Source organism: Yersinia similis, from assembly GCF_001053095.1.
In the GTDB taxonomy this organism is placed as follows: Bacteria; Pseudomonadota; Gammaproteobacteria; order Enterobacterales; family Enterobacteriaceae; genus Yersinia; species Yersinia similis.
The window spans coordinates 1-56660 of sequence record NZ_CGBP01000013.1; the positions used below are offsets into that span (position 1 = coordinate 1).

Sequence of the window (56660 nt, forward strand, 5' to 3'; positions counted from 1 at the left end):
GTTTTTTTTGGTACTGCGTTGAAGAGTTCGCGCTGCCGTTCTACTGTGCGTAATCCTTCGATAACACCGAAATCAACGCTCGATAGATCCAATGCCCGTCGCACTACTTTCACCAGGTCAGCGTTAACACCTTTTAGATTATTTTCACTGCGCTGGCTGAAACGAAAATTATTGATTTTCATTGCTGCCCCCTGTCTTGCTGCCAACAATGCGTTTAAGTACCGACCCAATATAGTCAGTACCCATGTAGCCGATAAATACGCTGAGTATTAATGTCCAGCCTGGCTCTACGCCAAACATTGTTAGTACGTCTTCAATAAACCAGGCAATGAGTGAGCACATTGCAGCATCAAGCATGACTTGCGTCCGCCCCCCGCCCGCGTACATACCGCGCAAAATTGCCATAATTGCGGCCAACCCAGCGCTAATGAGTTCGCCGCGATGCTCTCCGATCCACGTGATGATCAGACTCCAAATATCCGGTGACCTGTGCATTTTCATATCCACCCCCCATCCGGGGAATCCTTTCCCGGCATTGTCGGGGGTTATAAATAGAAAAGGCCACGCATAAGCGCAGCCCTGAATAAGTACCGGGATACCACTCACGCCCGGCGCGTGTTTCCAGCCGTCACCACAACCGCTAGGAAATACTGTCTGTTATGATATTATTTCGGTTAACCACAACTGCAAAATAAGATTAATCGCATGGATAGCATCGACCCACGCATAACTATTTTAGAATTTTTGAAAAATCTTCCTGAGACAATTAGAACTGAGGAATTGCTGTTTGTTCTTCTCTATGGCACCGGAAAAGCGTCACTTGAGGAAAGTGATAACTTCCTTCCCCTCGTTGAGCAATATCTAATGCAACTAGGATATACGGGTGTAGGTGCCGTCATATGCTCTATGGCAATAATTGATCGCCGCTTGTCTCAAGCCGCCGAAAAATTAGATCAGGCCGAAGTTAGTCTAAAATATCTCATTAGCCAAAAACCTGATTTTACTCAAGCTGGTCTTCTTGCTCTCCCGTTAAGGAAGAAACATTACGCTCTTGCCCTGGAGCGCTGGAAGAATTTGAAACAAGGTGTGCTAGCAGAGCATAATCTTCGGCGTTTTGAAGGTAATCCGCCAAACTGATCGCTGGGGATACTTTCAGAAAATCAATAATCATTGAAGATGGTAGCATTCTTCCTTCCCATTACTCAGTGATGCTCAAGCGAATGTGAAGCCGGTTACGGTTCCGGCGTCGATACCTACAATGTACCGACCGCATATCATTTAAATGCAAAAAGCCCCGGCGATTAACCGAGGCTTATTTATACTTGCGGCACCGACTTAAGACAGATACGGCACCTTACCTACTTATCATTGCTCATTTGTTCAAACATGTCAACACTTTCTAAGCAACTTTCTGAATTTTACCTACACGTTTACGACTGTTCATCGCAGATAGCAGCGGTTGGTAAATCATAAAGACACTAGCATCCAGTATTTCTTTAACTTCTCTGCGGCAGGTTGATAGCGATGGGCGCTTAAGTCGATTACCTCCACGTGTGGTTATCTTGCGGGGATTTGCACTCTTGTAGCTGTAGACTGATATTGCGTATTCAGTTGAATTGTTCACGTAGTAGCTCATCAATATCCCGAAGGCCTTTGCATCAATGTACATGACAGAATCTACGACATGAGAAATCAACATTCCGTCATCGTCATTACACATCGGCCTATCTGGATATTTCTGTGGTTCTACCGTCGCCATATACTGAGCTATAACGCTGCTCATGCGCTTCTCTAATCTTCCTGAATAAACCCATGCGCCCCACAGTTCAAGCCAGCCATTAACCCAATCATGCTGATCCTTGGTGAGTTTTAACTGAGTTACATTCACGCTGCCTCCTGAGTTTCTTTTAGCCGCTTCAATTCCAGCCGGTAGTAATCACGAATACCTTTTAACTCTTCAACGCTGTAGCTGCGGCGCTCGTGGTTATTCTCGATAGCCTCAACGGTCTTTATGCCAATGCGCTTAATCATCTCGACGCGGTATGGAACGATATTCCCGCTCTTGTGCTGGTTGCAGACTGAACATTGTTTGTGTATTTGTCGGGGGTCGAATCTGAATTGAGGTGCTGCTGCGGTTGTTCTGTAGTGCCCGGCGTCCCACTGTGCTGCTGAATGGGTGCCACATGATACGCAGGGTAGGTTTGAATCTCGTGCTCTTACAAATGCGTTAACGGCTTGCTGTGCTTGCTTAATCCAATACTTTTTTGGCTGTGCGTTTATCTTCCTGACTTTTAACTTTTTTCTTTCCTCCTTTTCTTTCTCCTGCCTTCGCTTTAATTCGCTAGCCTGGTCTCGACTTCGCTTATCTTTCATGATGAGGACTGCATACTCAATTCTATGTTCCTCGTTGCACCACCACTGATATACGGTCTCTGGCTTGAACCTCGTTTTGCATACTTTGCAGTTACGATTTTTTGGTAACTTGTTCATCTTCGTCTCCCTCTTATCCCTGCATAAATTACAGAGCAGATGAACGCGCAAATTATTAGCCAGTCAGATTCACTCATGCTGCCACCTTTCCCTTGTCACCGAACCGGTTAGCCCACTCCACATCTCGCTTGGCGTCGTCGCTAAACTTCACGTTATGCTCAGTACCAAACCAGTAAGCGGCTTCGATAATCTCTACCATCTCGCTCTTTCTCATCTGGCTTGTGCGATGACCAAAGCGAACATAGCCACCTGTAATGCCCGGTGCCTGTCTGCGTTCCTGCTTCTTGGTTTCTGCTACAAGGTCAGTGATTAAGTCCTTCCAGTCCTCCTTGCTGTACTTCACGCCATGCCAGAATACTTGTTCGGCAATGTCAGTAAGCAAGGGCCACATTTTGTTGTTTTGCAAAATGCTTCGCTTGGGTTCTTGGATGATGACTTCTTTGGGGGATTTGAAATCGAGCGGTGTATTTCTGATGGCTGCTATTGCGTTTTGTTTGATGCTTTCGTTTAGAAGTAAATACTTCTGTTTATCCATCATATCCCCCTAATAAGCTCTTGATATTTAGCCTTTGATTCCTTCAGCCATAATTCGGTATGTAAGTTATTTAGTTTTTGCATGGTTTTGAATCTTGGACGCTTTTGAAGTGGTCTCTCAATTACAACTCCATTAATTCTCCAAACTTTACCGTAGGCATACCATTTGTTGTTGGCCCAAATATCTATCTCTTTTCCTTCGAACTTAAAGCTGACGATTCCACTTCGGCACTCAACCAATTCACCAGAGTCAAGAATCCTATTTAACATTTCGTCCCACTGAGGACAGAAATCATTGTGGTAACTGCCGAATATTGTGTTTCCGATATGGGATAGTATTTCGGTATTCATAGCGGCTTCTCCGGCGCGGCGGGTAGTGGCATCCAGTGGGTTGCTGGCAATTCTCGCCCAGAAGCAATTGATGTGAAATATCTGTAAGTTTTCCCAGAACGCTCCATTTGCCCAACATTTGTACAGCCTTGGTAAGCGGTGATAACAACATCGCCAACTTCAGGCATCCGGTCGCTACATCTAATCCAACCCCACGGTATCTCCAGAGAGTTCAACCGTGGGGTTGTGTAGAAATCATGAAAGCCATCAGGAAGCGACCTGCATCCTTGAATGATGTTAAGCAGCTCAGGTATCGGCCAGCCACCTCTAAATCCAACATTAATAACTGGCTCAGCTCTCTTTGCAGCTAACGCGATCCGGGCTAGTGCTGCTACATCACCACATTGCGCATGGTCTGATTCGATGAAATTATTTAGCTGCTCTACAGTAAAACTATCTAATGCTTTCATGAAGTTAGATCCCGTTTAATCTTCATCAATTGTCGTGTAGAAACGAACTGGGAGCGTCCGCAAAAAGGGCACTCAGTAATCCATTCCCCGCCGGAATAAACATCCGGTTTCACTCTATCGCCCACCGCATGCGTTTTTAAGCAGTGAAAGCATCCTACAATTGTTGTTTTTTTCATGTCATTCACCCTCTCCCTTGATTCGAATGCCGCTTGATACAAGTAGGTGCCTGATGGCATCCAAGTCTGGATAAAACACATCCTCTTCAACCTGAATGTATCCAAGGTGGTCAAGGTCTACCTCGATGCTGTCACGGCTGGCTTTCCAAGCTAGCCAAAATACCGTGTGATAATCATCAACATAGTTTTCGCCGCATCGCTCTAAGCGACCAGTAATGGATATGGATGGAAGTCTATTTGCCCACTTCTCAAACTCTTCCCGAGATTTAGTTATGTCCATCATGCAGCCCTCGACCGGTAGCTATCCCACGTAAACGCCAGCGTACAACCGCCGCCATCATTCATCCGATCAATCACTCGCTCACCAATGAAAGCGCTTAGTTCGTCTTTCGGCAGGTTGCTTATCAGGATGGTTGGTTTCATGTCTTCATAGCGGTTGTTGATAATTTCAAAGAGGATCATCTTTTCAGCATCACTACCAAACTGGACGCCGATCTCATCGATAATCAACAGGTCTGGATAGGTGTACTCTTCGATAACAGCAGCCTCAGTTTTTTCGGCTGTCTTACTCCATGTTGATTTGAAGTTTCGGGCAATGCGGAGCGCTGACGTGAACCGTGCGCATGACTGGTGATCTGCAATCACCTGCTTTGCAATGGCAAATGCCAGATGATTCTTGCCAGTGCCGGGTTTACCACACATCACCAAGCCACCACCTTGCTTAAGACGTTCAGGCCATTTAGATACATAGGCTTTGCAGAGTTTCAGGCAACGCACTGCCTCTGAGTTATCAGCCTGATAGTTATCTAGCGTCACTGATTTAAATCGGTCAGGGATACCAAGCAGTTCCATCAGGCGAACAGTTTCAAACTCTCTGCGCCGCTCTGACTCTTTCAGCAGGAGATTTTTAAGCTTTGCAATTTCATCTTTCGTGCAGCCGGGGCATGACGTATGGCTCATCACTCGGTTAAACATATCGGCCTTTCTGGTTCGCATTTCAAACTCGCCATGCAAGTAGCAATTCTTCGTCTCAGTAAAAACCGTTGTATTTGGCATAACTCTTGGTGGGGAGTTGAGCGCACTCAATTCCTTCTCCAGACTTGCGATCTGTTCTTGATAATCAGGCATGGTTAATCCTCCGCCCAACCAGGGTATTCGGTTGAGCCGTAATTTTTAGCTGAGAAGTTATCTGACGTTGCACGGCTGGATACGGCTTGAGGCTTAGCGGAGAAAGACGGCTTGCCACTAAACTTGACCGAATTTCTAAGCCAAGTATTCAGAGCGGCATCCCAATTTTTAAACTTTGAACCTTTCGATTCGTGGTAATCCGAGAAAGCCTCAAATTCGTTTTGCAGGTTAACCCCTAGCCTGGCAGCCAAAGATTCATGCTTTTCAGTTGGGGAAAATCCGACGGGTTTCTGAGTGGCTCGTTTGTCTTTTTCAGCGGCCGGTTTAACTTCTGCCGGTAATATCTTTTTAATGTCTTTATTGTCTTTTGTATTATTGTCTTTTGTGTTTAACAGATTCTGTAAAGTCGGATTTACTGATTCAGTAAAGGTTTTCTTTACAGATTCTGTAAACTTTACAGTTTCAGTAAAGGGTTTACAGATTCCGTTAAACTTGGTCTGCCAAGAGGATATCTCCTTGTTGATCCCCACCTGTCTGCCGGTTACCGTCAGGATGTTCATTTTGACGAGCTTATTGCGTTCCGTGCTGCACCGCGTTTCAGGTAGGCCAGTTAATTCTGACAACTGGGCATTCCCCACCCAGTCAGCCGATTTGTTATAGCCGTATGTCTTGCGAATGACCGCCAGAGTGATCAGGAGTTGATTCTGAGTTAACCCAGAGCCTATGACCGCCTCAAGTAGTTCGTTAGCGATACGGGTATAACCGTTTTCGGTATCCACCACACGTCGCTCCTGCCCCCCTGATTCAGAGGGAAATTGAAGTATCTCCGCTGTATTCATTTGGCCTCCATGCGCTCAAAATCAATTACCCATACCCATGGGTTAGCCTGCCAGCTTTCAGCGCCGTAGATAGATGCCCACAAAGTAGGGAAGTGATTCTCTGGCCTCACAGCCAAATCAATTTCACCATTCCCTTTTCCGTACAGGCACCCTTCAGCCGCTGCATCCTGCTCACTGATATCCTGCAACCGCTCAACACGAACGCCAGTGATGAGCAGGTTGATGCGGCTAGCAGTGCGCGGCATGTGGATTGATGGCTTTGGTTTAGTCCAATCACCCCACTTAGGATTGCCGCCTGCCCAGTACCAGTAATCCGGCACAAAGTCAGGTACGGCACCATCAAAAAAACCAAAGCTAACTAAATCTGAAAAACATTCGCGAACCCATAGCTGATCGCCGACCGCCCCAAGCGGGCATGGATACCAGATATCACCACCACGCTCACAATCCTCCCGCCACGGCCAAAGTAAGCCGTCGTCATTTTCGGCAATTTCCATGCAATCAGACTTCATGATTCTTCTGGTCTGCGTTTTGCGACCACTGAGAATGGCGTTGACCATCTCGGCATTGAACAAAATTGGTTTCTCGTTCATAATTACTCCTGTGAATTGATCCAGTTAATTTGCATTGATGCCCTGACAGTTATCGCTGTTGGGGCATTTTCATTTGGGATATTCATGATTAGATGCGCATTGGCATGATGACTACGGTGGCTTTATCGAAGGCGCTATGAAGCTCTACGATGGAAGCATCGGTGTTACCATTTGGTTTAATTTTTATGCCGCAGAATTTAGGGCTATAGAGTTTTGCTGCTTTCTCAATATCAGCTAGATATCCAGCGTTGAATCCTATCTCATCAGTAGGTTTGCTTTTGAAGTTGGAAATGATCCTCTGAATGTCAGGGAATCGACCATCTACCACTTCGCAAATACCGGCACCTACACGCGTTCCATGCTCGTTAAGGTAAGCCACAAGGCCGCTATCAGTATCAATCTCAGCCTTTTCAAACTTAGTCACCTTCGGGCCTTTGATTGCCACAATGATGGTTTCAGTAAGTTCTTTACTTTCATGCTCGCCAATAAATGCCCGGTGCCCATCAGTGGCGTATAACTTCCCATCAGGCGCAAAGCAGATCCCGTTCAAGTAGTAGCGAATATCTTTATGGGCCTGAAAAATCATGGAACTTAGAAGTGCGGCTTTACTCAGAGTTAAAATCATTTTTAACCTCAAAAATTTATTGTGATTTGTTCGGAATCCCTGCCCTTCTGTTGGGATTTTTGTTTTACGAGCAACAACGCCACTGACTTCGCCAGCCTTGCCATCTCGTCATCGACTACTCCCCATTCCAAAACAGCTAGAAGCATTGATATCTTCGGAATGAAGTTTTCTTTCCAGCGGGATATCTGTGACTTATCAACGCCAACAGCGTCAGCAATGTCAGTGACGCCCCGTAATGCAATCTTGTTCAGTAGTTGGCCCTCAATGATTCGAGCCTTGTTGCGTGTGGTTGCACGTTCCATGCGTAATACTTCCCTTGTGGTTTAGATGTTGTTATTCCTCCCCGAGGATCTGGGGACTTAGTTTTAATGGGCGCTTTTCAGCGCAGAGGAGTTAATGAGCGGGTGGTGCTTAAGCTGCGTCGCTTACGGCTTTCATGTATCGCTGCGGGTAGAGAATCTGCATTTCGGTAATCATTCCTTCGTAGAACCTAGAAAGTTTTTCGGCCATTTCAAGAGAGGTAATTTGAGTACCCCTTTCGATTCGGCTTAGGTTCCCGACATCGCACTGAACAGCAAGTGCCACCTCAGCGATCGTCAGTTTTTTCTCTACACGCATTTTCCTTAGTGGTGTTTGCATATTTTACCCCTTTAAATGCGCTATACGCATATTATGCGATAAGTAAAGTTTGCGCAAGGCGCTTTGCGAGGGACGCAAAAAAGAGATTTAATAAAGTTATGAAAATAGGACCGCGTATACGTGAACTTCGCAAAGCTGCGAAAATGACAATCCTTGAGTTAGCCACCGCGATTGGTAGCGATGTGGGGAATATCTCACGCCTTGAGACAGGGAAGCAGGGGTTTACTGAATCAACAATCACCAAAATTGCTGACGCTCTAGGAGTTGAAGTGGCTGATTTGTTTACCGATAAGGACGTAGAAAAAGGCGAAACAAAGCGTCATTCAAAATGGAAAGATTCATACATTATTGAATGCTTAGATATTTCTGTAAGCGCTGGCCCCGGTTCCATCAATAACCAAGAGTTCGTTGAGGTAATAAGATCAATCGAATACACGCCAGAGGAAGCTAGACGCCTTTTCGGCAATCGGCCAGCATCCGTTGTGAAGATGATCAATGTTCGCGGAGATAGCATGTCGGGGACTATAGAGCCTGGAGATCTTATTTTTGTCGATGTAAGCGTTAATAACTTCGATGGTGATGGCATATACGCATTTCTTTATGACGACACTGCTCACGTTAAGAGACTACAAAAAATGAAATCTCAGTTATTTGTTCTGTCAGATAGCGACAGGTACAGAACTTGGGACCCGATAGAGCGTGAAGAAATGAACCGTGTATTAATCTATGGGAAGGTAATTGGGAGCGTTCCGCAAACATACCGTCGTCACGGCTAACCCACTGCTAGCCCATAGAGGGGTGGGGATGATTAAGGTCGCTTAGGCGGCCTTTTTTATTGCCTTCTCACATTGCAAGCATGTAAAAAAACAAATGCTTGCTTGTATGAATATACAGTGGATATAATGCAAGCACATTTCACAACAAGGGTGCTTACAAATGGAAGAAGAAAATAAACCATCATCAGGTAAATCGAAAGGTGGTTTGGCTAGGGCTAAATCCTTGACGCCGGAACAAAGAAAAGAACAGGCAAAAAATGGCGCGCTAGCCAGATGGGGCTTTAAAGCTACTCATATGGGTAACTTTCAAGATCAATTTGGTATAGATGCTGAGTGTTACGTTCTGAATGATGAATTTAAAACCCCGGTGGTGACAAAGACGGGATTAGCTCAACTCCTCCAAATAGGCACTCTTGCACGCGACATTGACCGGTTAATGTCCGCTCCTTTTATGAGCGACATGCGCGATCCTGAATTAGAGGATAAATTAGAAAAACCTCTTAAATTTCAACTTGAGGCGCGATCCAATAACTCAACTATTGCCCATGGTTTTGATATTGGTGTTGTTATAGATATTGCCAAGTTACTGGTAAAAGCAAGGGACAAAGGAGTGCTCCCGGCAAGCAGGGCATCAGCAGCTGATGCAGCTCAAAGACTGATGAATGCATCCGCTAAATCTGGTATTCGCGGTGTTGCATATGCAGTATCAGGCTATGAGCCTGCCGCACAGGCAGTTATCGAAGCATTTAAAATGTACGTTAGGGAAGAGGCGAGAGCATGGGAGAAGGAATTTCCGGATGAGCTGTACTATGAGTGGTATCGATTATATGAATTAAAGAAGCCTGAAAAAGGCGGACATCCGGGCAATTTCAGGTGGTTCACGGAAAGACATATATATGAAACCTTAGCCAGAAGCGAAGGGAAGATATTAGATATTGCTAAGGAAAATAGAGAAGAAAACGGAAAGCGAGGTGACAAAATTCACATGTTCCTTTCCGATGTGGGAGTGAAAGCGCTTCGAAGACACATAGGTAAGATCATTGGTATGGCTTCCATGTGTGAAACCAAAGATCAGTATGAGAAGGCCCTAGACCGAGTATTTAAATAACCCAGCCAACCCGGCCCCGCTGCCGGGTTTTTTGTGCCTGTAATCTGACAATCTCACCACCCACCCAAAACACTACTCACATCACACTTTTCACGCCTGATAGATGGGTGCGAAGGGTCACATCTGCATATCCGTAAAAATAAATATGCTTATATTTCAAATTAATAGCAAATATGCGAGTTATATTTATTAATATGCGTTTGACGCATTTGCGCAATGCGCATATATTGAATCCATCGAAACGGCAGGACGCAAAAAGTACGACAGGAAGTGTTCTTTAAGATAACGGCGCTGAAAAGCACGAAACAACCAAAGCGAATGAGTTTTGGGATGAGAAACGGATTAGCGAAGGCTCCCTGATACGAGTGCATAGCAATCGTCGGAATGCAGGGTCTCATCACCAAAGCTCATTAACTGGAGGTAACACCATGGCTCATCAAGGTTATGACAACGCAAGACAGCGCCGTAACGATAAGCGCTTGGCTCTCACGGCAGCATACAACGCACAACACGGCATCGTAGAACCAGAGTCGCGTGAGATTAAGCGCCCCACTCTGCGATTGAACCGTAAGCCAGTAAATCGCGTAGATTTGGCGGTCATGGTTCACACAACGAAGGTTTACGACTCTATTAACAATTGTTGTTTGCCTGGCGTTGCAATATTCAGCGCTGGTTACCGTAAGTCCGAATCATTAACAGCGAGGTAGATCGGAGGGTTACATGATGGCTACTTACCTAGATAGCAACATTATTTGTGTAAAAGATGGTGGAGATGGGTTTGCGGTTGGCAACATTTACGAGCTTCTGGAAGTCAATGGTCTGTATGTGGCTGAAAACGATGAAGGCCAGCAGTTAGAAGCCTTTAGAGGAAAAGCAAATATTTCTGCTGGCAACTCAGGATTTGAGTACTGGTGCGAACAATAATAGTTAAGGGGTAAGAGAATGGCACTTTCTTTCACTGTTCTGGCTGGTAAGCCAGATAACGACGACGGCGCACATTACGAGAACATTAAGTTCTGCGACAGCGCTGACAGCATGGAAGCTGCACAGAAGATTATTCAGGACAACAAGCTTTATACCTATCCGATATGTCGGATTGAGGTTACAGGATTCAAGGCTGCATAACGCGGCCTTTTTTATTGGCGGGTAAATGAGGACTGAATGATGGTGGAAAAGTTAAAGCGGGATGGAAATGTGGCAGTTTTATACTCGCCGGGTTTTGGTGCTGGCTGGTCAACATGGAATCGCAATAATGAAGCGTTAATATTTTCTGTTGAATTGGCGAAAGCGGTGCTTTGCGAGATTGATAAAACTCCAATTCAGGTGGCTAACGAACTTTTCCCTGACGCTTATGAAGGCGGAGTTAAACAGTTAAAAGTTGAATGGGTACCTGAAGGTTCAATGTTTGAAATTGAAGATTACGACGGATCAGAAAGTATTAACTATAAAGACCGTGATGGCTGGGTAATCGCTTAGCAATAAGACCACTAGATGAGGTGATGTATGGAACGTGATATTCAAGAATCAATTAAAGCAGTAAAAGGGTATGAGCAACTGAAGAAAGACGGGCACCAGTTCACTCAAGATGAGATATACGACTGGACTGCTCACCAACGCATTATCGACGACGAATAACCCCACCCCCCCCACCCAGAGCAAATAACTGACAACTGTCGGTGTTTTGCTGTGGGCTAAACACAAGGAAATGAGCATGGCAGACGAAAACACCGGCTTGGTGGTAATCGACATTAAGCCTGAATCCTACCCCACGCTGTACGTCACGAACGGCCTTGATAGTTACCTCGACCAGATTAGACAGGAAGTTAATGAAGTCCCTGACCTGTCAACAGCGAAAGGTCGAGCGCGGATTGCATCACTGGCAGCCTCCGTATCCAGCAGTAAGGCAGCGATTGAAAAGCCTGGCCGTGATTACCTGAAAAAGCTGAAAGAAGCTGTTAAGCCTGCTGAGGCAGAAATTAAGCGGTTTGTTGATGCCTGTAATGCATTGCGTGACGAAACACGCAGGCCACTAACTGAATGGGAAACTGAACAGGAACGGCTTAAGCAGGAAGCTGAAGCCAAGAAGAAAGCTGAAGAGTTAGCGGCAGAAATTGAAGTGGCTCACGAAATGGCCCTGCTGATGAATGACGCTTTCGACCGTGACGCCAAAGAGAAAGCTGACGAAGTTGAGCGCCTGCGTAAGGCCCACGAAGAATTCATTACTCAACAGGCAGCAGAGAAAGCTAAACGCGAGGCTGAAGAGAAAGCTAAGCGTGACATTGAAGCCGCAGAACAGCGTGAACGAGATGCAAAACTGGCTCAGGAACGAGCTGAACAGACCGCCAAGGATGCCGCCGCTAAAGCTGAACGTGATGCTAAAGAATTGGCTAAGCGCGCTGAACGCGAGAAGCAGGAAGCTATCGCAGCCGAGCAACGTAAAGCGCAGGAAGCAGCAGATCGCATTAAGCGTGAAGCGCAGCAGAAAGAAGATGCCCGGCTAGCTGAAGAGAAACGAATTGCTGATGAAGCAGCGGCGCGAGCGGCTAACGTCGAACACAAGCGCGCTATCAATCAACAGGCCGTGGCTGATTTAGTCGCTACCGGTATCCCTGAAGAATGTGCCGTGCAATGCGTTAAAGCCATTGCTAAAGGCCAAGTCTCGGCAATCGCAATTACCTACTAATTAATCTGGAGTATCCCATGCAACAGCTAATTTGTGCAGGGTGGCCTTGCGTGGGCTGCTCTGAATCACTACTCGACCGCATATTTCGCAACGTAAAAAACGGCGCTAAGCGGATTATCGAGATATTAAATCAACGAGGTGAGCATTAATGGATATCGTAAAAACACTCCAACTACTCGCGGTTGATGCTCGCCGCGTCGGTAACAATGACCTGTTTCAAGTAGCCAATTGCTTATTTTATCGGGGGTTGAAATGAGCCTCGCAGCAACAGAATCGGAAAGCATCTTGAAGCGCAAGGAGCATATTCAGGATGCTTTGTATTACCGAAGAAAGAAGCAAAAAAAGGTAAAGCAAGCATGTCTAAATCTGGCGCGGCTTGAGTGGATTAATAAGCGCTACTTCTTGGGTGAACAACCATTTTAAGGGCCGATATGAGCAAAGAATTTTACGCAAAATTGGCAGGTATTCAGCAAGTTCTGAATGCGCCAAAGAATCAGTACAACTCGTTCGGTAAATATAACTATCGAAGCTGTGAGGATATTTTAGAAGGAGTCAAGCCTTTGCTAAAAGGGTTATTTCTGTCAATTAGCGATGAAGTTGTGATGATTGGTGCGCGCCACTACGTCAGGGCCACAGCGCGTATTACTGACGGAGAGTCAATGCACGAAGCGACAGCGTTAGCTAGAGAGGAAGAGTCAAAGAAAGGCATGGATGCAGCGCAAGTTACCGGATCGACGAGCTCATATGCCAGAAAATACTGCTTAAATGGATTACTCGCTATTGATGATGCAAAAGATGCTGATACTAATGAGCACAAACAGCAATCTGAGCAAGAACCGACTCCGCCACAGAAAACAAAAAATACCCCGCACTTGAGAACCGCCGATCAAATACTTGCTGATTTCACATCACAAGCGAGTAACTGCCAGTATCTTGATGAACTGATGGGGATTTACAAGCCAGCATGGAATGCATTGGCAAATTCAGCAGATCATCAATCTAAGTGCGTAGAAGTATTCAGGCACAGAAGCACAGAACTAAAACCACAAAAGGCGGCGTGAATGGCTAGCAGAGGCGTAAACAAAGTAATCCTGGTCGGGAATTTGGGCCAAGACCCAGAAGTTAAATATATGCCGAACGGCGGCGCGGTAGTCAGCATCACGATCGCGACATCGGAAAGCTGGCGTGATAAAGCGACTGGCGAGAAAAAAGAAAAGGCTGAGTGGCACAGGGTTGTGCTATTCGGGAAGTTGGCAGAAGTAGCTGGTGAGTACCTACGGAAAGGTTCTCAGGTCTACATCGAGGGAGCACTGCAAACACGGAAGTGGCAAGACCAATCAGGACAGGATCGCTACACAACGGAAGTGGTAGTTAATGTCGGCGGTACGATGCAAATGCTTGGCGGTAAGCAAGCCGATTCACAGGGAACCCAGAACCAAGGACGGCAACAATCAGGCCCGCAACAGAATCAGCAGCAATGGGGCCAGCAACACGCACAGGGGAAGCAGCAGGCGGCGCAACAAAATAACGAGCCACCAATGGATTTTGACGACGATATTCCGTTCTGAATGACATAAATTTAATATTGTTAAGTAAATTTTGATCTGGTTTATTTAACTGATTGGTTTTACTAGTGATAAATGAAAAATAAAACCCTTTTAATGTGTAAGCATTCGAAGGGTTTTATTGTTTTATAAGTCCCTGTAATTTTACAAAATCGTATAATTCAAAAAATTGTAAACTTAGAAGTCTTTGGCTATTCTTGTTTTGTCAATGAGGGTGGTGCAATGAAAATAGAGCTAGTCACACACAAGACGGGTGAGCAGATACCAATAATGCTGGATGCTTCTGGTATCCTCGGGAGGTAATCTCTCAGGGGCTCCTCCATAACCACAGGAGATAGGCATGGCCAACTGGGTATTCTAAGTTCTGGTCGGCATTTTGTTGATTAGGTGCTATCGCTGAAAAGTGTCAAGATGCTATCTTTACGCTTAGCGGCTAACACCCCCATAGTTCTTACCCAAATCGTTAACAATATTTGGTTTTAACTTGATAAATTTGGCTTTCGTTACGATAAAAGTAAATGTTTTTAATGGGTTGAGTGGATTTTTGCATGCTTTATGTGAACTGCCGTTCTAGCAAAAAGAAATAACCCTCACAAAATTCAAGCAGATCGCCATAAATTGCGAGAATTTCTGCTATCTAAAACACAGGAAATCACATGAATATTTTTATCGACATTGAAACCATTCCAGCGCAAGACCCAACAGTTAAACAAGCCATTGCTGATGGCATTACTGCGCCAGGGCAGTACAAAAAAGCTGAAAGCATTAAGGAGTGGCTTGATGTAAATCGCGAGTCAGCCGCCGAAGAAGAATGGAGAAAAACAAGTTTTGATGGTGGTTTTGGGCATGTTTGCTGTATTTCAGTTGCTGTGAATGATGGGGAAGTAAAAACATTTGTTAGTCCTGACTGGCCTAATGCAGAAAAGCATATCCTCGCAGACTTCTTCCAATTCTTGCATGAAAACTATGACCCATCACGCCAGACTCCGCCGGTATTTATAGGCCATAACGTTGCTGATTTTGACCTTAGATTCCTGTTTCAGCGAGCTGTTGTTTTAGGGGTTAGACCGCCACACTTCCTGCCTGTTGGTGCTAAGTCTTGGGATAAATCATTATTCGATACGATGACGGAGTGGGCCGGATACAAAGGCAGAGTAAAACTGGATAAATTATGTCGCGTCCTTGGGCTGGACTTGAAAGGCTCAGAAATTGGCGAAGATATTGATGGTAGTAAGGTTTGGGATTTTGTCCGTGACGGAAAGATTGATTTGGTGGCGAAATATTGCGCTGGTGATGTTGAGCGCGTTCGTCACATTTTTAACCGCATGAACTTCACTGACGCCGCTTAATCACAAAGCCTCAAGGATGAGGTCTAACCCCCCCCCACCCCATTACCGGCAGCAAATCTGCTGAGGAATAGTTATGTCTGAAAATACTGATTATGACAAAGCATGTCGAGAGATAGCTCGCATTGCGGCGGCCATTGGAATTGTCGATTACAGCGGTGACACAAGCGAGATATTCGACGCAATTATTATCAATGATGAGAAGCATCAGGCGCTTAACGAGATAAAGGCGCAGGGTGTTGATGAGTTCGTGACCAAGATTGCACGCGATTTACGGATGGCAGGTGGTGGTGATGGATATCATGAAGAGCCTTATCATGAATTCGCTGATCACATTGAATGCAAAGGTGGTGATTTCGCCGCCAACCTGAGGGGTGAGCATAATGTCAGATAAGGAATACTGCTATCGCTATGTAGATAGTAATGACTCGAAAGGCCGACCAATCGTAATGCTGTGGCAAATGGTAATTCTACGGGAGACAGAAAAGACATTTTGGTACTGCCCTGACTACCCGAACATGAGTCTTGAGCAAATTATTAAATATCAAGGTAGACCGGGGAACCGTCAAGTTAAACGCAGTCTTAAAAATGCTGCCCGTTCCCGCTATCACTACACAAAAGAAGAAGCATTAAAGGCTTTTATTTACCGCAAACAATATCAACTGGAAAGAATGTTGCTAACAAGTGAAACCGTTCAACTTTGTCTGAAAGGGATAAGAGAAGCGGGTTTTGTCAAAACAAGTAAGGACGGTGGATTTAATCACTTTAGCAACATTCTATTGACCCCGAATGGGGAGTTTCTCGCGTCTGAAGAAGCTGGGCCTGTCGCCTCAACATATAGCTGGGGAGAGTATTAATGAATAATATCGACGAATTGAAGCAGGCCGCACTAGAGGGTGTTTCTGATGACATGCTGCTTGGTGGATGGACAGCAAAAAAATTAAGTGATTACGCTAAATTTCTTGAAGAACAAAATACTGACTTAGCGACTCAACTTGAAGCAGCACAGAAGCACAATGCAGAACTTGAGCGCGACGGCATTCTCCCTGGAGTAATGCAGTGCGCAAAGTGTAGCTTTACGCTTGATCGAGTTTCACTGAATTTCGGAAATGGCACAGTGACGGCGGGAGGAAACGAAATAGAACCCTGTCCAAATGGCTGTGGTCCTCTACACCCCGACACATGGAAGCGGAGCCGTGAAGAACTATGCGCCCGTTTTAATGCAGCAGAAGCTGAGTTATCAGCGGCAAACGAGAAGCTAAGGAAGCCGGTTGAATTCCCTGATTGTGATATTTATTCGGTTTCGCATATAGCCCATTGGTATTCAAAAAAGCAATGTGAAGCATGGGTATCTGGCGTTGAGTTTAGTAAAAAACAAATCAAAGCAGCCGGTTTCACGGTAGAGGGGGAGTGATGGGTAAAAGGCTGAATACTGAAAGACTCCGCGAAATTATTGATGAGAGCGAAGATCATCAAGCTTATTTTTTACTGTGTGAAAAATGCCCTACCGCCGCTCGTCGCTTCTATCGACTAACCAAGGCGCTAACTAAGCTGCGTGAGGATGTGCGTAAGGAGTTTCCTGATGCCGAATATTACACAGGTTCGGGAGGTTTCAATCTCTTGCTCGGTGAGTCACATACCAGAGAAGAGGCAAACCAGAAGCTTAACGCGCTCAGCGCGGTTGGGCTTCATGTTGGCGATGGCGATTGGTAGAGGGGAATGCAGATGCTGAGTAAAACAGGATTTGAGTGGAAAAATGCGATTGTTTCAGTAGAAGAGCAAGCAGAAATTCTTGGACTGAGTATTGAGCGTGTTAATGAGTTGGGCTTAGAGCTTGAAAAGCCTGTTGCTGAGCGTTGTGGTAATAGCGCGGAGGGGAATGCAGATGCTGAATAAAAATAACGATTGGAATATTGATACGTCTGCAGGAGTACCGATCTTAGTTTACAAAAATTGCAGCGTAATAGAATCAGAACAAGCCGAATATATTTTACAGTTAATTAACAATGAAGTTGAAATGGCCGTGGAACTTCTATCACTGCGTGAGCAATACAAATCACAGAGCAATGAACTTACTGCAATGACAGCAGCAGCTCAAGCGTTGCGTGATGAAATGTATAAATGTGATGCTAAATTAGATGCGCTGAAATCGCTGCCACGGCACATCTTCTCAGTGCTCGTCAATGAATTGCGGGACGTTCCGGCGGTTGGTTGTAAGCGTGAATTGATTGTCGGTGTACTAAATCGCCACGGTGTTAGTGCTGAGATGTGCGAACCACCAGCAACAGAATGATTTTAGTCACGGCCCGTGTGCGGCGGGCCTTTAAATAAATAGTGTGGAGGTTCGTATGATTAGTCTAGATTGCATCCCCATCAGTGCGTATTGCATTACTACGGGGGAGACGGTTGAAGCCATCAATAAGCGTGTTCAGCGCGGAGTGTGGCGCGAAGGCAGGCAGGTTTTAAAAGTTGATGGTGTTAAAGAGCGTTGGATTGATCTTGCGGAGGTTTCAAAGTGGGCGAGAGGGGATCGGCAAAGCTCCCAAGGGGCATAACTGTTCGTAGCCATAGAGCTGGACAGACAATCAACATCACATTCACACATAAAGGGGTTAAATGCCGTGAACCCCTTTCTAACATTGAAGTGACACCCAAAAATATCAAATATGCTGAACGGCTTTTGGGTGAAATTCACAACAGAATAGAACGAGGCACCTTTAATTATGCTGATCAATTTCCCCGGTCGGTACGATTAAAGGTGTTTGGTAATAATCAAAGTTCAAAACATATTAAAAAGTATCTGAATGAATACATTATAATTTGTGAAAACCGCAAATTATCACCAAGCACAATCGCCGGTTATAAGAAGTGTATGAGCGCCCTATCCAGTCTGCATGAAGTTAATGTCTCAGACCTTACGCCTGCAATGATTAAAAACTGGATACAAGGCCAAAAGGTAGCGCTGAAAACTATCCGCAATAGATTATCGTTTTTAGGCTCAGCAATAGATGAAGCAGTGACTGATGGTTTACTACCGGCTAATCCGGTCTCTCTTGTCTCAGCCTCCCGCTACCAGGGCGAAAATGTCAGATTAGAAAGTGAATATGTGGTTGATCCGCTTTCACCTGATGAAGCGAAAGCAATCCTATCCACAGCGATGAATGCTCAATGGGAAAACCTTTTTAGATTTGCTTTACACACTGGAATGAGAAGTTCCGAATTATGCGCGATAAGGTGGCAAGACCTCGATCTCATCGGGAATACAGCTCATGTAATAACAGCAAGTGTAGAGGGGGTGATCAAGGGGACTAAAACTAAAGCAGGACGCAGAAAAATAGAATTAGACTCCGAAGCATTACTGGCCATCAAGAATCAGAAGCCCTTCACCTTTATGCTCAATGAGTTTGTTTTTCATGATCCGAAAACGAATGAGGCTTGGGCCGGTGCTGATGCGATCAGAAAAAAAGCGTGGGTGCCAACTTTGAAAAAGGCTGGCGTCCGGTACCGGAATCCATATCAGACCAGACATACGTTTGCCGCGATGCATATTAGCCAGGGCGCAAACCTCTTCTGGCTAGCAGGACAGATGGGCCACAAAGGGCCAGAGATGTTATTCCGACATTACGGTTCGTTCCTGAAGGAATACAGTGGAATGACAGAGGAAGTACACCAAAAGAGCCGCACAGGATACGCGTCAGAAAAATAATAAAAATAGGCATTATTAAACAATAAGTTGTAAAATTTCGGACGCGGGTTCAAATCCCCCCAGCTCCACCAAATTCTTGGTTGATGGTTACCAGAGCCATCCAACGAAGTCCTAGAAGCCCGCATGGCGCAAGCCCTGCGGGCTTTTTTGTACCTTCAATTTGTCCCGCGAAGTCTGAACTAACCTGATTAAATCCGAACCTTTTAGGCACCTTGATAGGTACCTCATAAAGCATTATTGTTTTTGAGGTGCCTAAAACTATGGAAACCTTACGATGGCAAGACAAACGGTTGTGTCGCGTTAACGGCAGCAAGTCAGCAGAAGTTGCGCTACCGGTTATTTAGGGGGGCTGTTACATTAAGGTACTGGAAGATAACATGCTGTTTTCTTTGTAATGTTGTCTATTCATTTATCTGATCCGAAATGCCTTTAAACGCCTGCATTATCCCGTCGATATCATCGCGCAATGTGTTCGCTGGTATTCGGCTTATGCCCTGAGTTTGGCAAGCTCGAAGATATTATGGCAGAGCGTGGAGTTATTATTGACCACTCCACGCTGCACCGTTGGGTCATCCGTCTGGTGCCGTTGCTGGATAAAGCATTTCGCCAGCATAAACGTTCTGTGGGGCATCGATGGCGAATGGACGAAACCTACATCAAAATCAAAAATATCTGTACCGCGCGGTGGATACTGCAGGCCAGACCATCGACGTCCTGCTGACCGCCAAACTGGATGCTGCAGCGGCGTTGCGCTTCTTTCGCAAGGCCATTCGACACCACGGCGAACCTGCGGTAAAGTGGTACCAACACGGCAGCGCTGACTACACTCAACGCCGACAAACCCGATGAAGAAATCATCACCATCAGGCAGAACAACTATCTGAATAACCTGGTTGAGCAAGATCACCGGAATATCAAACGACGGACGCAACACAACCTTCATGGTACCCTAACCAGAATATCTCTCAGTATGAACGCCGCTATGAAATTAAATTTCCGCTTACAAAACGCACTGTCCCCTACACCAGCCCTGCCAATCATTCTGATCCATGGATTATTCGGCAATTTGGATAATCTAGGTGTATTAGCTCGCGATCTGCAGCAACACCATAATGTTATTCAGGTCGATTTACGTAACCATGGCTTATCTCCCCGTTCACCACAGGTGGATTATCCCGCAATGGCGCAGGATGTGTTGGAGTTAATGGATGAACTGGCAATAGCACAAGCTATTATTATCGGCCATTCCATGGGCGGAAAAGTGGCGATGGCAATGACCGCGTTTGCCCCAGATCGGGTTGAAAAACTGGTAGCGATCGATATTGCGCCAGTGAATTATCAGGTACGGCGTCATGACACTATTTTCGCTGCGCTTAATGCCGTGAGTGCCGCTGGTGTGACTCAGCGCAACGAAGCCGCTCAACTGATGCGCACGCTAATAAAAGAAGAAGGGGTTATTCAGTTCTTACTAAAATCATTTCAGGGCGGCGAATGGCGATTTAATGTCTCTGCCCTGTGGGATCAGTACGAGAATATTATTGGCTGGCAGCCCATCCCCTCTTGGCCACATCCTATCTTGTTTATCCGTGGTGAGTTATCTCCTTATATTCAAGACAGCTATCGAGATGATATTGCCCGTCAGTTCCCACAAGCCCGTGCGCATGTCGTCGCCGGAACCGGTCATTGGGTCCATGCGGAAAAACCAGATTCTGTGTTGCGGGCAATCCACCGTTTCCTTGATGCCAAATAACACAAGATTCCCGTCATGTTGATTAAAAATCATACCCTGGGGAAAAGAAATGTATTTCCTGTGGAAAAATTGTGCAAAAAAGAACGAATTAGCCCAATCTAATCACAGTAAGGCATTGTCGTTGCTCGGTTGGCTAGGGTATTATGGCGCGCTATAATTTTGCTGCGGTGTTCGGTTGCTGTTCTTGGACAGGCCCGATGGCAAATGCAAATTCAGGCTGTCGGTATATAGGTAATTCAATGTGTGCTATCAGCCTGAAACGTGTTAACCGAATCATCTGGAAAGGCTCCGTCACGCTTTCTGATGCAACTCCCTTGTAGTACTGCTACCTATGGCAAAAGAACAAACGGATCGCACGACGCTGGATCTGTTCGCAGATGAACGCCGTCCGGGGCGCCCGAAAACAAACCCATTATCCCGTGACGAACAGCTTAGAATTAATAAGCGAAATCAACTGCGGCGCGATAAAGTACGTGGCTTACGACGCGTGGAACTGAAGATTAATGCAGATGCCGTCGATGCTCTCAACAGCCTTGCAGAGCAGCGTAACATCAGCCGTAGTGAGCTAATTGAACAGATGTTACTTGCTCAGTTAGCGCATGATCAAGAGGGGTGTTAACCCTTTCGGTTACCACAACGGCGTGGTGTAAGTGATTACACTGCGCCGTTATTACTTTCTATGCTTTTATTACTTTCTATTATCTATTATTACGCTTTCCTGCTTGGTCCTAATGTTCCAGCCTGGGACTCATGTTTATCAATCCCGCACTTTTCCCTATTTGCACTGCTGCCTGAGTGTGGCCCTCCCTCCTTCGGTATCACAAATGGTGACTCTCGGTTACACCACGGTTATCGGCAATGGCAAGATAAGACCGAGTCACCCACAAAATATTTTATATCGCATAAACTTGATATCAGTCTGACGGAATTTTCTGGCATTATGTCGCCCTATTGAAATGTGTTATATTGTTGGGCAGCACGCTCAATAATTGACGTAAATATTTGAATTTAAAAGGTATTAAGTTATATGGCAACTGTAGGCATTTTCTTTGGCAGCGATACTGGCAATACCGAAAACATTGCCAAGATGATCCAAAAGCAACTGGGCAAAGAAGTTGCTGAGGTTCATGACATTGCCAAAAGCAGTAAAGAAGATTTAGAAGGCTTCGATATTCTGCTATTCGGTATTCCAACGTGGTATTACGGCGAAGCACAGTGTGACTGGGATGATTTCTTCCCAACACTGGAAGAGATCGATTTCAACGGCAAATTAGTTGCTTTGTTCGGTTGCGGCGATCAGGAAGACTACGCTGAGTATTTCTGTGATGCGATGGGGACGATACGCGATATCATTGAGCCACGCGGCGCTGCGATTGTCGGCCACTGGCCAACCGCGGGCTATCACTTTGAAGCCTCCAAAGGGTTGGCCGATGATGACCACTTTATTGGTCTGGCCATTGATGAAGACCGCCAACCTGAACTGACGAATGAACGTGTTGAGGCGTGGGTTAAACAAATCAGTGAAGAGATGAGCTTGTCAGAGATTGTCGGTTAATCTCCCCGCCACAGGAAACGCTCTGCGATAATATTCACAGCGGAGCGTTTCTGTTCTAGCCTCTGGCACCCCGCTTTGTTAAGCCGCCCACAGATCCGCATATTCGTCTGGGCAAAACGAAAATAAACCGCTACAAGTTTGTAACTTGACATCTGAGCATTGTACACTCAAGTGATGTGTTTCCCCCATCCATCAATACACTGCATGATTAATCTTACAAAGTGTGCAATGATATCTTTGTTAACAACCACCGTTTTCATTTGGGGCTAGCAGCTCTATAATAAGACGCAATTATGATTATTGCGCCACGGATGTCATAGGCTGAACAGCCTTAATTTGAATCGATTGTAACAGGACTGAATCCGCATGACTGACAACAACAAAGCCTTAAAAAACGCTGGTCTTAAAGTCACACTACCCCGGCTTAAAATTCTGGAAGTGTTGCAAAATCCTGCGTGTCACCACGTCAGCGCGGAAGATCTTTATAAAAAACTGATCGATATTGGTGAAGAGATTGGCTTAGCAACGGTTTACCGTGTTCTGAACCAATTTGATGATGCTGGTATTGTTACCCGCCACAATTTCGAAGGGGGGAAATCAGTTTTTGAGCTGACTCAACAACATCACCACGATCACCTGATTTGCCTGGATTGCGGCAAAGTGATCGAGTTTAGCAACGAATCCATTGAATCACTTCAACGTGAAATTGCTAAACAACACGGCATCAAGCTGACTAATCATAGCCTGTATTTATACGGCCACTGTGAAACCGGCAATTGCCGTGAAGATGAGTCTGCACACAGTAAAAGATAATATCGTTTTATCGCATTACTCTTATAAAGATTTTAAGCACTGCATAGGTTTACTGTTTATGTTTGATAAGGCCACGTAACCAGACCGTTACACATCAGGCTGTTGACATAAACACTCAATCAGATGGCCGCCTTTCCCGCTAGCCACCCGAGTTAAATTGGGTCGTGAGTCAGGTGGCTATTCTTCGTGGTTCCCCATCAGCACTCCCCAACTCGTAGAAAATCACTGTATTAGCCACCAGTCATTAACCTGCCAATCACTCAGAAAATAGCCACCAGCCAACTTTTGGTTAACGGTATCTTTTGAGCAAAAAAATCCCCGGACCTGCCGGGGAAATACCATCAACTCAACTTTAATATGCAAAAAAAGACAATAACCAGACACAGCACTAACAGTAGAAAATATTTTCATAACATAAAGTTATCAGCAGATGTGGCCCATCCACATGACATCTAATCAATCGACTACAGCTATAATTACGGCCACGACCACGACTATAATTACAACCGCAACCGTGGCTAAAACAGGCTACAGCGTCAGATATTATTAGCCAAATACCCTAATTCAGATGTTAACCGGCTCCGCACGGCTACTGCGCTTACCATCTGGGCTGGTGGAACGGATCATCACATCACCGCTGACAGTGGGTTGCGCTTTAGCATCATACTTCTGCCATTGTTTACCTCCATCAGTGGAGTACTCAATAAGGAGGCCTGGCAAGGAAATATTGGCTTCTAACTGCCCTGCAACCACTCTGGCCCCCGGTACTGGCAAGCGGTAAGCAACACCCGCTTTATCCAGTTTTGCCAGTTCACGTTGCCCCATAATGTTAGAGAAACGCTGCCAATCCGTGCTTAATGCCTGGGTATCGACCCACTTAGTCTCGCCACCTTTATATTCACGACCCGCCTTATAGTCCTGCTCCCAAGATGCGCGATGCCATGCACGCTCAGCCAGCGGTAACACACGAGGGAAGGCCATGTACTCCATCTGCTCATCAGTTCGTACCGTTTCATTCCAAGACTGACCGGAGATACCCTGTACACCCGGCCAGGGTTTATCACTCTTCGCACTAAAATGATTACCATCGCGATCAACCGAGGTTTCAGCGTTCTGTGGCATGTTGTCAGGTGCGAAACTGAACACCTTGGCTTCATCGCTAAAGCGCGTCGCCCAGTAGTAACCCCGTTCACTTGGGTTAACTTCATACGGCATATCGAAGTAGACATAATCCGGATTAGAGGCAATGACTTCATAACCTTTATTGGCCCAATCGTTGACGGAGTCAGCGCCACCCCAGTAGAGGGTATCCCAGAAGTTGACGCCAACACGCTTGGTAGCAAACGCGCTCGCATCTTTGGCATCTCTCAGACCATCCTGCCAGGCCTGCATTTTTTCGATACCGTGTGCATTAACCAGTTTGCTGACTTCAATGGCGAAGTAGCTGGAAAGATGAGCAATATCTTGAACTTTGCCTTGCTTGACCATGTCCTGACAAACCTGAGATTTCGCCCACGGTTTATCTTCAATGCTCATATCGATGATGCCTTTACCTGGCTCAATTTTGCCATTCTTATCCTGATAACCCGCCCCCAGACGGATGTTTTTTGCCTCATCGCCCCCGAAATGCCAGGTGGTCAGCGGCATACCGGCCTCTTTGTGCATCTGCGCCATTTCACCAATGACTTTGTCGACAAAGTGCTTAGAAGAGTCAAGGCAAGGATTCAGGTAACTTTTACGCTCATAGAACTGTACTGATGTGGTATTCGAGTCATCAGTCGGATCAACCAGACGGAACTCATTGGCTTCTTTCTCTTTACCCTGTTTCATCAAATTGTTATAACGTGCTTCCATCGATACCACAGCAGCGCGAGCGTGAGCCGGTATATCGATTTCAGGAATGACATCAATTTGGCGCGCTTTGGCATATTTCAGAATATCGATGTAATCAGCGCGAGTGAAATAACCGCTCCCCAGATTATTGTTCTCGGGGCCAGAGCCTAGCTGTGGTAGCAAACAGGTGGTTTCAGTCAAATCATGGCAACGCTGGCTACCGACATCCGTCAACTCAGGCAGGCCGGGGATCTCAATGCGCCAGCCTTCATCATCACTCAGATGGAAGTGGAATTTGTTCAGTTTATAAGCTGACATTTGCTCCAGTAAACGCAGGACTGCGGCTTTGGTTTTGAAGTTACGCCCCACGTCGAGGGAGACGCCTCGGTAGTCAAAACGCGGAGCATCTTTCGCATCAAGGGTGGCTATCGTCTTGCTCCCCTCGACAGGTACCAAGGAAAGGATAGATTGCAGGCCATAGAACGCACCGGCCTGATCAAAACCGATCACCTGTGCGCCCTTCTCGCCAATCTTCAGTTCATACGCCCCGGACACTGCGTGATCACCGCTGAAGGCTGTTGGCTGAATTGATGCTTTAATCGGATAGCCCGTCGCGCTTAGCGTCAGGCCAAGCAATTCAAAACGTTGCTGTATGGCATCAGAGGCCGGTTTGGGTAGCACACTCAATTCCAGCGCCACACCTTGACTCAGAACTGCATCTTGCGGATAAACCTTAACATCCAGTGGTGTTGGAATAATCTGCCCACGCAGGTTAGCCGCAGAGAGTGTTTTTACTGCTTCGTTTTTGACGAAACGTGATTCTGGCGTCATCAGCACATTATTATCGTCTTTGGTACGCTTCCACTGGTCACCGGTAAACGGCGTCAGATATGCGTTAATGTCTTCCGTATCAGTACTGACCAGAACTTTTGGCTTGGCATCGCCCGAGGTTGCATACCAGCGCGGCATAAAATCAGTGGCGAATAACTGCCAATATTCCCCCGTAATCGGGATTTCAATCGTCTGATCGGCAGGGAAACTAGCAAACTTGGCGGTTGGTTCAATTTTGTGCAGATCACCGGTCAGGTGAGTAACCTTAAACTGATCGTTATCCACAGCTAAAATCATACGGATACTGTGAAAATAAATTGCCCAGTCTTGGCCTTTAATCTCATCCCCGGTGTTGGTCAGCGTTATCATGACCTTATTACAAGATGCCCAATCAGCACCCAATTTGGCGCAATCAACGCCATTATCAGCAGCACGGTTATCCAATAATTTATAGTTAACTTTCAAGGTACTGAGTTGGTCAACAATTTGCTGATTGGTGGTGCTACCATTCGCGTAGCCAATCAAGCCAAAGGTAGCCGTGATGGCCGCCAACGCATTTAACTTAAATTTGTTCATTACTAACCTCATCCATAATTAATAACTATTGGTGGCAGGCGTGCTGCTATCGGAGTTTTTTATTACGAAACCTGTTCCCGTTGTTCCGAGATTAATTGCCACGCAATGATAGCGCCGAATTCCCTGCCAAAGTTTCCTACACTGCGCCTTATAGGCCTGACCGTTACCGGCATAGGCTGCATCAATGCAACGCGGGTCATCTCATTTTCGAGCCATCCAGCAACGATGGTTATATCCCCAGCATCACTGCCGGGGAGGGTGACCAAAATCAGAAGATGGTAAATGGTGCAATTACGATAAATTTAACGTCTTTTTCATCCTGGAAGACGTTACCGAACCCACCGCCATAACTTGGGATATTGGTGTGGTTGTCATACATGGTGTAGTGCAGTTTGAAGAGAGTCCCTTTTGCCCGGCCTTCTTGCAGAGTATAGAGAACGTCAAAGTTCCATGCTGATTCTTTCAGACGAGTATTCTGGTCAAATTTTGGATTGGTGCCTGGCTTCGCATCCCAACCATATGCATAGGAGGTCCCTACCGACCAGCCAGCCATATTCCAATTTTTAAGGTCATACATCACACCACCAAACAGCGCTTTTTCACCGTTGGCGTTGAAGTCAGAACGGGAATCCCACCATACATCTAAACGACCATTTGACGTGGCATAGCCTGGAGTCATACGTTGCAGGAAGTAACCTTGGTTGCCATCAGCTTTAGCCCAGGTCCCTTCCAGACGTAGGTCAAATGGACCGGCGGTGTAACCCAGCGTCAGCGCTTGTAGCCAAGCTAACCCATCGTAGACATCATTAGCATTGCTCGCGCCGCCATCAACTTTGTCTTTTGCACCATAGAATTGGTAAGTGGTGCGCAGATCATTACCGGCAACCGGGAAAGCATAGGACGCTTTAGCAAAGTACTGGTCCATATAATCTTTAGCCTGGCCAAAAGCAGCTTCCATCACCAGATTATTTTTAAAGTCGTATTTAGCACCGAGTGAATGCAGGTAGCTCACACCGGTCAGGCCATCCGCTTGGCGGAAGTTATACATATTTTGGTACCACGGCGCTTTATACTCATCGGTCCACATGTAAGACATGGACAACGCACCGGCAGTATCAAAATCAAATTTCGCGCCACCTTCAGCGCCACGGTACGTCCCTGGCATAAAACTCCAGTGTGGTGCTAACAGTGTCTGCCCCGTTGGCTGGATATACCCCCCGCGCGCCCAGAAATCGCCTAATTTAAATTTGGCTGCGGCTTTATAAACACTGACACCACTCTTGTCACCGGTCCACTTTTCATCCCAGCGGGTTTTGGCATCACTGAAACCAATTTCGTTTGGTGCTGCCGGGCCGCTATTCGACATTTCAACCGCGCCAAATGCCGCTAAATCGATACCGAACATGTCCGCAGCATAGCCCGAAGAGAAATTTAAATTAGCGTTAAAGGTCGAGTGATGCAGGTTAGCGACATATTTGCCGTACTCTGGGCTGGTTGGCGTCATATCCTTACGATCACGCTGTCGCTGCCAATAATAAATCCCGCCAGTCAGGGATGAATCATCAATAAAACCTTCAGCCCTGGCCTCTGGGGCCGCCATAAATCCAGTTCCTAACAATGCACCCGCGACGGCGAGCGCTAACGTTTTATGTTTAGCCTTGTGTGCAGCAATATGACAGTGCGTAACCATATAAAAAATTCCTCTTTGACATCACATTTGAAGTGCGTTGCCTGAGTCCACCACAGCTCACAGACTTCGCCTTAAAAACCCTAAGTGGGTAAAATTTTTGCTGAGGGTTATCCCCATCAGCGCTTACTTTTAAAAAGTGTGCTGTTAAAAAAACGTATCGCTTAAAAAGTGCATCACTTAAAAAGCGTATTGTTTAAGAATCATGTTATTTAAAAATGGGGCTGTTTAACGCCTTGCTGAAACACAGACTATTTTTCGCGACGCGAATTATCAATCAAAAATAGATATATATATTCAAAGTATGACAATGAGCACATAACCATAAAAAAACATTATTGTATTTATGTTATTAAAAAACCTCACATATTTAATCAACAATCTTCTCTCATTGATTTTTTTAATCACTAAAATTTACCCAATAAAATATAAAAGAGTTCACTAAAAATAGTATTTTTACCCAGTTAATTCGCAAAGCGAATATTTAATAAAGACTTACAGATAATGCATTTAATTAAATAAGAATGGGTAATATGTCGTCATTGACCAGTGAATAAAAAATAAAGAGGGGGAAAATAGAAGGCTGGAACGGGGGGTTTAATAAACAAAGCAGAGACGGTTTGTCAGATACAAAAAAGGCGTGGACTGTGCCACGCCAATTGAATCTGAGGGCGAAAGCTTAATGAGTTGCTTTCGCCGCCCAAGTATCACGTAAGCCTACAGTGCGGTTAAACACCAGAGCATCGGGACGTGAATAACGGCTATCAGCACAGAAATAACCTTCACGCTCAAACTGATAGGTTTTATCTGATACCGCATCAGCCAGACTTGGCTCAACAAAGCCCTGACGGATAACCAAAGACTCAGGGTTGATGGTTGACAGGAAGTCTTCCGCCGCTGCTGGGTTTGGTACGTTAAACAAGCGATCGTATAAACGGATCTCCGCAGGCAGTGCATGGGCAACAGAAACCCAATGAATAACCCCTTTAACTTTACGACCATCAGCAGGATCTTTGTTTAATGTCTCTGCGTCATAGCTGCAATAAAGTGTCGTAACATTGCCTTCTGCATCTTTCTCAACACGTTCAGCTTTGATCACATAGGCATTACGCAAACGCACTTCTTTGCCCAAGACCAAGCGCTTATATTGCTTGTTGGCTTCTTCGCGGAAATCAGCCCGATCAATGTAGATTTCGCTATCGAATGGCACCTGACGGCTCCCCATTTCTGGGTTATTCGGGTGGTTTGGCATGGTCAGCCACTCTTCACCCGCCGCGCGATTTTCGATAACCACCTTAATCGGGTCAAGCACGGCCATCGCCCGTGGCGCATGTTCGTTCAGATCATCACGGATACAAGATTCCAGTGACATCATTTCGACATTGTTATCCTGCTTGGTGACACCAATACGGCGGCAGAATTCACGGATAGAAGCCGCAGTATAACCACGACGGCGCAGGCCAGAAATGGTCGGCATACGTGGATCATCCCACCCCTCAACAACCTTCTCTATGACCAACTGGTTCAGCTTACGCTTAGACATGATGGTATATTCGAGGTTCAGGCGGGAGAACTCGTACTGACGTGGATGGCATTCAATCGAGATATTATCCAGAACCCAATCATACAAGCGACGGTTATCCTGGAACTCCAACGTACACAATGAATGCGTGATCCCCTCCAGCGCATCGGAAATGCAATGGGTGAAGTCATACATTGGGTAGATACACCACTTATTGCCAGACTGGTGATGTTCTGCAAATTTGATGCGGTACAGCACAGGGTCACGCATCACAATGAACGGTGACGCCATATCAATTTTGGCCCGTAAGCAGGCTTTGCCTTCAGCAAAACCACCTGCGCGCATCTTTTCAAACAACACCAGATTCTCTTCTACACTGCGGTCACGATATGGGCTATTTTTACCCGGCGCAGTCAATGTGCCACGATATTCGCGCATCTGCTCGGGTGTCAGCTCATCCACATATGCGAGCCCCTTGTTAATCAACTCCACAGCGTACTGATACAGTTGATCAAAGTAGTCTGAGGAATAGCGTATATCACCACTCCAAGTGAAGCCCAGCCACTCTACGTCGTGTTTAATTGACTCGACGAACTCGACATCTTCTTTCACTGGGTTAGTGTCATCAAAGCGTAGATTACATTGGCCCTGATAATCTTCAGCAATACCAAAATTCAGGCAAATAGATTTTGCATGGCCGATATGCAGATAGCCGTTAGGCTCTGGCGGAAAACGGGTATGAACCGACGTGTGTTTACCGCTGGCTAAATCTTCGTCAATAATTTGACGGATAAAATTACTTGGGCGGGCTTCTGCCTCACTCATTGTTCTATTCCTCAATGCAAACGCAACAAACATAACCGCATATAATCCAACAAGCCCGGCCCGGAAACAACCGTTTGTTACGGCAAACAAAACAAAAAAACGGGAAGAGATCGCTCTCTTCCCGTTGGTTCGATTAAAATTCAGATCGGTTATTCAGCACACCTGTACGTTATCGCCCTGAATCTCAAACGGAATACGCTTCATTTTAAACAAATTATTTGCCACGAATCTCAAATAATTGGCTTTGACCGGCAACAACTGAACCACTCGCCAACAGCGAGATCCCCGCGTAGTCATCAATATTACTGACGACCACTGGGCTGATCATAGAATGCGCATTGGCATTCAGATAAGCCAGATCCAGTTCTAACACCGGCTGACCAGCAACCACCGTCGTCCCCTCTTCAACTAAACGGGTAAAGCCCTGGCCGTTGAGCTTCACGGTATCAATCCCGATATGAACCACAATCTCAGCACCGGTTTCAGTTTCCAGGCAGAACGCATGATCAGTATTGAAGATTTTAACGATAGTGCCGCTAGCAGGAGAAACAACCATTTTTTCAGTAGGACGGATAGCGACCCCCTCACCTACCGCTTTGCTGGCAAAAGCTTCATCAGGAACCTGCTCCAATGGCACAATATCACCGGTAATCGGCGCAACCAAGACTAAAGAAGCTGTTTTCGCGGTGTTAATAACCGCCTGCGGTCTTGCACCAGCAGGTGCAGCATTGCTGCTTGCCGCGGGAATAGGCCCCCCCGCCAGCACCGTGTGCATTGCTGCAGCAATCAGTTCTGCGCGAGTACCAACAATAATTTGTACACTTTGCTTATTCAGACGAATAACACCAGAAGCCCCTAAGCGTTTGGCTACACTATCATTAACCAAGGCTGAATCTTTAACATTCAGACGCAGGCGGGTAATGCAGGCATCAATGGCAGTCAGGTTGTCTGAACCACCGATGGCACCGATATAACGACGAGCAAGGCCATTGATTTCACTTTCATTCACTGCTGGCGTTTTATCAACATTCACGTCGTAACCATCTTCTTCACTGCCTTCAACCGCCAGCTCACGGCCAGGTGTCAACAAGTTGAATTTCTGGATAGTGAAACGGAATACCAGATAGTAAATCACAAAGAATATCAGACCTTGTGGGATAAGCATGTACCATTGCGTAGCCAACGGGTTACGGGAAGAGAGCACCATATCCACTAAACCGGCGCTGAAACCAAAGCCCGCGATCCAATGCATGCTGGCGGCGATGAACACGGAAATACCGGTCAGCACGGCGTGCAAGAAGTACAGTACAGGTGCCACAAACATGAAGGAGAATTCAAGAGGCTCTGTGATACCCGTGAAGAAGGCTGCAAATGCCCCCGCCATCATGATACCAGCCACTTTTGCTTTATTTTCTGGACGTGCGCAGTGGTAAATTGCCAACGCAGCCCCCGGTAAACCAAACATCATAATTGGGAAGAAACCTGCCTGATAACGGCCGGTGATACCGACAATAGCGGTGCCTTTATTGATCGACTCTTGGCCGCCGAGGAAGTTAGGGATATCGTTAATCCCAGCGACGTCAAACCAGAACACTGAGTTCAGGGCGTGATGCAGACCAACAGGGATCAGTAAGCGGTTGAAGAAGGCATAAATGCCCGCACCAACAGAACCCAAATCTTTGATGTATTCACCGAAAGTCACTAATGCGTTATAAATCAGCGGCCATACGTACATCAGAATAAAGGCCACGGCGATCATCAGGAAGGACGTCAAGATTGGAACCAAACGACGACCACTGAAGAAAGAGAGCGCTTTTGGCAGTTCAACGCCGCTGAAACGGTTATAAAGCTCAGCAGAGATAATACCTACCAAAATACCTACAAACTGGTTTTCGATTTTGCCAAATGCAGTAGGGACTTGATCAAGTGGAATCTGTTTGATCATCGAAACCGCCGCTGGTGAACACAGCGTGGTTAATACCAGGAAACCGACAAAACCGGTCAATGCCGCAGCACCGTCTTTATCTTTTGACATACCGTAAGCAACACCAATTGCGAACAGCACCGACATGTTGTCGATTATTGCTGCACCAGATTTGATGAATAATGCCGCCAGCGCATTCTCAGCCCCCCAACCGGCCGGGTCTATCCAGTAGCCTACACCCATCAATATCGCGGCCGCAGGCAGTGTGGCCACTGGGACCATCAACGCTCGACCTACTCTTTGTAAGTAACCAAGAATACTCATCTTTCCCCCTGTTCGTCCGATATCGGACCCTTATAAGTAGTTTATTTGAAACGCTCACTACCTTTTAGAAAAGTGCATGGCACACATTACAGAACTGCATGATATGCACTTATTTATTTACATCACGTATTACTCATATTGGAGTGTAAAAAAATTATTTCGTAACGCAAATTAAAACCCCCTGTTTTGTGATAAATATCACCAAAACCCAGAGAAAAAATACCAACACACTAGCCATGAGGCAAAACTTATTTTATCATTCGAAAAATGAACAAAGCATCATACCAACGCATGAGTCAGAATCTGAGTTACGCTTACCTGGATGATTCAAACCGCGTTAGGCATAGCCACTATTAGCAATCAAAATAGCCACTATTAGCAATCAAAGAGGTGCACGATGAGACTTATCCCACTGAAAAATACTGCCGAAGTTGGTAAATGGGCCGCTCGCCATATTGTGAATCGCATCAATGCGTTTAAACCCACAGCTGAACGTCCGTTTATTCTGGGTCTGCCAACGGGCGGCACACCTATGGAGGCGTATAAGAATTTGATTGCGATGCATAAAGCGGGCGAAGTCAGCTTCAAGCACGTGGTGACATTCAACATGGATGAGTACGTTGGCTTGCCGGAAGAGCATCCAGAAAGCTACTACACCTTCATGCACACTAATTTTTTTGATCACGTTGATATCCCGGCTGAAAACATTAACCTGTTAAATGGTAACGCGGCGGATATCGATGCAGAATGCCGCCGTTATGAAGAAAAAATCAAGTCTTACGGTAAAATTCACCTGTTCATGGGCGGCGTGGGGGTTGATGGTCATATCGCATTTAATGAACCGGCCTCTTCTCTGGCCTCACGTACCCGAATCAAAACCCTGACACAAGAAACCCGCATAGCGAACTCCCGTTTCTTTGGTGGTGATGCAAATCTCGTGCCGAAATATGCGTTAACGGTTGGGGTAGGTACTTTGCTCGATGCAGAGGAAGTGATGATTCTGGTGACTGGCCATGGTAAAGCACAAGCCTTGCAAGCCGCCGTTGAAGGGAGCATCAACCACATGTGGACCATCAGTTGCCTGCAACTGCATGCCAAAGCCATCATGGTGTGCGATGAACCTTCCACGATGGAACTGAAAGTCAAAACCGTGAAATATTTCCGCGAATTAGAAGCTGAAAACGTAAAAGATCTTTAATTATTATTAGGGGGCTCAGATGTACGCTTTAACTCACGGCCGTATTTATACCAGCCATGAAGTACTGGATAATCATGCTGTTGTCGTCGCTGATGGATTGATCGAACGTATCTGTCCTGTCGATGAACTTCCGGCGGGTATTGAGATACGCGATTTGGGCGGTGCCATTCTGGCTCCCGGTTTTATTGATGTTCAGCTCAATGGCTGCGGTGGTGTGCAGTTCAATGATTCTCTTGAGGCTATCTCAGAAGAGACTTTGGATATCATGCAACGAGCCAATGAAAAATCAGGTTGTACCAGCTTCCTGCCAACACTGATTACCTGCAGCGATGAATTTATGAAGCACGGCGTTGATGTCATGCGTTTATATCTGCAAAAAAACCAGCATCAGGCGCTCGGCTTGCACCTTGAAGGGCCTTATATCAGCCCACTGAAGAAAGGCACCCACAATCCGGCCTTTATCCGTAAGCCCAGTTCTGAAATGATTGACTATCTGTGCACCAATGCCGATGTGATAACCAAACTCACTCTGGCACCTGAAATGGTTGATCCTAAATATATACAGCAGCTCACAGAAGCAGGTATTTTGGTTTCTGCCGGGCACTCGAACGCAACCTATCAGCAAGCCCGTAGAGGGTTTACCGCCGGTATCCGTTTTGCGACCCACCTTTATAATGCAATGCCGTATATTTCGGGGCGTGAACCGGGCCTTGTTGGGGCCATTTTTGATACGCCAGACATTTACACTGGCGTGATTGCCGATGGCCTGCATGTTGACTGGGCCAATATTCGCAATGCTAAGCGCCTGAAAGGCGAAAAACTGGTGCTGGTAACCGATGCCACTGCGCCTGCCGGTGCTGAAATTGAACAATTTATTTTTGCTGGCAAAACAATATACTATCGCGATGGTTTATGTGTGGATGAAAATGGCACATTAAGCGGTTCGGCACTAACCATGATTGAAGCAGTGCAAAACAGCGTCGAACATGTTGGTATCGCGCTGGATGAAGCCCTGCGTATGGCAACACTTTATGCGGCCCGCGCCATTGGTGTGGATAAACAGTTAGGAAGTATTGAAGTCGGCAAAGTTGCCAACCTGACTGCCTTTACCCGCGATTATAAAATCACTAAAACCATCGTTAATGGCAACGAGGTTTTATCATAAGCGAGTAACTTTATTGATGAGCACCGGCGGACAAGCACAAATTGGTAACGTGGATCTGGTAAAACAACTCAATGGAGCCGTGGTTTACCGGCTAATTGATCAGCAAGGCCCGATTTCTCGCATACAGATTGCCGATCTCAGCCAGCTAGCACCCGCCAGTGTCACCAAAATCACTCGACAATTGTTGGAGCGTGGGCTGATCAAAGAGGTCGATCAACAAGCCTCCACCGGGGGGCGTCGCGCTATTTCTATCGTGACGGAAAACCGCCCGTTCCATACCGTTGCAGTCCGTTTAGGTCGCAATGATGCCACAATCACCCTATTTGATATGAGCGGTAAATCACTGGGTGAAGAGCACTATGCCCTGCCAGAACGAACACAAGAAACGCTGGAACACGCCTTATTTAATATCATCAGTCAGTTTATTGACGCCTATCAGCGTAAATTACGTGAACTGATTGCCATCGCGGTTATCCTGCCTGGGCTGGTTGAGCAAAGCAAAGGTATCGTGCGTTATATGCCGCATATTAGTGTCAGTAACTGGCCGTTAGTCGATAATCTACAAGCGCGCTTTAACGTCACTAGTTTTGTTGGTCACGATATCCGCAGTCTGGCATTAGCTGAGCATTATTTTGGTGCAACCCGTGACTGTGAAGACTCCATTTTGGTTCGTCTCCATCGGGGTACGGGTGCCGGTATTATCGTTAACAGCCAAATATTTTTAGGCAGCAACGGCAACGTTGGCGAGATAGGCCATATTCAGATTGATCCATTGGGTGATCGCTGTTATTGCGGTAACTTTGGTTGTCTGGAAACCGTGGCATCCAACGCCGCGATTGAAAACCGCGTCAGGCACCTCCTCACCCAGGGTTATCCAAGTAAGTTGTCTCTCGATGATTGCCATATTGGTGCTATCTGTAAGGCCGCAAACCGTGGTGACTTGCTAGCCTGCGAAGTGATTGAACATGTTGGTCGCTACTTGGGGAAAGCCATTGCTATCACCATCAACTTGTTCAATCCACAAAAAGTGGTGATTGCCGGTGAAATTATTGAAGCCGAGAAAATCCTGCTACCCGCCATTCAGGGTTGCATTAATACGCAAGTTTTGAAAAACTTCCGCCAAAACCTGCCGATAGTGACATCACAACTTAACCACCAGTCGGCTATCGGCGCTTTCGCACTGGCTAAGCGCGCTATGCTGAATGGTGTCTTGCTGCAACGTTTGCTAGAAACTCACCCGTAGGTTGAAAGAAACTGTCATGGCCACAGCCATGTTATAGTGACCTATTGCCGCGCTAAATGAGTAATATAAACAATGACAATCAAAAGCGTTATTTGCGATATCGATGGGGTGTTATTACATGACAACACCGCCATCAAGGGTGCCAATGACTTTTTAGCCCGTATCCAGGATGCTGGAATGCCACTGGTGATCCTAACCAACTACCCATCCCAGACGGCGCAAGATCTGGCTAACCGCTTTATCACTGCCGGGCTTGATGTCCCGGAAAGCGCGTTTTATACCTCAGCTATGGCAACGGCTGACTTTTTACGCCGTCAGGATGGTAAAAAAGCCTATGTTATTGGTGAAGGTGCTTTGGTTCACGAACTCTATAAAGCTGGCTTTACTATCACCGATATCAATCCTGATTTTGTTATTGTCGGTGAAACGCGTTCTTATAACTGGGACATGATGCATAAAGCGGCCTATTTTGTTGCCAATGGTGCGCGTTTTATTGCCACTAACCCAGATAGCCATGGCCACGGTTTTGCCCCTGCCTGTGGTGCTCTATGCGCGCCTATTGAAAAAATATCAGGCCGTAAACCGTTTTATGTCGGTAAGCCAAGTCCGTGGATCATCCGTGCTGCGCTGAATAAAATGCAGGCGCATTCTGAAAGCACCGTGATTGTCGGCGATAATTTACGTACTGATATTTTAGCGGGCTTCCAGGCCGGTCTGGAGACGATTCTGGTCTTATCCGGAGTCTCAACCCTTACTGATATCGAAGCCATGCCGTTCCGTCCAAGCTACGTTTACCCCTCGGTTGCCGACATCGATATTATCTAAGCTCTGCTGGCGGTTACGGCCGCCACGCTTTTTTGGCCTCACTCCCCTTTTTAGTGCAATGCACCAAATTCTCTTGCCATCACGCCCCATTTTGGCGCACTTTCTTTTTATGCTCTCACAACCGCGCCAGCTATAGCGACAAATCATTGGCTCTGTAAATTGGCGTGTTTTTTGCATTATTTTTACAAATTATGCGTTTTACACGTTCATTCGTTTTACAGGTTATTTAGACAATTACATCGTCATGGGGCCAAGCTTGTATTAATCGACAGCAAACGGTCAAAAAGCCCCCGGCGATGATAACTCAATGTCAATATCATCACCGCCAAAGCAGAGACGTTAGGGAGATTATTATGTGTTCTATTTTCGGGGTTTTAGAACTTAAAACTGACCCCATTGAATTACGCAAGAAAGCGCTAGAAATGTCACGTTTGATGCGTCACCGTGGCCCAGACTGGTTTGGTGTATGGGCGAATGATAAAGCCATTCTCGCCCATGAGCGCTTATCTATTGTTGACGTCAATACCGGCGCCCAGCCGCTGTATAATGCTGCCCACACACATATCTTGGCCGTGAATGGTGAAATTTATAATCATCAAGCATTACGTCAGCAATATAGCGAACGTTACGCCTTCCAGACAGGTTCAGACTGTGAAGTTATTCTGGCGCTGTATCAAGAAAAAGGGCCAGCGTTTCTCGATGACCTGCAAGGGATGTTTGCCTTCGTCCTATACGATACAGAGAAAGACGCCTACCTGATCGGCCGTGACCATTTAGGTATTATCCCGCTGTATATGGGCCACGACGAACACGGCAATATGTTTGTGGCTTCGGAAATGAAAGCCTTGGTGCCAGTTTGCCGCACCATAAAAGAATTCCCCGCTGGCAGCTATTTGTGGAGTCAAGATGGCGAGATCCGCGAATACTATCATCGCGATTGGTTTGATTACGACAACGTCAGAGACAACGTAACCGACAAAATTCAGCTTGCCAACGCATTGGAAGATGCGGTTAAAAGCCATCTGATGTCCGATGTCCCTTATGGGGTATTACTGTCTGGTGGCCTGGATTCATCCGTTATCTCTGCTATCACCAAAAAATTTGCAGCCCGCCGTGTAGAAGATAATGAACGCAGCGAAGCCTGGTGGCCACAACTGCACTCCTTCGCCGTTGGTTTGATTGGCTCACCCGATTTACGCGCAGCGCAAGAAGTCGCTAACCACTTAGGCACGGTACACCATGAAATTCATTTCACCGTGCAGGAAGGGCTGGATGCCATCCGCGATGTGATTTATCACATCGAAACCTATGATGTGACCACTATCCGCGCCTCAACGCCGATGTACCTGATGTCACGTAAAATCAAAGCCATGGGCATCAAAATGGTGCTATCTGGTGAGGGTTCTGACGAAGTCTTCGGTGGATATCTCTATTTCCACAAAGCGCCAAACGCCAAAGAATTACATGAAGAAACCGTACGTAAACTGTTAGCTCTCCATATGTATGACTGCGCCCGCGCCAACAAAGCAATGTCAGCCTGGGGCGTTGAAGCCCGCGTACCCTTCCTGGATAAAAACTTCTTGGATGTCGCCATGCGTATCAATCCACAAGATAAAATGTGCGGCAATGGAAAAATGGAGAAACATATCCTGCGCGAATGTTTCGAATCTTACCTACCACACAGCGTCGCCTGGCGTCAGAAAGAACAATTCTCTGATGGCGTTGGCTATAGCTGGATTGACACATTGAAAGAAAAAGCAGCCGAGCAAGTCACTGACCAACAGATGGAAACCGCTCATTTCCGTTTCCCGTACAACACACCTGGCTCGAAAGAGGGGTATTTGTACCGTGAGATTTTTGAAGAGCTGTTCCCACTACCAAGTGCGGCGGAATGTGTCCCTGGCGGCCCCTCTGTTGCCTGTTCATCAGCTAAAGCCATTGAATGGGATGAATCATTCAAAAATATGGATGACCCATCAGGCCGTGCGGTTGGCGTCCATCAGGATGCTTACAAATAATTGAACACGATGAACGGGGTTACCCCCGGTTCAGACTGCTGACAAAGTTAAATTAAAGGGGAAGCGGGCCGTTAGGACGTAATGGCGTAAGCCACCGAAGTGCCCAGGATGCGCTCCCCCCTTCACTCACTGAGCCATCAACCGCGGTCTAGATAATAGAGCCTGGATAGCATAGCAAGGTCGCCCCTGGGGCGGCCTTATTTTTTACGTAACCCAACGGACCGAAGACCAACCTCTTCTTTGCCAATGAGTGATATACGCCAAAGATTATTTTTGTTGGCAAATTCAACAATCAATCACCATAACTGCTGATTTAATCGCCAGACTGTTCACAAGCCAAACAAATGAACCCTTTCAGCGCTTTTTCGGGAAAAAATTAGTTGACGCAATTCGGCCATATACGCATAATGCGCCCCGCAACGCCGATGAAGGTAATGCGAAAAAAGATGGCTACGTAGCTCAGCTGGTTAGAGCACAGCACTCATAATGCTGGGGTCACAGGTTCGATTCCCGTCGTAGCCACCATCTTTTTGCGGGAGTGGCGAAATTGGTAGACGCACTAGATTTAGGTTCTAGCGCCGCAAGGTGTGCGAGTTCAAGTCTCGCCTCCCGCACCATTATTCGTTCATCGGTTTGTCACAGCGGATGGGATATCGCCAAGCGGTAAGGCACCAGGTTTTGATCCTGGCATTCCCAGGTTCGAATCCTGGTATCCCAGCCATCTTTTTTGATGAGTTGCTGTAGACATAAAGCTGTAGCTGTAGACAAAAATAGAGTGATGCAACAAAAGAATTGTATATCAGTTGGGATATCGCCAAGCGGTAAGGCACCAGGTTTTGATCCTGGCATTCCCAGGTTCGAATCCTGGTATCCCAGCCATACAGTCTTTCGAGCAAAAAAGATTTAAAGATGGCTACGTAGCTCAGCTGGTTAGAGCACAGCACTCATAATGCTGGGGTCACAGGTTCGATTCCCGTCGTAGCCACCATCTTTTGGGGTATCGCCAAGCGGTAAGGCACTGGATTCTGATTCCAGCATTCCGAGGTTCGAATCCTCGTACCCCAGCCAAATTTAGAAAAGCTCGCTTCGGCGGGCTTTTTGCTTTTGAATTGGTTGTTGACGTTCAAAGCACATTTGAGCCGCGTGAAGAATGAAGATAGGACGCGCGGCATGCTTGAAATGCCGTCTTGTTGTTCAGATGACAAGAGCAGGAGCAGATCACCGCGGTCCGTCAGCGGAATGATGAGCCGAGGTCACCCACGCAGTAGGCTAGCGATATGTACGAAAGCGCGGAGTTCCAAGGGGTTCATGGCTCCTTTGGCGGTGGAGGCATCAGAGGTTAGATGAGCCGTAAAGCCATAACAACCGAACCATCACCAAATCAACCTAATCCCATCAACCAAAACCTGCTCCAATTTTCCCTAAAAAACAAAATCCCCCTACAACCCCAACGCATACCTCAACGCATATTCTTTCAGCTTTCCGGCACGCTGGGCCACCATCAACGCCAGATTACGAGCGAACTTAACCGCCGGCAGATCATTGCTGAAGGTTGTGTAAAACAGGTCCATGCCACTTTGCATCATAAGATTATCGGCGCGGCGACGGCGTTGGTAACGCAGTAAAACCTGCTCACTGTGCCAAGGTTCAGCCAGCTCACGTGCCTGACTAAGAACCTCCAGCAATGCGTCAACATCACGGTATCCTAGGTTGACTCCCTGCCCAGCCAATGGGTTGATGGTATGAGCGGCATCCCCCAATAATACCAACCCCGGTTTTACGTACTGCTGCGCATGGCGACGAACCAGCGGGAAAGAGCCAGCGGCAATCGCCTTGACAGCCCCCAAGCGAGATGGGAAAAAGGCCGCGATTTCCTGACTCAGTTGTGCCATCGACATCGCCTGAAGCTGGCGGATACGTTGCGGACTGTCGTACCAAACCAATGACGCCCAGTGATCAAACAGGGGCAGGAAAGCACGCGGCCCGGTCGGGAAGAATTGCTGCCATGTCGTATCTTGCTGCATGGCATCGGTTTCTACGGTGATCAGCATACAAGACTGACGATACTGCCAACCACTGGTGCCAATCCCCACCAAACGCCTCACCAACGAGTTCGCACCATCAGCACCTATCACTAAACGGCCCTGTATCTCTCCCTGTTCATCCAATGTGACTTTCCAGTAGTCATCTACTCGAACCATGCTTTGTAGCCGTGACGGGCACAACAGCGTCAAATTGGGGCATTCCGCAAACTGTTGCCATAGAGCAAGCTGCAAAATCCGATTTTCGACCATAAAGCCCAGCTCGGGTAAAGACAGCGAGGCCGCATCAAACACCACCTGTGACCCCGGTTGTTCCCAGGTTTCCAAGCGACGATAAGGCGCGTAGCGCATCTGTTGTACTTGAGGCCAGACACCAAGCTGCTTCAATAACGCCACCGAAGTACAACCAAGAGCAGAAACCCGCAAATCCGGTACGCTATCCTTTTCAAACGGTTCAGGCGCATCATGTTCCAGTAACGCCACCGACCAGCCAATTTGTGCCAGCCCCAACGCAGCAGCAGCACCTACCATGCCACCACCAACGACCACAACATCATAATTTGGTTGCGATTTATTCATTTTTTTCTATGCTTTAAAAGTTAATGTGCTTCTTGCATTAGCAAGGTTTTTGTCTAACCGCAGTGTAACGGATTTTTTATCACTCAACAGAATAACTCAACGGTTCTGCGGTGGTCATCGCAGAGGCAAATGACTACAATGCTCCCTAACGACGGAGCCTTTGCGGCTATCCACCACTATGGGGACTATCCACCACAACGGAGTACCGCACGGAGCGAGGTGATTTTGATGATAAATAATCCGATGACTAAAAAACTGCATATCAAAACCTGGGGTTGCCAGATGAATGAATACGATTCATCTAAAATGGCAGATCTATTGGCCAGTACCCATGGCTACCAGTTAACCGCCATCCCGGAAGAAGCTGATTTACTGCTGCTAAATACCTGTTCCATTCGAGAGAAAGCACAGGAAAAAGTATTCAGCCTGCTAGGGCAATGGAAATTATTGAAAGAGAAGAACCCGCAGTTGATTATTGGGGTCGGCGGTTGCGTGGCGTCACAGGAAGGTGAACATCTGCGCCAACGCGCACCCTGTGTCGACGTCATTTTCGGGCCACAAACGCTGCATCGCTTACCGGAAATGATTAACCACGTGCAAGGAACGAATAGCCCAGTCGTGGATATCAGTTTTCCAGAAATTGAAAAATTTGACCGTTTACCAGAACCACGGGCTGATGGCCCAACCGCGTTTGTTTCGATCATGGAAGGCTGCAATAAATATTGTACATTCTGTGTCGTACCCTATACCCGAGGCGAGGAAGTCAGCCGTCCAAGCGATGACATTCTTTTTGAAATCGCACAGTTAGCCGCTCAAGGCGTACGTGAAGTCAACTTACTCGGCCAGAATGTTAACGCCTATCGCGGGGCAACCTACGATGGCGATATCTGTAGTTTTGCCGAGCTGTTGCGCCTGGTTGCGGCCATTGATGGTATCGATAGGGTACGTTTTACCACCAGCCACCCCATTGAATTTACTGACGATATCATTGATGTTTATCGCGATACCCCAGAATTGGTGAGCTTCCTACATTTGCCGGTACAAAGTGGTTCTGACCGCATTTTGACCATGATGAAGCGTGCCCATACCGCCCTGGAATACAAAGCCATCATTCGCAAACTGCGTCAGGCGCGCCCTGATATCCAGATAAGTTCTGATTTTATTGTCGGCTTCCCTGGAGAGACTCAGCAGGATTTTGAGCAGACCATGAAACTGGTCGCAGATATTCATTTTGATACCAGCTACAGCTTTATTTACTCTCCGCGTCCCGGCACGCCAGCGGCTGATTTACCTGATAATGTGTCCGAAGAGGAGAAAAAACAGCGGCTACATATCCTGCAACAACGCATTAGCCAGCAGGCGATGGAAATCAGCCGTAAGATGGTAGGTACAGTACAGCGTGTTTTGGTGGAGGGTACCTCCCGTAAGAATGTCATGGAACTGGCAGGGCGTACGGAAAATAACCGCGTCGTGAACTTTGAAGGTTCACCCAACATGATTGGTAAATTCGTTGATGTCGAAATTGTTAACGTTTACGCCAGTTCACTGCGCGGTATTTTACTACGTACAGAAGATCAAATGGAGCTGAGAACCCATGAGTCACCGCAATCGGTGATTGCTCGCACCCGTAAAGAAAATGAAATTGGCGTAGGTATTTATCAGCCTTAACCAACATCAATTTTGGTAACACCCGTCCTAAACTCATTGACCTGACGGGTTTACTTGATCCCGCACGCGTAACGAGGCACTGCATTGTCAGTGCCTGTTTTATTTTAGCGGGCAGCTACGCAGATCCGAATATTTTAGGTTGCGCCACCTCGTTACCTCCGTTTGAATGAAGGCAATTCAGACCCAGATTAACAAACCACATACTTGCGTCAGTACCATTCACCATGAATAATCTTCAAATGACCTGTATGATTGAGGTTATATGAGTCAATAATCTATACAAAGTAATTACCCTAAACCGGCCCGATGTGACCCAGAGGAACTCAGTGACCCAGAAAAACAGTTTGCACGTAGTGACACAAGAAATCTTGCTGGAACCCGCCGATAATCAGCGCTTGCTGAGCCTGTGCGGTCCCTTTGATGACAACATCAAGCAGTTGGAACGTCGGTTAGGTATTGAGATTAATCGCCGTGATAATCGCTTCAAGTTAATCGGTAAGAATATCTGCGTTGTTGCAGCGGCAGATATTCTGCGCCACTTATATGTTGATACTGCGCCAATCCGCGGTGTTATTCCAGATATCGATCCAGAGCAAATCCACCTGGCAGTAAAAGAGAGCCGGGTGCTGGAGCAATCCGCTGAAAGCGTGCCCGATTATGGTAAAGCGGTCAATATTAAGACTAAGCGTGGGCTGGTAAAACCCCGGACACCAAATCAAGCGCAGTACGTCGCCAATATTTTAGATCACGATATTACTTTCGGCATTGGCCCCGCAGGTACAGGTAAAACCTATCTGGCGGTAGCCGCAGCGGTCGATGCGCTGGAACGCCAGAATGTACGCCGTATCTTACTGACGCGCCCAGCCGTTGAAGCCGGTGAAAAACTGGGTTTCCTACCCGGTGACCTCAGCCAAAAAGTTGACCCCTACCTGCGCCCACTTTATGACGCACTATTTGAAATGCTGGGCTTTGAGCGGGTTGAGAAACTCATTGAGCGTAATGTGATTGAAGTGGCTCCGCTAGCGTATATGCGCGGCCGAACGCTGAATGACGCGTTTATTATTTTAGATGAAAGCCAGAACACCACCATCGAACAGATGAAAATGTTCCTGACCCGTATTGGCTTCAATTCTAAGGCGGTTATTACGGGTGATGTGACACAAATCGATTTACCACGCCACCAGAAATCAGGTTTACGCCATGCCATTGAGGTACTGTCTGACGTCGAAGAACTGAGTTTTAACTTCTTCCATAGCGAAGACGTGGTACGCCACCCGGTTGTCGCACGCATCGTTATTGCCTACGAAGCGTGGGAAACCGCTGAACAGCAACGTAAAGACGCTATTATTGAACAACGTAAGCGGGAGTCCCATACCCCGCTAGAGCAGGAGGCTCCGTGAGCCAGGTTATTCTCGATTTACAAATTGCCTGTGCCGATAGCCAGGGTTTACCCACCGAAGGTGATTTTCAACGCTGGCTGGAGGCCGTATTACCGCTATTTCAGCCCGTATCTGAGGTGACCATCCGGCTGGTTGATGAGGCTGAGAGTCATGATCTAAATCTGACTTATCGTGGTAAAGATAAATCGACTAACGTATTGTCTTTTCCTTTCGAAGCCCCACCTGAAATTGAGTTGCCATTATTAGGCGATTTGATTATTTGCCGCCAGGTTGTTGAGAAAGAAGCCATTGAACAGGAAAAGGCGCTGCTCGCTCATTGGGCACATATGGTTGTTCACGGCAGTCTCCATCTGCTAGGGTATGATCACATCGACGATGATGAAGCAGAAGAAATGGAGTTGATCGAGACTGAAATCATGCACGGTTTGGGTTACCCAGACCCGTATATATCAGAGAAAGACCCCGACTAAGCCAGTCATAAAGGGCATAATCATTGTCCTATTAACATTGGCCAAAACCGTCAGTAGCGTGAATCTACCGCTGCTGACATTATCATCACTAACATGAGTAAATTTAACTAAAACGCCATGAGCGACGACCATTCACAAAACAGCGATAGCCCCAGTCCCAAGAAAGGGTTCTTTACTCTTATCCTTAACCAGCTATTCCACGGCGAACCCAAAAACCGTGGCGATCTGGTCGAGCTTATCCGTGATTCTGAACAAAACGATCTGATCGATCCCGATACCCGAGACATGCTGGAAGGCGTGATGGATATTGCCGAGCAGCGCGTGAGGGATATCATGATCCCACGTTCTCAGATGGTCACATTAAAGCGTAATCAAACGCTGGATGAGTGCCTGGATGTGATTATTGAATCCGCTCACTCCCGCTTTCCGGTGATCAGCGAAGATAAAGATCATATCGAAGGCATTCTGATGGCTAAAGACCTGCTGCCGTTTATGCGCACAGATTCTGAGCCATTCAGTATTGATAAAGTTTTACGGACGGCGATTGTAGTGCCGGAAAGTAAGCGTGTTGATCGGATGCTCAAAGAGTTCCGTTCACAGCGCTATCACATGGCCATTGTTATTGATGAATTTGGTGGCGTTTCAGGCTTGGTAACCATTGAAGACATTCTTGAGCTAATTGTCGGCGAAATTGAAGATGAGTACGACGATGAAGAAGACAGAGATGTCCGTCAACTCAGCCGGCACACCTATACCATCCGTGCGCTAACGCAAATTGAAGATTTCAATGAAGTGTTCAATACCCATTTCAGCGACGATGAAGTAGACACTATCGGTGGTTTAGTGATGCAAGCCTTTGGCCACTTACCCGCCCGTGGTGAAACGATTGAAATTGAAGGTTACTTATTTAAAGTTGCCATGGCAGATAGCCGACGTATCATCCAGGTTCATGTAAAAATCCCGGATGATGCCCCGCAACCTAAATTGGAAGAATAAACTCTTGATGTCTATTGCTCTATTCCTCCAACGCCAGTGGGTTCGCGCCCTACTGGCGCTATTTTTTGGTGCCTATGGCACGCTAGCTTACTCGCCGTTTGATCATTGGCCCGCCGCCATTGTTTCACTATTCGGTTTGCTCAGTCTGACGTTGAATCGCACCACCAAACAAGCTACCTTCATTGGTTTTTGTTGGGGAATGGGGCTGTTCGGTAGTGGCATCAATTGGGTGTATGTCAGCATCTCTGAGTTTGGGGGTATGCCGACAGCAATCAATATCTTCCTCGTCGTCTTGCTGGCAGCATATTTATCACTCTATACAATGCTATTCGCTGGCTTATTAGCCCGCCTGTGCCCTAAGGCTACCTGGTGGCGGCTCGCTATTGCGGCCCCGGTACTCTGGCAATTAACTGAATTCCTGCGTGGCTGGGTATTAACGGGTTTCCCGTGGTTACAGTTCGGCTACAGCCAAATTAACGGCCCACTACGAGGGATAGCCCCCCTCCTCGGCGTCGATGGCATCACATTTATCTTGATGGCTATCAGTGGGTTGCTGGTCTATGCCTGCTATCAACGCCGTATTGCCGTGGCAGTTATCGCTCTGGCATTGCTCCTGCTACCCTGGCCACTACGCCAATTGCAGTGGTTCACACCCGAGCCTGAAAGAACAGTCAATATTGCCATGGTACAAGGCAATATTGCTCAGTCAATGAAGTGGGATCCCAAAGCCCTGATCACAACATTGCAAATTTATCTCGATGAAACCCGGCCATTTATGGGTAAAGCCCCCATTATTATCTGGCCAGAATCGGCTATTCCCGATCTTGAAACCGATCAGAACACCTTCCTGACCATGATCGATGGCCTGATGCGGGCAAATCATAGCAGCCTTATCACCGGTATTGTGGATGCCAAGCGGCAACCCGAGGGGCAAGGGTATCAATTCTTTAACAGCATCATTGTGTTAGGCGATAAAGATACCTATCAATACCCGACCCGCAACCGTTATAGCAAACATCACTTGGTGCCCTTCGGTGAGTACGTACCACTTGAGTCCCTACTGCGCCCGCTGGCTCCGTTATTTGATTTACCCATGTCTTCATTTAACCGGGGTGATTATGTTCAACCCCCACTCACTATCGCTGGATTTAACCTAACGGCGGCTATTTGCTATGAAATCGTCTTGGGTCAGCAAGTACGGGATAATTTCCGCCCTGAAACAGATTTTCTGCTGACTATCTCCAATGATGCCTGGTTTGGTCATTCCATCGGGCCGTGGCAGCATTTCCAAATGGCACGTATGCGCGCACTAGAACTGGGCCGCCCTCTACTGCGCAGTACCAATAATGGCATTACTGCTGCTATTGGCCCAAGTGGTGAAATCCTGGCGCAGATCCCACAGTTCACTCAGCAAGTTTTGGAGATCAAGGTCACCCCAACCACCGGTATCACGCCATATGCCCGTTTTGGTTCATGGCCAATGTGGATTATTACTCTGGTTCTGGCAGCCTTTACCCTGTACAACGCGATCCGTGGGCGCTCTGATAAGCGCTAACTTGTTATAAACATTAATAATTATAAACATTGGTGGTTATAAACATTGACGGTTATAAACATTGACGGTTATAAGCATTGATAGCTATTAACCAACAACTTAGTGCTTCCAGTAACAGATTAACTTCTGTTCTTTTCATCTGTTATCCCACTCATTCTATTCGTACCTGATAGCCCTGTACTTCAGGGCTATATTCCGCTTAGTTCCCCCACCCTACTGGCATAAACCTTGCATTGTTTCTACTCATAATATGAGCCAGCAACGGTAATCGCTTCGCAACTTAGGACTCTGGCCACGATGAGTGCGTTTCTGGCTCCGTTGCACGTTTATTCGCTTGCACATTTATAGGACCTTCCCCGCACCACCGAAGTGCACGGCTGCTTTACTGCCTCTATTTGGTGCGATTTGCGTCTCAAAAAACAAACAATTATTCATCATTTTCACAACAACAAGCTATTTTTTAAAGATAATCTGATACAAATAACAGCGAAAATCGAATACTCACCGATAAAACGGCGGTGAACACACCAATAGAGCCAACAAACTGATTTTCTTGTTACAGTTATTTAACATAAGCTTTTTAACATAAAAACGTTTCAACATAGCAATGTGTTTTCACATCACAACATTAAGCAAGAAAACAACAGCAAAGGAGTTGGACCATGCAAATGCGTAAATTGGCGTTAGTGCTACTGTTAGCAGGGATGACAAGTAGCATGGCTCAAGCAGAAGATGCAGCAACAAAGGCAGATACGGCTATTGATACGCTGCAAAAGGTTAAAAACAACGGTGTTATCGTTGTGGGCCACCGTGAATCTTCTGTTCCATTCTCTTATTATGATAATCAGCAGAAAGTTGTAGGCTACTCGCAGGATTACTCCAACCTCATCGTGGATGCCATTAGGAAAGAACTTAATGCGCCAAATTTAGAGGTGAAATTGATCCCTATTACGTCACAGAACCGTATCCCATTACTGCAAAACGGTACCTTTGATTTCGAATGTGGATCTACGACCAATAATCTGGAACGTCAGCAGCAAGCGACATTCTCAAATACCATTTTTGTCGTCGGTACCCGTCTACTCACGAAAAAAGATTCTGGAGTCAAAGACTTCAAAGATTTGGCAGGTAAAGCTGTCGTGGTCACTTCCGGTACGACATCTGAAGTGCTACTCAACAAATTGAATGAAAAAGACAAAATGAATATGCGCATCATCAGCGCAAAAGATCACGGTGACTCTTTCCGTACCTTGGAAAGTGGCCGTGCGGTCGCCTTTATGATGGATGATGCACTGTTAGCCGGTGAACGGGCAAAAGCCAAGAAACCTGATGAATGGAGTATTGTCGGGACACCTCAGTCTGAGGAAGCTTACGGTTGTATGATGCGTAAGAATGACCCAGCCTTTAAAGCGTTATTAGATAAAACAATTGCAACAGCACAAACCACAGGTGTGGCTGAAAAGTCATTTGACCGCTGGTTCAAAAAACCAATTCCGCCTAAAAATCTTAATATGAATTTCGCACTCTCTGACGAAATGAAGGCACTGTTCAAAGCACCTAACGATAAGGCGTTGAACTAACAATAATAATCAGGGTGGGTCATGCCTGCCCTACCGATTGATGATGACCTTTTGATAGACAGGATGCGGGGTGGTCGTTCCCCACCCCGCATTTTTTGTCAACCCTCGGGAGCAGAAGGTATTAAATCATCAGTCATCAGGGTGGCTTATCCATCCTTTAAGGGAGTTTTTTATGTCAATAGACTGGAACTGGGGTATTTTTTTACAGCCAGCCCCTTTCGGCAATACCACCTATCTCGGTTGGATTTGGTCCGGCTTTCAGGTCACAGTAGCATTATCATTATGCGCTTGGGTGATCGCCTTCTTTGTCGGTTCACTGTTTGGCATTTTAAGAACTGTACCCAACCGAATCCTTTCAGGAATAGGGGCTTGTTATGTTGAGCTGTTTCGTAACGTACCACTGATTGTACAATTCTTTACCTGGTATCTGGTGGTTCCCGAACTGTTGCCAGTGAATCTTGGCACATGGTTTAAAAGTGAATTAGCGCCGAATATACAGTTCTTTCTCTCATCTGTGATTTGCCTTGGCTTATTCACTGCGGCACGGGTTTGTGAACAGGTTCGTGCGGGGATTCAATCATTACCTCGTGGCCAAAAAGCCGCGGGCCTGGCAATGGGGCTAACCCTTACACAGACTTACCGCTATGTTTTGCTGCCCAATGCCTATCGGATAATTATTCCTCCGATGACCTCTGAAATGCTCAATCTGGTAAAAAACTCCGCGATTGCCTCAACAATCGGGCTGGTAGAAATGGCAGCACAAGCGGGTAAATTGCTGGATTATTCAGCGCACGCCTATGAATCCTTCACCGCCATCACCCTGGGTTATGTACTGATCAATGCCGTGATCATGCTGTTAATGCGCTTAGTCGAGAAGAAAGTGCAATTACCCGGCAATCTGGGGAGTAAATAATGTACGAATTCGATTGGAGTTCCATCGCCCCCAGCATGCCCTACCTGCTGCAAGGCTTGGTTGTTACTGTCAAAATAACCCTCACCGCCATTGTGTTCGGGATCCTCTGGGGAACAATTTTGGCGGTGATGCGCCTGTCACCAATTAAAGCCATCAGTTGGTTTGCAACTGCCTATGTCAATGTGTTTCGCTCTATTCCGTTGGTCATGGTGCTGTTATGGTTTTATTTGGTGGTGCCGGGCTTCTTACAAAATGTGTTGGGCTTATCACCAAAAACTGATATTCGGTTGATCTCAGCCATGGTAGCCTTTTCGCTGTTTGAAGCCGCCTATTACTCGGAAATTATCCGGGCCGGGATCCAAAGTATTTCTCGCGGGCAATCCTCTGCGGCATTGGCGTTAGGTATGACTCATGGTCAATCAATGAGACTGGTTATCCTGCCACAGGCTTTCCGAGCCATGGTGCCGCTACTGTTAACGCAAGGGATAGTGCTATTTCAGGATACGTCACTGGTATATGTCCTTAGCCTGGCCGATTTCTTCCGTACGGCCACCACCATTGGCGAACGGGACGGCACACAGGTCGAAATGGTACTGTTTGCTGGTTTAGTTTATTTCGTTATCAGTATTTCCGCGTCAATGCTGGTTAACTATTTGAAGAAAAGGACTGTTTGATGATTTCCCTGAAAAATGTTTCTAAGTGGTATGGTCAATTTCAGGTGCTGGCTGACTGTACCACTGAAGTCAAAAAAGGTGAGGTAGTAGTCGTTTGTGGTCCTTCAGGCTCAGGCAAATCAACCTTAATCAAAGTGGTGAATGGATTAGAACCTATCCAAGAAGGCAATATCACGGTTAATGGGATTGCCGTTAATGATAAAGGCACCAATCTGGCGCAATTGCGCTCCAAGGTCGGTATGGTGTTCCAACATTTTGAACTGTTTCCACACCTCTCGATCATTGAAAACCTGACACTGGCGCAAATCAAAGTGCTCAAACGCGATAAAGCGGAAGCACTTGAGAAAGGCTTAAAACTATTAGAGCGTGTAGGTCTTTCTACCCATGTAGATAAATTTCCATCCCAATTATCTGGCGGCCAACAGCAACGGGTAGCCATTGCCCGAGCTCTTTGCATGGACCCTATTGCTATGCTGTTTGATGAACCAACCTCCGCGCTTGATCCAGAAATGATCAATGAAGTGCTGGATGTGATGGTCAAACTGGCATTGGAAGGAATGACCATGATGGTGGTAACCCACGAAATGGGCTTCGCCCGCAAAGTGGCTAACCGGGTTATTTTCATGGATGAAGGGAAGATTGTCGAAGACAGCAATAAAGATGATTTCTTTAATAATCCTAAATCTGACCGCGCCAAGGACTTCCTGGCTAAAATCCTGCATTAATTCGTTCTCCTCCCCTGCATTTGTAGGGGAGGTCACTTTTATTTTTTATGACTTCTTATCTTTTCTGATTTCTTACTTTTTCCTTACTTCTTGTTCTGTTTTTTTGCGGTCACAGCGACGCTACCCTACCCGGTCATGGCTGAAATGGGCGACGAGTAAACTGGTCATGCCCACATTTAGGGCAGACGGGGAGGACTTCCGGCGTATAGAAAGCCAGATGATAATGGCATTTTTCACAGACCAAATTCCCCAGTCCAACAACCTCACCACTGTGATAAACGCCATGATGACTCACGTCTTTAAAGACCTCGCGCCACTCTAGCTGGGTTTTATCGGTGATATCAGCCAGCTCCTGCCACAGGCTTTCTTTAATCACTCTCATAAATACACTGTCGCGAAACTCTTCCTTGCTCTCTTCATAGCTACGGGCAAACTCCTCCAAGTCACGCCGTACTGCCTGAACAATCTGCTCGACATCGTTGCGGGTTAACTCTTCAACTGTATTCAACCGCTGTTCGGCGCTTTCCACCAATTTATCAATATCACGTTCACCATTTTTCAAGCGTTCGGTCAGCGATGCTACTAACTCACGGTAGTACTGAGCTATCTTGTTCATACTGTCTCTTCAATCCACGGTTGTGATGTTCAGTTATAAATTATTCTAGTCGTAAATAACTGAAGTCATGTCGTAATCAGGTTGTGAACCCTCTCACTTTGGTGATTTATGCCATTCACTGCGCAGAAAAATCCCTCCATGGGGTGCTGAGTGTTGTTGCGCCTGCCGCTTATCAGCTATGCTATGCGGATCTCTCTTTATGATATGAAACAGATGATGCTACAGGCGTAGCTGTTTTTCACTATAGGACCACCGGCCGCCATGCAAGAGCAATACCGCCCAGAAGATATCGAAACGCAAGTACAGCTTCACTGGCAAGAGAAGCAAACCTTTAAAGTCACTGAAGATGCCAGCAAAGAAAAATATTATTGCCTATCTATGCTGCCATACCCTTCAGGACGCCTGCATATGGGGCACGTTCGTAACTACACCATTGGCGACGTTATCTCTCGTTACCAGCGTATGTTGGGTAAAAACGTCTTGCAGCCAATTGGCTGGGATGCGTTTGGCCTGCCCGCTGAAGGGGCTGCGGTAAAAAACAATACCGCCCCCGCGCCCTGGACTTACGACAACATCGAATACATGAAGAACCAGTTGAAATTACTGGGCTTCGGCTACGACTGGGATCGAGAGATTGCCACCTGTAAGCCTGATTATTATCGGTGGGAGCAGTGGTTCTTTACCAAGTTGTATGAAAAAGGAATGGTCTACAAGAAGACCTCTGCGGTTAACTGGTGCCCACACGATCTCACTGTGCTGGCTAACGAGCAGGTCATTGACGGCTGCTGCTGGCGTTGTGACACCAAAGTTGAACGTAAAGAGATCCCTCAGTGGTTTATCAAAATTACCGATTACGCAGATCAGTTGCTCAATGATCTGGACACGCTGGAAAGCTGGCCAGAGCAAGTTAAGACCATGCAACGTAACTGGATTGGCCGCTCTGAAGGGGTCGATATCGTTTTCGATGTCGTAGATAGCGAAGATAAACTGTCTGTCTATACCACTCGGCCAGATACCTTTATGGGCGTGACCTACGTAGCGGTTGCTGCCGGTCATCCTTTATCATTGCAAGCGGCGGCCACTAATCCGGCCTTGGCTGATTTTGTGGCTGAATGCCGTAATACCAAGGTTGCCGAAGCTGAAATGGCGACCATGGAGAAAAAAGGCATGCCGACGGGTCTGTATGCCATCCATCCATTAACCGGCGAGAAACTGCCTATCTGGGCAGCTAACTTTGTCTTGATGGATTACGGTACTGGTGCTGTGATGGCCGTTCCGGGCCACGATGCACGTGACTGGGAATTTGCCACCAAATATAACCTGCCAATCAAACCGGTTATTTTGGCCACTGATGGCAGTGAGCCAGACTTGAGTCAGGAAGCCATGACCGAGAAAGGCACGCTGTTTAACTCTGGTGAGTTTGATGGTCTGAATCATGAAGATGGTTTTAATGCCATTGCCGATAAACTGGTCGCACTCGGTGTTGGGCAGCGCAAAGTAAACTATCGTCTGCGTGACTGGGGTGTTTCTCGCCAGCGTTATTGGGGTGCCCCGATCCCGATGGTCACGTTGGAAGATGGTACTGTCGTCCCCACACCAGAAGATCAACTGCCCGTTATCCTGCCAGAAGATGTGGTAATGGACGGTATTTCCAGCCCGATCAAGGCCGATCCTGAGTGGGCTAAAACCACCGTTAACGGTATTCCGGGCCTGCGTGAAACCGATACCTTCGATACCTTTATGGAATCATCTTGGTATTACGCGCGTTACACCTGCCCGCAATATGATGAAGGTATGCTGGACCCCGCAGCCGCTAACTACTGGTTGCCAGTCGATCAGTATGTTGGGGGCATTGAACATGCCATCATGCATCTGATGTATTTCCGCTTCTTCCACAAATTACTGCGTGACGCTGGTCTGGTGAACTCCGATGAACCCGCCAAGCGCCTGTTGTGTCAGGGGATGGTACTGGCTGACGCCTTCTATTACACCGGTAATAACGGTGAGCGTATTTGGGTTTCACCGGTAGATGCGATTGTCGAACGTGATGACAAAGGCCGTATTGTTAAAGCTGTAGATGCGGAAGGTCATGAGCTGGTGTATGCCGGCATGAGCAAAATGTCGAAATCGAAAAATAACGGTATCGACCCGCAAATCATGGTAGAAAAATACGGCGCAGATACCGTACGTCTGTTTATGATGTTTGCCTCACCGGCAGAAATGACACTGGAATGGCAGGAGTCGGGCGTTGAAGGGGCTAACCGCTTCCTGAAACGTGTTTGGCGTCTGGCCTTTGATCACACCACGAAAGGTGCGGTTAAGCCACTGGATATTGCCAGCCTGACTGAAGAGCAGAAATCCCTGCGTCGTGACCTGCACAAAACCATTGCGAAAGTGACCGATGATGTTGGCCGCCGTCAAACCTTCAACACTGCGATTGCCGCTGTGATGGAGTTGATGAACAAGCTGGGCCGTGCACCTCAGGAAACGGAGCAAGACCGCGCTTTGATGCAAGAAGCTTTACTGGCGGTAGTACGGATGCTTTATCCATTCACCCCTCACGTCTGCTTCAGTTTGTGGCAAGCTTTGGGTGGAGAAGGCGATATCGATACTGCGCCATGGCCAATTGCTGATGAACAAGCGATGGTTGAAGACTCTAAATTAGTGGTCGTACAGGTCAATGGCAAAGTGCGTGGCAGAATTACAGTGCCCGCCGATGCCACTGAACAGCAAGTTCGTGAACGCGCTGGTCAGGAGCACTTGGTGGCTAAATATCTGGATGGCGTTACTGTGCGTAAAGTCATCTATGTCCCTGGCAAATTGCTTAATCTGGTTGTGGGTTAAGTCAAGGAGGCGTTGTGCGACATCGTATTCTGACGTTGTTGCTGGGGTTGGCGGTGCTGGTCACCGCTGGCTGCGGTTTTAATCTGCGGGGCACCACTCAGGTGCCGACTGAGTTGCAAAAATTATTGCTGGAGAGTAGCGACCCCTATGGCCCGTTAGCCAGGTCTATACGTCAACAGCTACGTTTAAATAACGTGACTATTGTTGATGATGCCATGCGTAAAGATATACCGACGCTGCGGATTATCGGCTCATCCGAAAGCCAAGAGGCAGTGTCTATCTTCCGTAACGGTGTCGCGGCCGAGAATCAGTTAGTGCTACATGTGCAGGCGCAGGTATTGATACCGGGCCATGATATTTACCCATTACAGGTCAATGTGTTCCGCACATTCTTTGATAACCCGTTAACGGCGTTAGCCAAAGAGGCCGAGGCCGAGGTGCTGCGTCAGGAAATGCGTGAGCAAGCCGCCCAGCAGTTAGTACGTCAGTTACTGACGGTACATGCGACAGAAATTAAAAACGCGCAGGAAAATGGTGATAAACCAGTGAGTGATACCAACGCGGCTCAGGGCTCAACCCCGACAGCCGTCAATGAAACCACTCTCGGCAAACCTGCCGTCAGTACCTCAGCCAAATGATCCGGATTTACCCTGAACAACTTGTCGCGCAGCTCCATGAGGGGCTACGCGCTTGTTATCTATTGTGTGGCAATGAACCCTTGTTGTTACAGGAAAGTCAAGACCACATTCGTCGGGTGGCAACGCAGCATGATTTCACTGAGCATTTCAGCTTTGCATTGGACGCGCACACCGAGTGGGAGCATATTTTTAGCCTTTGTCAGGCACTGAGTTTGTTCGCCAGCCGCCAGACACTGCTGCTGAGTTTCCCTGACAGTGGGCTGACCGCGCCAATTAGCGAGCAGTTGGTTAAATTATCTGGCCTGTTACACCCAGACATTTTATTAATATTGCGGGCGAATAAGTTGACCAAAGCGCAAGAGAACAGCACCTGGTTTAAAGCCCTCAGTAAAAGTGGTGTGTTTGTTAGTTGCCAGACACCGGAACAGGCCCAGCTTCCCCGCTGGGTGAGCGCACGTGCCAAAAGCCTCAATTTGAACGTAGACGATGCCGCCATTCAATTACTCTGCTACTGCTATGAAGGTAACTTGCTGGCATTATCTCAGGCATTAGAACGGCTCTCACTGCTCTACCCCGACGGCAAATTAACCCTGCCTAAAGTAGAACAAGCCGTCAACGATGCTGCACATTTCACACCATACCATTGGCTTGATGCCTTGTTGATGGGGAAGAGCAAACGGGCATGGCATATTTTGCAGCAGTTGCAGCAAGAAGACAGTGAACCCGTTATTTTACTGCGTACCGTACAACGTGAACTGCTGCTGCTGTTAGCGCTCAAACGTCGGATGGAGCAAGTTCCACTGCGCGCATTATTCGATCAACACAAAATTTGGCAAAACCGGCGGCCAATGATGACTCAGGCA

63 protein-coding genes, 6 tRNA genes and 3 pseudogenes (1 of these 72 running past the window's edge) are annotated in these 56660 nt (G+C 46.9%); 51 read left to right on the forward strand and 21 right to left on the reverse strand.

What is annotated here, in order from left to right; translation table 11 throughout:
* Together AC971_RS22010 and AC971_RS11250 are read right to left on the reverse strand one after the other, a co-directional pair.
* Positions 1-182: pseudogene (locus AC971_RS22010) on the reverse strand (M15 family metallopeptidase); the annotation flags it as partial.
* Positions 169-501: a phage holin, lambda family gene (locus AC971_RS11250; protein WP_025383386.1), complete on the reverse strand. Its 333-nt coding sequence runs from the start codon at positions 499-501 to the stop codon at positions 169-171. The pseudogene AC971_RS22010 and the gene AC971_RS11250, both read right to left, overlap by 14 nt.
* Before the next feature lie 204 nt (positions 502-705).
* On the opposite strand from AC971_RS11250, the gene AC971_RS11255 reads away from it, so the two are divergent.
* Positions 706-1137, forward strand: coding sequence for a hypothetical protein (locus AC971_RS11255; RefSeq protein ID WP_012303803.1), 432 nt, complete (start codon positions 706-708; stop codon positions 1135-1137).
* A gap of 262 nt (positions 1138-1399) precedes the next feature.
* Here AC971_RS11255 and AC971_RS11260 read toward each other — a convergent pair whose 3' ends face one another.
* The 12 genes from AC971_RS11260 to AC971_RS11315 form a co-directional block, all read right to left on the reverse strand.
* Complete coding sequence (locus AC971_RS11260; protein ID WP_025383385.1) at positions 1400-1888, reverse strand: antiterminator Q family protein; 489 nt, start codon at positions 1886-1888, stop codon at positions 1400-1402.
* On the reverse strand, positions 1885-2490 hold the full coding sequence (locus tag AC971_RS11265; RefSeq protein ID WP_025383384.1) for a recombination protein NinG: 606 nt from the start codon (positions 2488-2490) through the stop codon (positions 1885-1887). Before AC971_RS11265 ends, AC971_RS11260 begins: the two co-directional genes overlap by 4 nt.
* Before the next feature lie 73 nt (positions 2491-2563).
* Positions 2564-3025: a recombination protein NinB gene (locus tag AC971_RS11270; protein ID WP_025383383.1), complete on the reverse strand. Its 462-nt coding sequence runs from the start codon at positions 3023-3025 to the stop codon at positions 2564-2566.
* Complete coding sequence (locus AC971_RS11275; RefSeq protein WP_025383382.1) at positions 3025-3375, reverse strand: hypothetical protein; 351 nt, start codon at positions 3373-3375, stop codon at positions 3025-3027. The genes AC971_RS11270 and AC971_RS11275 overlap by 1 nt, the downstream gene beginning before the upstream one ends.
* Positions 3372-3824: a DUF551 domain-containing protein gene (locus AC971_RS11280; protein ID WP_025383381.1), complete on the reverse strand. Its 453-nt coding sequence runs from the start codon at positions 3822-3824 to the stop codon at positions 3372-3374. The genes AC971_RS11275 and AC971_RS11280 overlap by 4 nt, the downstream gene beginning before the upstream one ends.
* Before the next feature lie 177 nt (positions 3825-4001).
* Positions 4002-4280, reverse strand: coding sequence for a phiTE_015 family protein (locus AC971_RS11285; protein ID WP_025383380.1), 279 nt, complete (start codon positions 4278-4280; stop codon positions 4002-4004).
* Complete coding sequence (locus AC971_RS11290; RefSeq protein WP_081761335.1) at positions 4280-5128, reverse strand: ATP-binding protein; 849 nt, start codon at positions 5126-5128, stop codon at positions 4280-4282. The genes AC971_RS11285 and AC971_RS11290 overlap by 1 nt, the downstream gene beginning before the upstream one ends.
* A 2-nt stretch (positions 5129-5130) precedes the next feature.
* Positions 5131-5967: a replication protein gene (locus tag AC971_RS22015; protein ID WP_025383378.1), complete on the reverse strand. Its 837-nt coding sequence runs from the start codon at positions 5965-5967 to the stop codon at positions 5131-5133.
* A complete protein-coding gene (locus AC971_RS11300) occupies positions 5964-6560 on the reverse strand; it encodes an ASCH domain-containing protein (RefSeq protein WP_025383377.1) in 597 nt (198 codons plus the stop codon). Before AC971_RS11300 ends, AC971_RS22015 begins: the two co-directional genes overlap by 4 nt.
* Positions 6561-6648: 88 nt before the next feature.
* The gene (locus AC971_RS11305; RefSeq protein WP_025383376.1) at positions 6649-7185 is read right to left on the reverse strand and encodes a beta clamp domain-containing protein; all 537 of its coding nucleotides are present in this window, start codon (positions 7183-7185) and stop codon (positions 6649-6651) included.
* A gap of 8 nt (positions 7186-7193) precedes the next feature.
* The gene (locus tag AC971_RS11310) at positions 7194-7487 is read right to left on the reverse strand and encodes a CII family transcriptional regulator (protein ID WP_025383375.1); all 294 of its coding nucleotides are present in this window, start codon (positions 7485-7487) and stop codon (positions 7194-7196) included.
* A gap of 109 nt (positions 7488-7596) precedes the next feature.
* Positions 7597-7824 (reverse strand): helix-turn-helix domain-containing protein, encoded by a 228-nt coding sequence (locus AC971_RS11315; RefSeq protein WP_025383374.1) that lies wholly within the window; start codon positions 7822-7824, stop codon positions 7597-7599.
* Between the two features lie 98 nt (positions 7825-7922).
* On the opposite strand from AC971_RS11315, the gene AC971_RS11320 reads away from it, so the two are divergent.
* The 27 genes and pseudogenes from AC971_RS11320 (at position 7923) to fur (ending at position 23126) form a co-directional block, all read left to right on the forward strand.
* Complete coding sequence (locus AC971_RS11320) at positions 7923-8600, forward strand: XRE family transcriptional regulator (RefSeq protein ID WP_025383373.1); 678 nt, start codon at positions 7923-7925, stop codon at positions 8598-8600.
* 160 nt (positions 8601-8760) lie between these two features.
* A complete protein-coding gene (locus tag AC971_RS11325; RefSeq protein ID WP_025383372.1) occupies positions 8761-9708 on the forward strand; it encodes a P63C domain-containing protein in 948 nt (315 codons plus the stop codon).
* A 428-nt stretch (positions 9709-10136) separates the two neighbouring features.
* Positions 10137-10415, forward strand: a complete 279-nt coding sequence (locus AC971_RS11330; RefSeq protein WP_025383371.1) for a transcriptional antitermination N peptide — start codon at positions 10137-10139, stop codon at positions 10413-10415.
* 16 nt (positions 10416-10431) lie between these two features.
* Entirely contained in the window at positions 10432-10632 is a 201-nt protein-coding gene (locus AC971_RS11335) for a hypothetical protein (RefSeq protein ID WP_038402193.1), read from the forward strand.
* 18 nt (positions 10633-10650) lie between these two features.
* Positions 10651-10833, forward strand: a complete 183-nt coding sequence (locus tag AC971_RS11340) for a hypothetical protein (RefSeq protein ID WP_025383369.1) — start codon at positions 10651-10653, stop codon at positions 10831-10833.
* 36 nt (positions 10834-10869) lie between these two features.
* Complete coding sequence (locus tag AC971_RS11345; RefSeq protein ID WP_025383368.1) at positions 10870-11184, forward strand: hypothetical protein; 315 nt, start codon at positions 10870-10872, stop codon at positions 11182-11184.
* A gap of 27 nt (positions 11185-11211) precedes the next feature.
* Positions 11212-11343 (forward strand): hypothetical protein, encoded by a 132-nt coding sequence (locus tag AC971_RS25505; RefSeq protein ID WP_268869947.1) that lies wholly within the window; start codon positions 11212-11214, stop codon positions 11341-11343.
* A 76-nt stretch (positions 11344-11419) separates the two neighbouring features.
* Entirely contained in the window at positions 11420-12391 is a 972-nt protein-coding gene (locus AC971_RS11350) for a hypothetical protein (RefSeq protein ID WP_025383367.1), read from the forward strand.
* Positions 12392-12408: 17 nt separating this feature from the next.
* The gene (locus tag AC971_RS24275; protein ID WP_144236081.1) at positions 12409-12540 is read left to right on the forward strand and encodes a protease FtsH-inhibitory lysogeny factor CIII; all 132 of its coding nucleotides are present in this window, start codon (positions 12409-12411) and stop codon (positions 12538-12540) included.
* A 103-nt stretch (positions 12541-12643) separates the two neighbouring features.
* Positions 12644-12814, forward strand: coding sequence for a hypothetical protein (locus AC971_RS24680; protein WP_167330751.1), 171 nt, complete (start codon positions 12644-12646; stop codon positions 12812-12814).
* 8 nt (positions 12815-12822) lie between these two features.
* Entirely contained in the window at positions 12823-13452 is a 630-nt protein-coding gene (locus AC971_RS11355) for an ERF family protein (protein WP_025383366.1), read from the forward strand.
* A complete protein-coding gene (locus AC971_RS11360; RefSeq protein ID WP_025383365.1) occupies positions 13453-13959 on the forward strand; it encodes a single-stranded DNA-binding protein in 507 nt (168 codons plus the stop codon). It begins immediately after the preceding gene.
* 653 nt (positions 13960-14612) lie between these two features.
* Positions 14613-15305: a 3'-5' exonuclease family protein gene (locus AC971_RS11365; RefSeq protein WP_025383364.1), complete on the forward strand. Its 693-nt coding sequence runs from the start codon at positions 14613-14615 to the stop codon at positions 15303-15305.
* 73 nt (positions 15306-15378) lie between these two features.
* Positions 15379-15696, forward strand: a complete 318-nt coding sequence (locus tag AC971_RS11370; protein WP_025383363.1) for a hypothetical protein — start codon at positions 15379-15381, stop codon at positions 15694-15696.
* Positions 15686-16159, forward strand: coding sequence for a hypothetical protein (locus tag AC971_RS11375; RefSeq protein WP_231573009.1), 474 nt, complete (start codon positions 15686-15688; stop codon positions 16157-16159). Before AC971_RS11370 ends, AC971_RS11375 begins: the two co-directional genes overlap by 11 nt.
* Positions 16159-16716, forward strand: coding sequence for a hypothetical protein (locus tag AC971_RS24685; RefSeq protein ID WP_025383361.1), 558 nt, complete (start codon positions 16159-16161; stop codon positions 16714-16716). Before AC971_RS11375 ends, AC971_RS24685 begins: the two co-directional genes overlap by 1 nt.
* The gene (locus AC971_RS11385) at positions 16716-17015 is read left to right on the forward strand and encodes a hypothetical protein (RefSeq protein WP_231573010.1); all 300 of its coding nucleotides are present in this window, start codon (positions 16716-16718) and stop codon (positions 17013-17015) included. Before AC971_RS24685 ends, AC971_RS11385 begins: the two co-directional genes overlap by 1 nt.
* A 12-nt stretch (positions 17016-17027) precedes the next feature.
* Positions 17028-17198 (forward strand): hypothetical protein, encoded by a 171-nt coding sequence (locus AC971_RS24280; protein WP_155483252.1) that lies wholly within the window; start codon positions 17028-17030, stop codon positions 17196-17198.
* The gene (locus AC971_RS11390; protein ID WP_025383008.1) at positions 17188-17595 is read left to right on the forward strand and encodes a hypothetical protein; all 408 of its coding nucleotides are present in this window, start codon (positions 17188-17190) and stop codon (positions 17593-17595) included. The genes AC971_RS24280 and AC971_RS11390 overlap by 11 nt, the downstream gene beginning before the upstream one ends.
* A 55-nt stretch (positions 17596-17650) precedes the next feature.
* Positions 17651-17857 (forward strand): hypothetical protein, encoded by a 207-nt coding sequence (locus AC971_RS11395; protein ID WP_025383007.1) that lies wholly within the window; start codon positions 17651-17653, stop codon positions 17855-17857.
* Complete coding sequence (locus tag AC971_RS11400; RefSeq protein WP_025383006.1) at positions 17818-19008, forward strand: site-specific integrase; 1191 nt, start codon at positions 17818-17820, stop codon at positions 19006-19008. The genes AC971_RS11395 and AC971_RS11400 overlap by 40 nt, the downstream gene beginning before the upstream one ends.
* A 407-nt stretch (positions 19009-19415) precedes the next feature.
* Positions 19416-19933, forward strand: a pseudogene (locus tag AC971_RS24690) (IS6 family transposase); the annotation flags it as partial.
* A gap of 57 nt (positions 19934-19990) precedes the next feature.
* Positions 19991-20758 carry an esterase gene (gene ybfF, locus AC971_RS11415; protein ID WP_025383004.1) on the forward strand — a complete coding sequence of 256 codons (768 nt, stop codon included), beginning with the start codon at positions 19991-19993 and terminating at the stop codon, positions 20756-20758.
* Positions 20759-21089: 331 nt separating this feature from the next.
* Entirely contained in the window at positions 21090-21377 is a 288-nt protein-coding gene (ybfE, locus tag AC971_RS11420) for a LexA regulated protein (RefSeq protein ID WP_002212202.1), read from the forward strand.
* A 141-nt stretch (positions 21378-21518) separates the two neighbouring features.
* Positions 21519-21713 (forward strand): hypothetical protein, encoded by a 195-nt coding sequence (locus AC971_RS25155; protein ID WP_071825552.1) that lies wholly within the window; start codon positions 21519-21521, stop codon positions 21711-21713.
* 72 nt (positions 21714-21785) lie between these two features.
* Entirely contained in the window at positions 21786-22313 is a 528-nt protein-coding gene (gene fldA, locus AC971_RS11425) for a flavodoxin FldA (RefSeq protein ID WP_025383003.1), read from the forward strand.
* 366 nt (positions 22314-22679) lie between these two features.
* Positions 22680-23126 (forward strand): ferric iron uptake transcriptional regulator, encoded by a 447-nt coding sequence (gene fur / locus AC971_RS11430; protein WP_011191941.1) that lies wholly within the window; start codon positions 22680-22682, stop codon positions 23124-23126.
* A 564-nt stretch (positions 23127-23690) separates the two neighbouring features.
* On the opposite strand, the gene AC971_RS11440 is transcribed toward fur, so the two are convergent.
* The 5 genes and pseudogenes from AC971_RS11440 to nagE all read right to left on the reverse strand — a co-directional run bounded on the left by AC971_RS11440 (position 23691) and on the right by nagE (position 32648).
* Positions 23691-26366: a beta-N-acetylhexosaminidase gene (locus AC971_RS11440; RefSeq protein ID WP_025383001.1), complete on the reverse strand. Its 2676-nt coding sequence runs from the start codon at positions 26364-26366 to the stop codon at positions 23691-23693.
* 114 nt (positions 26367-26480) lie between these two features.
* Positions 26481-26567, reverse strand: a pseudogene (locus AC971_RS25745) (ChiQ/YbfN family lipoprotein); the annotation flags it as partial.
* A gap of 67 nt (positions 26568-26634) precedes the next feature.
* Entirely contained in the window at positions 26635-28056 is a 1422-nt protein-coding gene (gene chiP, locus AC971_RS11445; RefSeq protein ID WP_025383000.1) for a chitoporin ChiP, read from the reverse strand.
* A 676-nt stretch (positions 28057-28732) separates the two neighbouring features.
* Entirely contained in the window at positions 28733-30400 is a 1668-nt protein-coding gene (gene glnS, locus AC971_RS11450; protein ID WP_025382999.1) for a glutamine--tRNA ligase, read from the reverse strand.
* A gap of 214 nt (positions 30401-30614) precedes the next feature.
* Positions 30615-32648 carry an N-acetylglucosamine-specific PTS transporter subunit IIBC gene (gene nagE / locus AC971_RS11455; protein ID WP_025382998.1) on the reverse strand — a complete coding sequence of 678 codons (2034 nt, stop codon included), beginning with the start codon at positions 32646-32648 and terminating at the stop codon, positions 30615-30617.
* A 397-nt stretch (positions 32649-33045) separates the two neighbouring features.
* Between nagE and nagB the strand changes: the two genes are divergently transcribed.
* The 11 genes from nagB (at position 33046) to AC971_RS11510 (ending at position 40165) form a co-directional block, all read left to right on the forward strand.
* Positions 33046-33846 carry a glucosamine-6-phosphate deaminase gene (gene nagB, locus AC971_RS11460; RefSeq protein WP_025382997.1) on the forward strand — a complete coding sequence of 267 codons (801 nt, stop codon included), beginning with the start codon at positions 33046-33048 and terminating at the stop codon, positions 33844-33846.
* Positions 33847-33865: 19 nt separating this feature from the next.
* Positions 33866-35011, forward strand: coding sequence for an N-acetylglucosamine-6-phosphate deacetylase (nagA, locus tag AC971_RS11465; RefSeq protein ID WP_025382996.1), 1146 nt, complete (start codon positions 33866-33868; stop codon positions 35009-35011).
* A 16-nt stretch (positions 35012-35027) separates the two neighbouring features.
* Positions 35028-36254 carry a DNA-binding transcriptional regulator NagC gene (gene nagC, locus AC971_RS11470; protein WP_025382995.1) on the forward strand — a complete coding sequence of 409 codons (1227 nt, stop codon included), beginning with the start codon at positions 35028-35030 and terminating at the stop codon, positions 36252-36254.
* Between the two features lie 72 nt (positions 36255-36326).
* On the forward strand, positions 36327-37079 hold the full coding sequence (locus AC971_RS11475) for an HAD-IIA family hydrolase (protein ID WP_025382994.1): 753 nt from the start codon (positions 36327-36329) through the stop codon (positions 37077-37079).
* Between the two features lie 353 nt (positions 37080-37432).
* The gene (gene asnB, locus AC971_RS11480) at positions 37433-39097 is read left to right on the forward strand and encodes an asparagine synthase B (protein WP_025382993.1); all 1665 of its coding nucleotides are present in this window, start codon (positions 37433-37435) and stop codon (positions 39095-39097) included.
* A 448-nt stretch (positions 39098-39545) separates the two neighbouring features.
* Positions 39546-39622, forward strand: a tRNA-Met gene (locus AC971_RS11485).
* A gap of 7 nt (positions 39623-39629) precedes the next feature.
* Positions 39630-39714 (forward strand) — tRNA-Leu (locus AC971_RS11490).
* A gap of 29 nt (positions 39715-39743) precedes the next feature.
* A tRNA-Gln gene (locus AC971_RS11495) sits at positions 39744-39818 on the forward strand.
* Between the two features lie 83 nt (positions 39819-39901).
* Positions 39902-39976, forward strand: a tRNA-Gln gene (locus AC971_RS11500).
* Between the two features lie 32 nt (positions 39977-40008).
* Positions 40009-40085, forward strand: a tRNA-Met gene (locus tag AC971_RS11505).
* Positions 40086-40090: 5 nt separating this feature from the next.
* Positions 40091-40165: transfer RNA gene (locus AC971_RS11510), tRNA-Gln, on the forward strand.
* 371 nt (positions 40166-40536) lie between these two features.
* Here the strand turns inward: AC971_RS11510 and ubiF are convergent.
* Complete coding sequence (gene ubiF, locus AC971_RS11515; protein WP_025382992.1) at positions 40537-41718, reverse strand: 3-demethoxyubiquinol 3-hydroxylase; 1182 nt, start codon at positions 41716-41718, stop codon at positions 40537-40539.
* A 243-nt stretch (positions 41719-41961) separates the two neighbouring features.
* Here ubiF and miaB point away from each other — a divergent pair, with 243 nt between their 5' ends.
* The 9 genes from miaB (at position 41962) to AC971_RS11560 (ending at position 51699) form a co-directional block, all read left to right on the forward strand.
* Positions 41962-43386: a tRNA (N6-isopentenyl adenosine(37)-C2)-methylthiotransferase MiaB gene (gene miaB / locus AC971_RS11520; protein ID WP_038402586.1), complete on the forward strand. Its 1425-nt coding sequence runs from the start codon at positions 41962-41964 to the stop codon at positions 43384-43386.
* 326 nt (positions 43387-43712) lie between these two features.
* Positions 43713-44786 carry a PhoH family protein gene (locus AC971_RS11525; protein WP_025382990.1) on the forward strand — a complete coding sequence of 358 codons (1074 nt, stop codon included), beginning with the start codon at positions 43713-43715 and terminating at the stop codon, positions 44784-44786.
* Positions 44783-45256 (forward strand): rRNA maturation RNase YbeY, encoded by a 474-nt coding sequence (gene ybeY / locus AC971_RS11530; RefSeq protein WP_011191934.1) that lies wholly within the window; start codon positions 44783-44785, stop codon positions 45254-45256. The genes AC971_RS11525 and ybeY overlap by 4 nt, the downstream gene beginning before the upstream one ends.
* A 117-nt stretch (positions 45257-45373) precedes the next feature.
* Positions 45374-46252, forward strand: a complete 879-nt coding sequence (gene corC, locus AC971_RS11535) for a CNNM family magnesium/cobalt transport protein CorC (protein ID WP_002210342.1) — start codon at positions 45374-45376, stop codon at positions 46250-46252.
* Between the two features lie 7 nt (positions 46253-46259).
* Positions 46260-47807, forward strand: coding sequence for an apolipoprotein N-acyltransferase (gene lnt, locus AC971_RS11540; protein ID WP_025382989.1), 1548 nt, complete (start codon positions 46260-46262; stop codon positions 47805-47807).
* 662 nt (positions 47808-48469) lie between these two features.
* A complete protein-coding gene (locus AC971_RS11545; RefSeq protein WP_025382988.1) occupies positions 48470-49387 on the forward strand; it encodes an amino acid ABC transporter substrate-binding protein in 918 nt (305 codons plus the stop codon).
* Positions 49388-49559: 172 nt separating this feature from the next.
* Entirely contained in the window at positions 49560-50300 is a 741-nt protein-coding gene (locus AC971_RS11550; RefSeq protein WP_025382987.1) for an amino acid ABC transporter permease, read from the forward strand.
* Positions 50300-50974 (forward strand): glutamate/aspartate ABC transporter permease GltK, encoded by a 675-nt coding sequence (gltK, locus tag AC971_RS11555; protein ID WP_025382986.1) that lies wholly within the window; start codon positions 50300-50302, stop codon positions 50972-50974. Before AC971_RS11550 ends, gltK begins: the two co-directional genes overlap by 1 nt.
* Entirely contained in the window at positions 50974-51699 is a 726-nt protein-coding gene (locus AC971_RS11560) for an amino acid ABC transporter ATP-binding protein (protein ID WP_025382985.1), read from the forward strand. The genes gltK and AC971_RS11560 overlap by 1 nt, the downstream gene beginning before the upstream one ends.
* A 133-nt stretch (positions 51700-51832) precedes the next feature.
* On the opposite strand, the gene AC971_RS11565 is transcribed toward AC971_RS11560, so the two are convergent.
* Positions 51833-52315: a zinc ribbon-containing protein gene (locus AC971_RS11565; protein WP_025382984.1), complete on the reverse strand. Its 483-nt coding sequence runs from the start codon at positions 52313-52315 to the stop codon at positions 51833-51835.
* Between the two features lie 261 nt (positions 52316-52576).
* Between AC971_RS11565 and leuS the strand changes: the two genes are divergently transcribed.
* The 3 genes in view from leuS to holA are tightly spaced (at most 14 nt apart) and all read left to right on the forward strand, a layout consistent with a single transcriptional unit that may run on beyond the window.
* Complete coding sequence (gene leuS, locus AC971_RS11570) at positions 52577-55159, forward strand: leucine--tRNA ligase (protein ID WP_025382983.1); 2583 nt, start codon at positions 52577-52579, stop codon at positions 55157-55159.
* Positions 55160-55173: 14 nt separating this feature from the next.
* On the forward strand, positions 55174-55797 hold the full coding sequence (gene lptE / locus AC971_RS11575; RefSeq protein WP_025382982.1) for an LPS assembly lipoprotein LptE: 624 nt from the start codon (positions 55174-55176) through the stop codon (positions 55795-55797).
* Positions 55794-56660, forward strand: partial view of a DNA polymerase III subunit delta gene (gene holA, locus AC971_RS11580; RefSeq protein ID WP_025382981.1) — the 5' portion only. The gene runs 168 nt beyond the window's last position; the window shows 867 of its 1035 coding nt (coding positions 1-867); its start codon is at positions 55794-55796; its stop codon lies beyond the right edge, outside the window. The genes lptE and holA overlap by 4 nt, the downstream gene beginning before the upstream one ends.

Excerpts from the sequence above, each read along its gene's own strand:
- AC971_RS11250 (WP_025383386.1), bottom strand. The coding sequence starts at position 501 with ATGAAAATGCACAGGTCACCGGATATTTGGAGTCTGATCATCACGTGG.
- AC971_RS11255 (WP_012303803.1), top strand. The coding sequence starts at position 706 with ATGGATAGCATCGACCCACGCATAACTATTTTAGAATTTTTGAAAAAT.
- AC971_RS11265 (WP_025383384.1), bottom strand. The coding sequence starts at position 2,490 with ATGAACAAGTTACCAAAAAATCGTAACTGCAAAGTATGCAAAACGAGG.
- AC971_RS11270 (WP_025383383.1), bottom strand. The coding sequence starts at position 3,025 with ATGGATAAACAGAAGTATTTACTTCTAAACGAAAGCATCAAACAAAAC.
- AC971_RS11275 (WP_025383382.1), bottom strand. The coding sequence starts at position 3,375 with ATGAATACCGAAATACTATCCCATATCGGAAACACAATATTCGGCAGT.
- AC971_RS11280 (WP_025383381.1), bottom strand. The coding sequence starts at position 3,824 with ATGAAAGCATTAGATAGTTTTACTGTAGAGCAGCTAAATAATTTCATC.
- AC971_RS11285 (WP_025383380.1), bottom strand. The coding sequence starts at position 4,280 with ATGGACATAACTAAATCTCGGGAAGAGTTTGAGAAGTGGGCAAATAGA.
- AC971_RS11290 (WP_081761335.1), bottom strand. The coding sequence starts at position 5,128 with ATGCCTGATTATCAAGAACAGATCGCAAGTCTGGAGAAGGAATTGAGT.
- AC971_RS22015 (WP_025383378.1), bottom strand. The coding sequence starts at position 5,967 with ATGAATACAGCGGAGATACTTCAATTTCCCTCTGAATCAGGGGGGCAG.
- AC971_RS11300 (WP_025383377.1), bottom strand. The coding sequence starts at position 6,560 with ATGAACGAGAAACCAATTTTGTTCAATGCCGAGATGGTCAACGCCATT.
- AC971_RS11305 (WP_025383376.1), bottom strand. The coding sequence starts at position 7,185 with ATGATTTTAACTCTGAGTAAAGCCGCACTTCTAAGTTCCATGATTTTT.
- AC971_RS11310 (WP_025383375.1), bottom strand. The coding sequence starts at position 7,487 with ATGGAACGTGCAACCACACGCAACAAGGCTCGAATCATTGAGGGCCAA.
- AC971_RS11315 (WP_025383374.1), bottom strand. The coding sequence starts at position 7,824 with ATGCAAACACCACTAAGGAAAATGCGTGTAGAGAAAAAACTGACGATC.
- AC971_RS11320 (WP_025383373.1), top strand. The coding sequence starts at position 7,923 with ATGAAAATAGGACCGCGTATACGTGAACTTCGCAAAGCTGCGAAAATG.
- AC971_RS11325 (WP_025383372.1), top strand. The coding sequence starts at position 8,761 with ATGGAAGAAGAAAATAAACCATCATCAGGTAAATCGAAAGGTGGTTTG.
- AC971_RS11330 (WP_025383371.1), top strand. The coding sequence starts at position 10,137 with ATGGCTCATCAAGGTTATGACAACGCAAGACAGCGCCGTAACGATAAG.
- AC971_RS11335 (WP_038402193.1), top strand. The coding sequence starts at position 10,432 with ATGGCTACTTACCTAGATAGCAACATTATTTGTGTAAAAGATGGTGGA.
- AC971_RS11340 (WP_025383369.1), top strand. The coding sequence starts at position 10,651 with ATGGCACTTTCTTTCACTGTTCTGGCTGGTAAGCCAGATAACGACGAC.
- AC971_RS11345 (WP_025383368.1), top strand. The coding sequence starts at position 10,870 with ATGATGGTGGAAAAGTTAAAGCGGGATGGAAATGTGGCAGTTTTATAC.
- AC971_RS25505 (WP_268869947.1), top strand. The coding sequence starts at position 11,212 with ATGGAACGTGATATTCAAGAATCAATTAAAGCAGTAAAAGGGTATGAG.
- AC971_RS11350 (WP_025383367.1), top strand. The coding sequence starts at position 11,420 with ATGGCAGACGAAAACACCGGCTTGGTGGTAATCGACATTAAGCCTGAA.
- AC971_RS24275 (WP_144236081.1), top strand. The coding sequence starts at position 12,409 with ATGCAACAGCTAATTTGTGCAGGGTGGCCTTGCGTGGGCTGCTCTGAA.
- AC971_RS24680 (WP_167330751.1), top strand. The coding sequence starts at position 12,644 with ATGAGCCTCGCAGCAACAGAATCGGAAAGCATCTTGAAGCGCAAGGAG.
- AC971_RS11355 (WP_025383366.1), top strand. The coding sequence starts at position 12,823 with ATGAGCAAAGAATTTTACGCAAAATTGGCAGGTATTCAGCAAGTTCTG.
- AC971_RS11360 (WP_025383365.1), top strand. The coding sequence starts at position 13,453 with ATGGCTAGCAGAGGCGTAAACAAAGTAATCCTGGTCGGGAATTTGGGC.
- AC971_RS11365 (WP_025383364.1), top strand. The coding sequence starts at position 14,613 with ATGAATATTTTTATCGACATTGAAACCATTCCAGCGCAAGACCCAACA.
- AC971_RS11370 (WP_025383363.1), top strand. The coding sequence starts at position 15,379 with ATGTCTGAAAATACTGATTATGACAAAGCATGTCGAGAGATAGCTCGC.
- AC971_RS11375 (WP_231573009.1), top strand. The coding sequence starts at position 15,686 with ATGTCAGATAAGGAATACTGCTATCGCTATGTAGATAGTAATGACTCG.
- AC971_RS24685 (WP_025383361.1), top strand. The coding sequence starts at position 16,159 with ATGAATAATATCGACGAATTGAAGCAGGCCGCACTAGAGGGTGTTTCT.
- AC971_RS11385 (WP_231573010.1), top strand. The coding sequence starts at position 16,716 with ATGGGTAAAAGGCTGAATACTGAAAGACTCCGCGAAATTATTGATGAG.
- AC971_RS24280 (WP_155483252.1), top strand. The coding sequence starts at position 17,028 with ATGCTGAGTAAAACAGGATTTGAGTGGAAAAATGCGATTGTTTCAGTA.
- AC971_RS11390 (WP_025383008.1), top strand. The coding sequence starts at position 17,188 with ATGCTGAATAAAAATAACGATTGGAATATTGATACGTCTGCAGGAGTA.
- AC971_RS11395 (WP_025383007.1), top strand. The coding sequence starts at position 17,651 with ATGATTAGTCTAGATTGCATCCCCATCAGTGCGTATTGCATTACTACG.
- ybfF (WP_025383004.1), top strand. The coding sequence starts at position 19,991 with ATGAAATTAAATTTCCGCTTACAAAACGCACTGTCCCCTACACCAGCC.
- ybfE (WP_002212202.1), top strand. The coding sequence starts at position 21,090 with ATGGCAAAAGAACAAACGGATCGCACGACGCTGGATCTGTTCGCAGAT.
- fldA (WP_025383003.1), top strand. The coding sequence starts at position 21,786 with ATGGCAACTGTAGGCATTTTCTTTGGCAGCGATACTGGCAATACCGAA.
- fur (WP_011191941.1), top strand. The coding sequence starts at position 22,680 with ATGACTGACAACAACAAAGCCTTAAAAAACGCTGGTCTTAAAGTCACA.
- AC971_RS11440 (WP_025383001.1), bottom strand. The coding sequence starts at position 26,366 with ATGAACAAATTTAAGTTAAATGCGTTGGCGGCCATCACGGCTACCTTT.
- chiP (WP_025383000.1), bottom strand. The coding sequence starts at position 28,056 with ATGGTTACGCACTGTCATATTGCTGCACACAAGGCTAAACATAAAACG.
- glnS (WP_025382999.1), bottom strand. The coding sequence starts at position 30,400 with ATGAGTGAGGCAGAAGCCCGCCCAAGTAATTTTATCCGTCAAATTATT.
- nagE (WP_025382998.1), bottom strand. The coding sequence starts at position 32,648 with ATGAGTATTCTTGGTTACTTACAAAGAGTAGGTCGAGCGTTGATGGTC.
- nagB (WP_025382997.1), top strand. The coding sequence starts at position 33,046 with ATGAGACTTATCCCACTGAAAAATACTGCCGAAGTTGGTAAATGGGCC.
- nagA (WP_025382996.1), top strand. The coding sequence starts at position 33,866 with ATGTACGCTTTAACTCACGGCCGTATTTATACCAGCCATGAAGTACTG.
- nagC (WP_025382995.1), top strand. The coding sequence starts at position 35,028 with ATGAGCACCGGCGGACAAGCACAAATTGGTAACGTGGATCTGGTAAAA.
- AC971_RS11475 (WP_025382994.1), top strand. The coding sequence starts at position 36,327 with ATGACAATCAAAAGCGTTATTTGCGATATCGATGGGGTGTTATTACAT.
- asnB (WP_025382993.1), top strand. The coding sequence starts at position 37,433 with ATGTGTTCTATTTTCGGGGTTTTAGAACTTAAAACTGACCCCATTGAA.
- ubiF (WP_025382992.1), bottom strand. The coding sequence starts at position 41,718 with ATGAATAAATCGCAACCAAATTATGATGTTGTGGTCGTTGGTGGTGGC.
- miaB (WP_038402586.1), top strand. The coding sequence starts at position 41,962 with ATGACTAAAAAACTGCATATCAAAACCTGGGGTTGCCAGATGAATGAA.
- corC (WP_002210342.1), top strand. The coding sequence starts at position 45,374 with ATGAGCGACGACCATTCACAAAACAGCGATAGCCCCAGTCCCAAGAAA.
- lnt (WP_025382989.1), top strand. The coding sequence starts at position 46,260 with ATGTCTATTGCTCTATTCCTCCAACGCCAGTGGGTTCGCGCCCTACTG.
- AC971_RS11545 (WP_025382988.1), top strand. The coding sequence starts at position 48,470 with ATGCAAATGCGTAAATTGGCGTTAGTGCTACTGTTAGCAGGGATGACA.
- AC971_RS11550 (WP_025382987.1), top strand. The coding sequence starts at position 49,560 with ATGTCAATAGACTGGAACTGGGGTATTTTTTTACAGCCAGCCCCTTTC.
- gltK (WP_025382986.1), top strand. The coding sequence starts at position 50,300 with ATGTACGAATTCGATTGGAGTTCCATCGCCCCCAGCATGCCCTACCTG.
- AC971_RS11560 (WP_025382985.1), top strand. The coding sequence starts at position 50,974 with ATGATTTCCCTGAAAAATGTTTCTAAGTGGTATGGTCAATTTCAGGTG.
- AC971_RS11565 (WP_025382984.1), bottom strand. The coding sequence starts at position 52,315 with ATGAACAAGATAGCTCAGTACTACCGTGAGTTAGTAGCATCGCTGACC.
- leuS (WP_025382983.1), top strand. The coding sequence starts at position 52,577 with ATGCAAGAGCAATACCGCCCAGAAGATATCGAAACGCAAGTACAGCTT.